The 56145-nt window shown below is 62.3% G+C and carries 55 protein-coding genes and 4 tRNA genes (1 of these 59 only partly in view); 21 read left to right on the forward strand and 38 right to left on the reverse strand.

Features of this window, described 5'->3' with window-relative positions; all coding sequences use genetic code 11:
- Window positions 1-469: 469 nt before the first annotated feature.
- From NKJ78_RS18565 to tuf, 5 genes are all read right to left on the reverse strand, one after another.
- A tRNA-Trp gene (locus tag NKJ78_RS18565) sits at window positions 470-545 on the reverse strand.
- Between the two features lie 159 nt (window positions 546-704).
- Entirely contained in the window at window positions 705-1187 is a 483-nt protein-coding gene (locus tag NKJ78_RS18570; RefSeq protein ID WP_023707182.1) for a group II truncated hemoglobin, read from the reverse strand.
- Between the two features lie 91 nt (window positions 1188-1278).
- The gene (locus tag NKJ78_RS18575; RefSeq protein WP_348528054.1) at window positions 1279-2973 is read right to left on the reverse strand and encodes a COG3904 family protein; all 1695 of its coding nucleotides are present in this window, start codon (window positions 2971-2973) and stop codon (window positions 1279-1281) included.
- 327 nt (window positions 2974-3300) lie between these two features.
- Complete coding sequence (locus NKJ78_RS18580; protein WP_352562603.1) at window positions 3301-4935, reverse strand: COG3904 family protein; 1635 nt, start codon at window positions 4933-4935, stop codon at window positions 3301-3303.
- A 147-nt stretch (window positions 4936-5082) separates the two neighbouring features.
- Window positions 5083-6258 carry an elongation factor Tu gene (tuf, locus tag NKJ78_RS18585; protein WP_023723394.1) on the reverse strand — a complete coding sequence of 392 codons (1176 nt, stop codon included), beginning with the start codon at window positions 6256-6258 and terminating at the stop codon, window positions 5083-5085.
- A 312-nt stretch (window positions 6259-6570) separates the two neighbouring features.
- Between tuf and NKJ78_RS18590 the strand changes: the two genes are divergently transcribed.
- Complete coding sequence (locus NKJ78_RS18590) at window positions 6571-7458, forward strand: DMT family transporter (RefSeq protein ID WP_023681464.1); 888 nt, start codon at window positions 6571-6573, stop codon at window positions 7456-7458.
- A 65-nt stretch (window positions 7459-7523) separates the two neighbouring features.
- Here the strand turns inward: NKJ78_RS18590 and NKJ78_RS18595 are convergent, their stop codons facing one another.
- Window positions 7524-7781, reverse strand: coding sequence for a GlsB/YeaQ/YmgE family stress response membrane protein (locus NKJ78_RS18595; protein ID WP_023688411.1), 258 nt, complete (start codon window positions 7779-7781; stop codon window positions 7524-7526).
- Between the two features lie 130 nt (window positions 7782-7911).
- Between NKJ78_RS18595 and NKJ78_RS18600 the strand changes: the two genes are divergently transcribed.
- Window positions 7912-8388 carry a YidB family protein gene (locus tag NKJ78_RS18600; RefSeq protein ID WP_352459026.1) on the forward strand — a complete coding sequence of 159 codons (477 nt, stop codon included), beginning with the start codon at window positions 7912-7914 and terminating at the stop codon, window positions 8386-8388.
- On the opposite strand, the gene NKJ78_RS18605 is transcribed toward NKJ78_RS18600, so the two are convergent.
- The 4 genes from NKJ78_RS18605 to NKJ78_RS18620 all read right to left on the reverse strand — a co-directional run bounded on the left by NKJ78_RS18605 (window position 8385) and on the right by NKJ78_RS18620 (window position 8973).
- The gene (locus NKJ78_RS18605; RefSeq protein ID WP_023738906.1) at window positions 8385-8531 is read right to left on the reverse strand and encodes a hypothetical protein; all 147 of its coding nucleotides are present in this window, start codon (window positions 8529-8531) and stop codon (window positions 8385-8387) included. The two genes, NKJ78_RS18600 and NKJ78_RS18605, sit on opposite strands and share 4 nt — an antisense overlap.
- Window positions 8532-8574: 43 nt before the next feature.
- A tRNA-Gly gene (locus NKJ78_RS18610) sits at window positions 8575-8648 on the reverse strand.
- A gap of 28 nt (window positions 8649-8676) precedes the next feature.
- Window positions 8677-8761, reverse strand: a tRNA-Tyr gene (locus NKJ78_RS18615).
- Window positions 8740-8973 carry a hypothetical protein gene (locus NKJ78_RS18620; protein ID WP_023738907.1) on the reverse strand — a complete coding sequence of 78 codons (234 nt, stop codon included), beginning with the start codon at window positions 8971-8973 and terminating at the stop codon, window positions 8740-8742. Before NKJ78_RS18620 ends, NKJ78_RS18615 begins: the two co-directional genes overlap by 22 nt.
- Here NKJ78_RS18620 and rlmB point away from each other — a divergent pair.
- Window positions 8972-9823 (forward strand): 23S rRNA (guanosine(2251)-2'-O)-methyltransferase RlmB, encoded by an 852-nt coding sequence (gene rlmB, locus NKJ78_RS18625; protein ID WP_352562604.1) that lies wholly within the window; start codon window positions 8972-8974, stop codon window positions 9821-9823. The genes NKJ78_RS18620 and rlmB overlap by 2 nt on opposite strands.
- Before the next feature lie 66 nt (window positions 9824-9889).
- Here the strand turns inward: rlmB and NKJ78_RS18630 are convergent, their stop codons facing one another.
- Genes NKJ78_RS18630 through gcl form a run of 3 tightly spaced genes read right to left on the reverse strand, consistent with a single transcriptional unit; the run spans window position 9890 to window position 13599 of the window.
- Window positions 9890-10984, reverse strand: coding sequence for a 2-hydroxy-3-oxopropionate reductase (locus NKJ78_RS18630; protein ID WP_352459027.1), 1095 nt, complete (start codon window positions 10982-10984; stop codon window positions 9890-9892).
- A gap of 9 nt (window positions 10985-10993) precedes the next feature.
- Window positions 10994-11791, reverse strand: a complete 798-nt coding sequence (gene hyi / locus NKJ78_RS18635) for a hydroxypyruvate isomerase (RefSeq protein WP_352459028.1) — start codon at window positions 11789-11791, stop codon at window positions 10994-10996.
- Between the two features lie 26 nt (window positions 11792-11817).
- Window positions 11818-13599 carry a glyoxylate carboligase gene (gene gcl / locus NKJ78_RS18640; protein ID WP_352459029.1) on the reverse strand — a complete coding sequence of 594 codons (1782 nt, stop codon included), beginning with the start codon at window positions 13597-13599 and terminating at the stop codon, window positions 11818-11820.
- Between the two features lie 204 nt (window positions 13600-13803).
- Here gcl and bhcR point away from each other — a divergent pair, with 204 nt between their 5' ends.
- Both bhcR and NKJ78_RS18650 read left to right on the forward strand, forming a co-directional pair.
- On the forward strand, window positions 13804-14622 hold the full coding sequence (gene bhcR, locus NKJ78_RS18645) for an HTH-type transcriptional regulator BhcR (RefSeq protein ID WP_352459155.1): 819 nt from the start codon (window positions 13804-13806) through the stop codon (window positions 14620-14622).
- Window positions 14623-14642: 20 nt separating this feature from the next.
- Window positions 14643-15026 carry a hypothetical protein gene (locus NKJ78_RS18650; RefSeq protein WP_352459030.1) on the forward strand — a complete coding sequence of 128 codons (384 nt, stop codon included), beginning with the start codon at window positions 14643-14645 and terminating at the stop codon, window positions 15024-15026.
- A gap of 76 nt (window positions 15027-15102) precedes the next feature.
- Here NKJ78_RS18650 and NKJ78_RS18655 read toward each other — a convergent pair whose 3' ends face one another.
- The 3 genes from NKJ78_RS18655 to NKJ78_RS18665 all read right to left on the reverse strand — a co-directional run bounded on the left by NKJ78_RS18655 (window position 15103) and on the right by NKJ78_RS18665 (window position 16127).
- The gene (locus tag NKJ78_RS18655) at window positions 15103-15411 is read right to left on the reverse strand and encodes a BA14K family protein (protein ID WP_023667455.1); all 309 of its coding nucleotides are present in this window, start codon (window positions 15409-15411) and stop codon (window positions 15103-15105) included.
- Window positions 15412-15613: 202 nt separating this feature from the next.
- Window positions 15614-15826, reverse strand: a complete 213-nt coding sequence (locus NKJ78_RS18660) for a hypothetical protein (protein WP_352459031.1) — start codon at window positions 15824-15826, stop codon at window positions 15614-15616.
- Between the two features lie 133 nt (window positions 15827-15959).
- Entirely contained in the window at window positions 15960-16127 is a 168-nt protein-coding gene (locus NKJ78_RS18665) for a hypothetical protein (protein WP_352459032.1), read from the reverse strand.
- 158 nt (window positions 16128-16285) lie between these two features.
- Here NKJ78_RS18665 and NKJ78_RS18670 point away from each other — a divergent pair.
- A tRNA-Thr gene (locus NKJ78_RS18670) sits at window positions 16286-16361 on the forward strand.
- 127 nt (window positions 16362-16488) lie between these two features.
- On the opposite strand, the gene NKJ78_RS18675 is transcribed toward NKJ78_RS18670, so the two are convergent.
- The 4 genes from NKJ78_RS18675 to NKJ78_RS18690 all read right to left on the reverse strand — a co-directional run bounded on the left by NKJ78_RS18675 (window position 16489) and on the right by NKJ78_RS18690 (window position 20505).
- Window positions 16489-17016, reverse strand: a complete 528-nt coding sequence (locus tag NKJ78_RS18675) for a DUF2569 family protein (RefSeq protein ID WP_352459050.1) — start codon at window positions 17014-17016, stop codon at window positions 16489-16491.
- A 166-nt stretch (window positions 17017-17182) separates the two neighbouring features.
- Window positions 17183-17872, reverse strand: coding sequence for a TetR/AcrR family transcriptional regulator (locus NKJ78_RS18680; protein ID WP_023688400.1), 690 nt, complete (start codon window positions 17870-17872; stop codon window positions 17183-17185).
- A 69-nt stretch (window positions 17873-17941) separates the two neighbouring features.
- Window positions 17942-19369, reverse strand: a complete 1428-nt coding sequence (locus NKJ78_RS18685; protein ID WP_352459051.1) for an amidase — start codon at window positions 19367-19369, stop codon at window positions 17942-17944.
- A gap of 101 nt (window positions 19370-19470) precedes the next feature.
- Window positions 19471-20505, reverse strand: a complete 1035-nt coding sequence (locus tag NKJ78_RS18690; protein ID WP_352459052.1) for an extracellular solute-binding protein — start codon at window positions 20503-20505, stop codon at window positions 19471-19473.
- A gap of 401 nt (window positions 20506-20906) precedes the next feature.
- Between NKJ78_RS18690 and NKJ78_RS18695 the strand changes: the two genes are divergently transcribed.
- The 5 genes from NKJ78_RS18695 to NKJ78_RS18715 all read left to right on the forward strand — a co-directional run bounded on the left by NKJ78_RS18695 (window position 20907) and on the right by NKJ78_RS18715 (window position 26781).
- On the forward strand, window positions 20907-22151 hold the full coding sequence (locus NKJ78_RS18695; protein WP_352562610.1) for a caspase family protein: 1245 nt from the start codon (window positions 20907-20909) through the stop codon (window positions 22149-22151).
- Window positions 22094-23575 (forward strand): hypothetical protein, encoded by a 1482-nt coding sequence (locus NKJ78_RS18700; protein ID WP_352459053.1) that lies wholly within the window; start codon window positions 22094-22096, stop codon window positions 23573-23575. The genes NKJ78_RS18695 and NKJ78_RS18700 overlap by 58 nt, the downstream gene beginning before the upstream one ends.
- A complete protein-coding gene (locus NKJ78_RS18705; RefSeq protein WP_352459055.1) occupies window positions 23563-23763 on the forward strand; it encodes a hypothetical protein in 201 nt (66 codons plus the stop codon). The genes NKJ78_RS18700 and NKJ78_RS18705 overlap by 13 nt, the downstream gene beginning before the upstream one ends.
- 444 nt (window positions 23764-24207) lie before the next feature.
- Window positions 24208-24975 carry an NAD kinase gene (locus NKJ78_RS18710; RefSeq protein ID WP_352459056.1) on the forward strand — a complete coding sequence of 256 codons (768 nt, stop codon included), beginning with the start codon at window positions 24208-24210 and terminating at the stop codon, window positions 24973-24975.
- A 192-nt stretch (window positions 24976-25167) separates the two neighbouring features.
- Window positions 25168-26781 (forward strand): DEAD/DEAH box helicase, encoded by a 1614-nt coding sequence (locus NKJ78_RS18715; protein ID WP_031243648.1) that lies wholly within the window; start codon window positions 25168-25170, stop codon window positions 26779-26781.
- A gap of 42 nt (window positions 26782-26823) precedes the next feature.
- Here the strand turns inward: NKJ78_RS18715 and NKJ78_RS18720 are convergent, their stop codons facing one another.
- The 5 genes from NKJ78_RS18720 to NKJ78_RS18740 form a co-directional block, all read right to left on the reverse strand.
- Window positions 26824-27495 (reverse strand): WbqC family protein, encoded by a 672-nt coding sequence (locus NKJ78_RS18720; protein ID WP_023738921.1) that lies wholly within the window; start codon window positions 27493-27495, stop codon window positions 26824-26826.
- A complete protein-coding gene (locus tag NKJ78_RS18725; RefSeq protein WP_156929763.1) occupies window positions 27492-28433 on the reverse strand; it encodes a C2H2-type zinc finger protein in 942 nt (313 codons plus the stop codon). The genes NKJ78_RS18720 and NKJ78_RS18725 overlap by 4 nt, the downstream gene beginning before the upstream one ends.
- 11 nt (window positions 28434-28444) lie before the next feature.
- Entirely contained in the window at window positions 28445-29356 is a 912-nt protein-coding gene (locus NKJ78_RS18730; protein WP_156942337.1) for a hypothetical protein, read from the reverse strand.
- A gap of 41 nt (window positions 29357-29397) precedes the next feature.
- The gene (locus NKJ78_RS18735; RefSeq protein ID WP_023738924.1) at window positions 29398-30066 is read right to left on the reverse strand and encodes an acetyltransferase; all 669 of its coding nucleotides are present in this window, start codon (window positions 30064-30066) and stop codon (window positions 29398-29400) included.
- Window positions 30067-30129: 63 nt separating this feature from the next.
- The gene (locus NKJ78_RS18740) at window positions 30130-30819 is read right to left on the reverse strand and encodes a class I SAM-dependent methyltransferase (protein WP_198021318.1); all 690 of its coding nucleotides are present in this window, start codon (window positions 30817-30819) and stop codon (window positions 30130-30132) included.
- 79 nt (window positions 30820-30898) lie between these two features.
- On the opposite strand from NKJ78_RS18740, the gene NKJ78_RS18745 reads away from it, so the two are divergent.
- On the forward strand, window positions 30899-32545 hold the full coding sequence (locus NKJ78_RS18745) for a B12-binding domain-containing radical SAM protein (protein WP_352562605.1): 1647 nt from the start codon (window positions 30899-30901) through the stop codon (window positions 32543-32545).
- A complete protein-coding gene (locus NKJ78_RS18750; protein WP_050593135.1) occupies window positions 32542-33672 on the forward strand; it encodes a DegT/DnrJ/EryC1/StrS family aminotransferase in 1131 nt (376 codons plus the stop codon). Before NKJ78_RS18745 ends, NKJ78_RS18750 begins: the two co-directional genes overlap by 4 nt.
- Before the next feature lie 227 nt (window positions 33673-33899).
- Here NKJ78_RS18750 and NKJ78_RS18755 read toward each other — a convergent pair whose 3' ends face one another.
- The 4 genes from NKJ78_RS18755 to NKJ78_RS18770 all read right to left on the reverse strand — a co-directional run bounded on the left by NKJ78_RS18755 (window position 33900) and on the right by NKJ78_RS18770 (window position 36953).
- Window positions 33900-34508, reverse strand: a complete 609-nt coding sequence (locus NKJ78_RS18755) for a hypothetical protein (protein WP_023702468.1) — start codon at window positions 34506-34508, stop codon at window positions 33900-33902.
- 237 nt (window positions 34509-34745) lie between these two features.
- Window positions 34746-35396 (reverse strand): YiaD family glycine zipper/OmpA-like lipoprotein, encoded by a 651-nt coding sequence (locus tag NKJ78_RS18760; RefSeq protein WP_023667470.1) that lies wholly within the window; start codon window positions 35394-35396, stop codon window positions 34746-34748.
- A 150-nt stretch (window positions 35397-35546) separates the two neighbouring features.
- The gene (locus NKJ78_RS18765; protein ID WP_023667471.1) at window positions 35547-35915 is read right to left on the reverse strand and encodes a GFA family protein; all 369 of its coding nucleotides are present in this window, start codon (window positions 35913-35915) and stop codon (window positions 35547-35549) included.
- Between the two features lie 147 nt (window positions 35916-36062).
- Window positions 36063-36953, reverse strand: a complete 891-nt coding sequence (locus NKJ78_RS18770; RefSeq protein ID WP_023738928.1) for a LysR family transcriptional regulator — start codon at window positions 36951-36953, stop codon at window positions 36063-36065.
- Window positions 36954-37056: 103 nt separating this feature from the next.
- Here NKJ78_RS18770 and NKJ78_RS18775 point away from each other — a divergent pair, with 103 nt between their 5' ends.
- The gene (locus NKJ78_RS18775) at window positions 37057-37926 is read left to right on the forward strand and encodes an NmrA/HSCARG family protein (protein ID WP_352459057.1); all 870 of its coding nucleotides are present in this window, start codon (window positions 37057-37059) and stop codon (window positions 37924-37926) included.
- 54 nt (window positions 37927-37980) lie between these two features.
- On the opposite strand, the gene NKJ78_RS18780 is transcribed toward NKJ78_RS18775, so the two are convergent.
- The 5 genes from NKJ78_RS18780 to NKJ78_RS18800 form a co-directional block, all read right to left on the reverse strand.
- Window positions 37981-38376, reverse strand: coding sequence for a hypothetical protein (locus NKJ78_RS18780; RefSeq protein WP_023667474.1), 396 nt, complete (start codon window positions 38374-38376; stop codon window positions 37981-37983).
- A 287-nt stretch (window positions 38377-38663) separates the two neighbouring features.
- The gene (locus tag NKJ78_RS18785) at window positions 38664-39083 is read right to left on the reverse strand and encodes a GFA family protein (protein ID WP_023738930.1); all 420 of its coding nucleotides are present in this window, start codon (window positions 39081-39083) and stop codon (window positions 38664-38666) included.
- A 118-nt stretch (window positions 39084-39201) separates the two neighbouring features.
- Window positions 39202-40333, reverse strand: a protein-coding gene (gene prfB / locus NKJ78_RS18790) for a peptide chain release factor 2 (protein ID WP_155922402.1) whose coding sequence is annotated in 2 segments (ribosomal slippage) — window positions 39202-40266 and window positions 40268-40333 — 1131 coding nt in all. Because the reading frame shifts where the segments join, the coding sequence is not laid out codon by codon here.
- Window positions 40334-40463: 130 nt separating this feature from the next.
- Window positions 40464-42920, reverse strand: a complete 2457-nt coding sequence (locus NKJ78_RS18795) for a penicillin-binding protein 1A (protein ID WP_023738931.1) — start codon at window positions 42918-42920, stop codon at window positions 40464-40466.
- 213 nt (window positions 42921-43133) lie between these two features.
- A complete protein-coding gene (locus tag NKJ78_RS18800; RefSeq protein WP_023738932.1) occupies window positions 43134-44393 on the reverse strand; it encodes an N-acetylmuramoyl-L-alanine amidase in 1260 nt (419 codons plus the stop codon).
- A gap of 647 nt (window positions 44394-45040) precedes the next feature.
- Between NKJ78_RS18800 and NKJ78_RS18805 the strand changes: the two genes are divergently transcribed.
- Entirely contained in the window at window positions 45041-47959 is a 2919-nt protein-coding gene (locus NKJ78_RS18805; RefSeq protein ID WP_023738933.1) for a ribonuclease E/G, read from the forward strand.
- A 92-nt stretch (window positions 47960-48051) separates the two neighbouring features.
- Here the strand turns inward: NKJ78_RS18805 and NKJ78_RS18810 are convergent, their stop codons facing one another.
- Window positions 48052-48981 (reverse strand): glutaminase, encoded by a 930-nt coding sequence (locus NKJ78_RS18810; protein ID WP_023738934.1) that lies wholly within the window; start codon window positions 48979-48981, stop codon window positions 48052-48054.
- 11 nt (window positions 48982-48992) lie between these two features.
- Window positions 48993-50141, reverse strand: a complete 1149-nt coding sequence (locus NKJ78_RS18815; protein ID WP_023738935.1) for a pyridoxal phosphate-dependent aminotransferase — start codon at window positions 50139-50141, stop codon at window positions 48993-48995.
- A 152-nt stretch (window positions 50142-50293) separates the two neighbouring features.
- Between NKJ78_RS18815 and NKJ78_RS18820 the strand changes: the two genes are divergently transcribed.
- From NKJ78_RS18820 to aat, 6 genes are all read left to right on the forward strand, one after another.
- A complete protein-coding gene (locus tag NKJ78_RS18820; protein WP_352459058.1) occupies window positions 50294-51706 on the forward strand; it encodes a M48 family metalloprotease in 1413 nt (470 codons plus the stop codon).
- A 58-nt stretch (window positions 51707-51764) separates the two neighbouring features.
- Entirely contained in the window at window positions 51765-52568 is an 804-nt protein-coding gene (locus tag NKJ78_RS18825) for a DsbA family protein (protein ID WP_023734406.1), read from the forward strand.
- Between the two features lie 150 nt (window positions 52569-52718).
- Entirely contained in the window at window positions 52719-53153 is a 435-nt protein-coding gene (gene aroQ / locus NKJ78_RS18830) for a type II 3-dehydroquinate dehydratase (protein WP_023667485.1), read from the forward strand.
- Window positions 53154-53179: 26 nt separating this feature from the next.
- Window positions 53180-53644: an acetyl-CoA carboxylase biotin carboxyl carrier protein gene (accB, locus tag NKJ78_RS18835; protein ID WP_023681496.1), complete on the forward strand. Its 465-nt coding sequence runs from the start codon at window positions 53180-53182 to the stop codon at window positions 53642-53644.
- Between the two features lie 10 nt (window positions 53645-53654).
- Window positions 53655-54998 carry an acetyl-CoA carboxylase biotin carboxylase subunit gene (accC, locus tag NKJ78_RS18840; RefSeq protein WP_023681497.1) on the forward strand — a complete coding sequence of 448 codons (1344 nt, stop codon included), beginning with the start codon at window positions 53655-53657 and terminating at the stop codon, window positions 54996-54998.
- Window positions 54999-55025: 27 nt separating this feature from the next.
- Window positions 55026-55643, forward strand: coding sequence for a leucyl/phenylalanyl-tRNA--protein transferase (gene aat / locus NKJ78_RS18845; protein ID WP_352459059.1), 618 nt, complete (start codon window positions 55026-55028; stop codon window positions 55641-55643).
- 42 nt (window positions 55644-55685) lie between these two features.
- Here aat and NKJ78_RS18850 read toward each other — a convergent pair whose 3' ends face one another.
- Window positions 55686-56069, reverse strand: coding sequence for a hypothetical protein (locus NKJ78_RS18850; RefSeq protein ID WP_023667489.1), 384 nt, complete (start codon window positions 56067-56069; stop codon window positions 55686-55688).
- A gap of 75 nt (window positions 56070-56144) precedes the next feature.
- A protein-coding gene (locus tag NKJ78_RS18855; RefSeq protein WP_023667490.1) for a DUF2155 domain-containing protein crosses the window boundary here: on the reverse strand, window position 56145 shows a 1-nt sliver of it. Its footprint extends 551 nt past the window's final position; a 1-nt sliver of its 552-nt coding sequence is all that appears in the window; its start codon lies beyond the right edge, outside the window; only part of the stop codon is in view: it crosses the right edge, with 1 base visible at window position 56145.

The following is a 56145-nucleotide window of genomic DNA, read 5'->3' on the forward strand; positions in this document are numbered from 1 at the left end:
AAACCGACGGTGCTGCGATAGAGAGTATCAAAGGTTCTCATAGCCACATCCTCCTTGAAGCAACATGGGTACAAGGGCGCCGCCCAGCAGCGCCGCCTTTTGTCAAGCCAATCGGCCTCGGCGGGAAACGAATTAGGAAGGGCTGAAAACCGGTTCAAGAGCCCTGTTCAGAAAATTCCAGAAGCCAGGCCAGCATCCCGCTTCCAATAATTCGCAGCCGCTGAAAAGCAGCTGGCGGCAGCAAAATAGGCCTATTCTGAATTGTGAACGCAAATGGCAATTGGCTCGCCAATGGCAGTTGAATCAAGGAAATCGGTTCGTGGAAATACGCCGACTTCGGCATCGCGCATCAGCGCTCTCGCTCTGCGCATGCCTTCGGAACGTCGCTCGTCGAGTACGCCGCTTCAGCCCAACCAAACGAGGAGCCAAAACAAGGCGTTTCTAAAATGCCGGATTCCAACGAGGAAAATGGCACGGGCAGCAGGGCTCGAACCTACGACCTGCGGTTTTGGAGACCGCCGCTCTACCAACTGAGCTATGCCCGTACGCGCGTTTCAGCGCAGGCGCTTCCTAAAAGCTTCCGGGCGCGCTGTAAAGAGTTGTCTGACGCGCTTTCAGATCCTTTGCCGGAAATCCGGATAGGTGATGACCAGCCCGTCCCTGCCTATCTCGATTTTCGCCTGCCTGAAGCCGCATGCCGGCGCTCAGCCCCCGGCCGGCGGCTTGTACGGCCCGCCCGGCACGCCCCAGCCCCAGGCCGGCATCGGTTCGGTCTGCGGGTCGCAGGTCTCGCCGAGGGCAGAGTTCATCTTGGCCAGCCGCGATCCCCATTCGACATAGCCGATGAAGGCGGAGCGGAATTCGGGATCGTCCGGCAACCCGACCGCATCGGCGGCATCGGCAAGCAGGCTGATCCAGCGGCGGCGCTGTTCCTCCGTCAAATGCTTGCCGAGATGATGCATGACCATCTCGCGGTGACCGCCAAATTTCTCGCTGTAGGTCTTCGGCCCGCCAAAAACCTCGCCGATAAAGGCCGCGACATGCGCGGGATGATCCGGCGACATGTGTTTGAACATTGGGCCGACCACCGGGTCGCGGGACACCATGTCGTAAAAGGTTTCCGTCAGCCGATTGAGGGCTTCGATGCCGCCGGCCCATTCGTAGAGTGTCGGGATATCCTGGCTCATTCTCGATCCTCCCCCGGGCGACGCCTGCCACGACGATAGCGGAGAAATCGGGCATGGCTCAACCTGCCTCGATGGCCAGTTTCTGCGATGCCTACAGTTTGGCGGGCGACTCGGCCTTGGCTGTCGGCGGAAGCAAACAGTTGTCGGGCTTGGGTGAGGTTTTGCAAATAGCGGGGCCAGTTAGCGCCTCCACCGACTCCGGCCCGGTTGTCAGCCCGACTTTGAGCATCATGTCGGGCTCGAGCTGACGCTCGACCGAGCCTATCGCGGCGAACAGAGCTGGGTCCATCTCCATCTCCTCCAGGTAGGCTTTAACCAACTGCGTCTGTCCCCTCGAGGACATGCTGAGCCTCGCCTTGGGATCGACCAGCCTTTTGGCGCCGGCGGCAAGCATGAGCGCGCAGGCCGAATCGCACTCCACTCCAAAATCGCTAATCAGCCCGACATAGGCACCGTTATCGGCCAAGCAGCCTGCCTCGGGCGGGTCGCAGCCGACGATAGTGGTGCGAGCGACGGCGACGTCGAGCTTCCGTTCATGGATAAGCCTTCCCGCGGCCAGAGCGCTGAACAGGCTGCCCCCCTGTGAGCTGATCACCACCGGCAGCCGCCGGTTGCCAAGGGTGTCGAGCAACTGGCGCAACTTTTGCGGGGTCTGAGGCGTCATCGCGCCTTCCGCCGAGATCCATTCCGGGCTATCGGGATTGCAGAGCGAGTCTCTGCCGCGAACGACAACGAAGCGCATATCTGGCGTCGAATTCCCTGGCGCTGCCTGCAACGGCTTGGGAGCTGGAGCCTTGGCCGCCTGAGAAAGTGGGGGGCCGGTCTTTGCCTTGATCGCAGCCACCACGGCCGGCTTGGCCACGGGCGTTTGTCCGCCGGCTGGCTTGTTTCCCGGTATTTCCCGGCAGTTCGGAGCCGGCGGGTCGAACATGCACAGACTTGCTCTGGTAAACAGGTCCAGAGTGTCCGTGCTGGTCGCCAGTTTCATCGTCAGCATATCGTGGAGGCCGATCTGCCTGATGTCGCTCGCCGGCGTCGCCTTCATCAAGTCCAGCACGCCCTGCCCGATACCCATCTCTCGGAGATAGGCCGAGATCTTTCTCGCGTACCCCTTGCTCATCTCATAGGTCTTGTAGCTTTCACCTTGAGTGACCGTTTGCGTGGTGACCCGATATTTTTTGCCCCGTTTGACGCGATATGTGGTCCGGTAGTGCGTGGTGGAGGGGAACCAGGTGGTCGTGATCTGGTGAACACCCAGATAGTTCCAGCCGCCGGCCACGCGGCGGACGCCACCGGCAAACATCAGCGGACAGGCGGAGTTGCAGCTGGCGCCATCAGACGCCCGGCCGAGATAGGCGGAACCTTTGCCGTAACTAAAACCACAACCATCCGTCCCGGGCCAACAGTCGGAAAACTCGGTCTTGCCTACGGCGATATCGAGCTTGTTCTTGCGGATTATCCGGCCAAGTTCGAGCGCTGCATTGACGTTGCCGCCAAAGGAATTGACGATAATCGGCAGTTTGCGACCGCCTAGCTTCTTCAAGGTGCGCTTGAGCAGGGCTGGCGTGCCGGCTGCGATGTCGCCTTCGGCGGAGATCCACTCCGGACAATTGGGCTCGCAGCCCGGTGCGTTGCTGCGCGCGACGACAAACTTCATCTCCGAGCGATCCTCGGACCATATCGTCGGATCATTCGTCGGATAGGGCACTCCCTGCAGAGGGAGCAATGTCTGCCATGTCCGGGGGGCGGCATCCTCGGCCTTCGCGGCGAAGGCAGCCATCGCCATCGCGGCCACCGTCGCCAGCCGAACCAGCCCGCGCCGCCACCTTGCAGCATTGTCTGAACGGTGTCCCCAAACCACGCCCGGCAAACCCCTCAATGCAATCCATAATAGTTGCGGCGACGGTGCTTGCAATAGCTTTGACCAACCGTGCAATACTTGTGCCGCGCAACGCCGGAAACAAAAAGGCAGCCCCAAAGACCGCCCTCTCCTGGTCGATCCGGCTGATATCAGTTCGACTATTTCTCGATGGTGACGACGATGCCGGCAGCGACGGTGCGGGGCCCTTCACGGAACGCGAAGCAAGGCGTCTCTTTCATGCGATAGGCACGATCAGCCATTGGACGACGGCACCACGCGGCAATTCTCAGGTTTCGGCGCCGATCTGCAGATGCTGGACCCCGTCAGCGCATCCACCGACTGGCGCCCGGTCGTCAGGCCGACCTCCAGCATCATGTCGGGTTCGAGCTGACGCTCGACCGAACTGCCCTGGAGCGCCCGGAACAAAGCGGGGCTGATCGCCATCTCGTCGAGGTAGGATTTGACCGCCTGCTTCTGCCCCATCAGATAGAGGCTGAGCCGCGCCTGGGAACCGACAAGCCGCCTGGCGCCACCGGCCATCATGAGCGCGCAGGCCGAATCGCAGTCGCCGTCGCCATCGACGCTCAGCCCGGCATAGGCGCCTTCCCTGGCCAGGCAATTCCACTCTGCCGGGTCGCAGCCGACGAAATCGGTGCGGGCAACGGCAACGTCGAGCTTCTTTTCATGGATGATCCGGCCCGCCGCCAGGGCGCCGGAGAGGTCGCCGCCTCGCGAGCTGATCACCACCGGCAGCCGCCGGTTGCCAAGCGTGGCGAGCAATTGGCTGAGTTTCTGCGGCGTCTGGGGCGTAATCGCGCCTTGCGCTGCAATCCATTCCGGGCAGTCGGGATTGCAGAGCGGGTTGCTGCCACGAACCACGACAAAGCGCATGCCGTCATCGTGCGGCGCGCTCTCCGGCTTCAGCGGCAGCGGCGCAGCCTTTGCCACGTCCGGCAGGCCGCCGGCTGGCTTGTTCGCCGGTATTTCCCGGCAATTCGGAGCCGGAAGGTTCAGCCTGCACAGGCTTGCGCTGGTCAGCAAATCTGCAGCGTCGTCGCTGGTGACCAGCTTCATTGTCAGCATGTCGCTGAGGTCGATCTGCTGGATGTCGCTGGCCGGCGTGCTCTTCATCGTCTCGATGATGCTGAGGTCGACACCCATCTCCTTGAAATAGGCGGACAGCTTGCGCTCCACCCCCTTGCTCATCTCGTAGGTCTTGTAGCTGCCGGTGTTCTTGCGGCTGACGACCTTCTTGCTGATGACCCGCTTCTTGCCTTTCACGATCCGGTAGCGGACCTGATATTGCACGTTCATCTGCACGATCGTGGTGGTGATCTGGTGGACGCCGAGATAGGCCAGCGGCCCGACCAGGCGCCTGGTGCCGCCGGCCAGCATCATTGGACAAGCGGATGCGCAATAGCTGCCGAGCACATAGGGGCTGCCGATATAGTGCGCGCCTCTGGCGTCGTTCTCCTTGCAGTTTTTCACCCCTGGCTCGCAGCCGACGAACCAGGTCCTGCCGACCGCGATGTCGAGCTTGTTCTTGCGTATCATCCGGCCCATGGCGATGGCTGCATCGACATCGCCGCCGGGAGAGTTGATGACGATCGGCAATTTGCGGCCGCCGAGCGTTTTCAGGGCAGCCTTGAGCAGCGCCGGCGACTTGGCCGATATCGCACCCTCGGCCGATATCCATTCCGGACAGCTCGGCTCACAGCCCGCCGCGTCGCTGCGCACGACGACGAACCGCATCGGCGGATCCGGATCCGGCTCTGAATTTTTTGTCTCGGCCGCCAAGGCGGCAGTGCCCATGGCAAACATCGACACCAGGCAGATCAGCCCCAGTGCCCACCATGACCGACTATGCAAACGGTGCTGTGGAACCATCCGACCAAGCCCTCAATCAATCTATACTGTAGAGGCTCACAGACTTGCAACAGAGATTGGGACCCCAAAACAGGCACATCTGGCCAACGAAAAAGGGCGGCCCGAGGGCCGCCCCTATCCGTTTCGATCCGGCGATGCCGGGCTCGATTACTCTTTGATGGTGACGACGATGCCGGCACCGACGGTGCGGCCGCCTTCACGGATGGCGAAGCGCAGCTTCTCTTCCATGGCGATCGGCACGATCAGCTCGACATCGACGGTGATGTTGTCGCCGGGCATAACCATTTCCGTGCCTTCCGGCAGCGACACGATGCCGGTCACGTCGGTCGTGCGGAAGTAGAACTGCGGACGGTAGTTGGTGAAGAACGGCGTGTGACGGCCACCTTCGTCCTTGGTCAGGATGTAGGCTTCGGCCACGAACTTCTTGTGCGGCTTCACCGTACCGGGCTTGGCCAGAACCTGGCCGCGCTCGACACCTTCACGATCAACGCCGCGCAGCAGCGCGCCGATGTTGTCGCCGGCCTGGCCCTGATCGAGCAGCTTGCGGAACATCTCGACGCCCGTGCAGGTCGTCTTGGTCGTCGGACGGATGCCGATGATTTCCAGTTCCTCGCCGACCTTGACGATGCCGCGCTCGACGCGGCCGGTCACGACCGTGCCACGGCCCGAGATCGAGAACACGTCTTCGATCGGCATCAGGAACGGCTTGTCCAGCGGACGAACCGGCGTCGGGATGTAAGCATCGACCGCAGCCATCAACTCGCGGATCGCATCTTCGCCGATGGTCTTGTTGGAATCTTCCAGAGCAGCCAGCGCCGAACCCTTGACGATCGGAATATCGTCGCCGGGGAACTCGTTCTTCGACAGAAGCTCGCGAACCTCGAGCTCGACCAGTTCGAGCAGCTCGGCATCGTCGACCTGGTCGACCTTGTTCAGGAACACCACGATCGACGGCACGCCGACCTGACGGGCAAGCAGGATGTGCTCGCGGGTCTGCGGCATCGGGCCGTCGGCGGCCGACACGACCAGGATCGCGCCGTCCATCTGCGCAGCGCCCGTGATCATGTTCTTCACATAGTCGGCGTGGCCGGGGCAGTCGACATGGGCGTAGTGGCGCGCTGCCGTCTCGTATTCGACGTGCGCCGTCGAAATCGTGATGCCGCGGGCCTTCTCTTCGGGCGCCGCATCGATCTGGTCGTAGCGCTTGTACTCGCCAAAATACTTCGTGATCGCCGCCGTCAGCGACGTCTTGCCATGATCGACATGGCCAATCGTGCCAATGTTCACATGAGGCTTGTTACGCTCGAATTTACCTTTTGCCATAGTCTCTTTCCTTGGACGGCCTTGACCTTCAGTTCAGTCGAATGCGGGGCGATTAGCGACTACGGCCGAAAAACACAAGTGCCTTGTGGCCGGGTGCGCTGTCCACTCGGTCTCAACCGATGATCCGATTGCGGGATGTGGCGCTGATATAGGAACGCGCGAGCGGAAATGAAATGGGGGCTGCGGGCTCCAGCACCTGTTTGCTATTCCCGCCCATGTCCTGTCCCGCCCATGTCCTGGCCTTTGCCTGCCGGATGTGCAGCCGGCGCCTGGCCCATTGCCGCTACGGCGGCGGTCTGATTTGGTTGCCCCATGCAATTCATACCGACCTCCATACGCGGCCCGCTGTTCATGATCGTTTCGACGGGGTCGTACCTCGTCAACGACACGATGATGAAACTCGCGACCGCGGGCTTGCCGTCCTATGAAGTGCTGTTCCTGCGCGGGGTCGCGGCCACGCTATGGGGCATGCCGCTGCTGTTCCTGCTGGGCTATGGCAGGCAGATTCCATTGATCTTCGACAAACGCGTGCTGCGCCGCAACCTGCTCGAGCTGGCGGCCATCCTTTGCTACGTCGTGGCGCTGGCCAACATGCAGATCGCCGATTCGACCGCGCTCGGGCAGATCACCCCGCTTTTGATGCTGGTCGGCTCCTCCATCCTGTTCGGCGAACGGATCGGCGGCGTGCGCATGGCGCTGATCGGGCTCGGCTTCATCGGTGCGCTTATGGTGGCCCAGCCGACCATGCAGGGCATCTCGGTCTATGCGTTGCTGGCGCTCGGCAACGCGGCATTGGCGGCGGCGCGCGATCTTGCCGGCAGGCGGGTCGCGGCCGAGGTGCCGGGCATGATCGTCGCCATTTCCGCCGTTGTGGTGGTGCTGATCGGCGCGGGCGCCGCGCATCTCGTTTCCGAGCGCTGGGTCATGCCGGAAGCCCGGCACCTGCTGCTCATGGCCGGCGCCGGATTCTTCCTGATCTTCGGCCATTTCTTCATCTTCATGGCCTATCGCGTCGGTCCGACCGGCGTGGTGGCGCCGTTCTACTACTGCTTCACCGTCTGGGCGGTCATCTCAGGCGTTCTGGTGTTCGGCCAGTTCCCGAATGCCCTGGCGGTCTGCGGCATCCTGCTGGTGGTCGCGAGCGGGCTGACCATCGTCTCGCTTGATGAACGCAAGCGCAGGCTGACCGTCGTCGCCTGACCTTCAAGTCAACGCATCGAAGCAGGTTTGGCCGACCTGCGGTCGGCCAGTCGGCAGACTGGCGCCTAAAGCGTTCGCTTGCCGGAGAACTGGTGATAGGCCCACAGCACGACCACCGCGCCGATGATGGCGACGATCAGGCTCCAGATGTTGAGGCCGGTCACACCCGTGGCGCCAAAGGCGCTGAAGATCAGCCCTCCGACGATGGCGCCGACAATGCCGAGCACGATATCCATGATCAGGCCCTGGCCGGTCTTGTTGACGATCTTGCTGCCGATAAAGCCGGCGATGACGCCGAGGATGATCCAGCTGATAATGCCCATTTTTCCTCTCCATTCCCCGCCCGCCGATCATGGTCACATGATTGTCAAAAGCTCAAGCCAACTTGAAATTCCGCCCGCATGGTCCATTGTAGCCGGCGGGACGGGCTTGGTCGTTATGGAGGATTGACCTATGGGACTTTTTGACAACGCCGTGCCCGGCGGCAACATCACCAAACCGCTGATGATCGCGCTCGGCGCGCTGCTGGTGGGAAAGATGCTGAGCGGCAGAAGCGCCGAACAGACGAGTGCCGAAGAGACGGGCGAGCCCGCCCAGCCTCAAACGCCAGCCCCCACCGGAACCACGGCCTCAGGCGACGGCGGCCTGCTTGGCGGACTGGGCGGACTGCTCGACAAGCTCAAGAATGCCGGCCAAGGCAATGTTGCTGACTCATGGGTCGGCACCGGGCAGAACCAGCCGATCAACGCCAATGATCTGGGCAAGGCGATCGGCCCGCAGGTCATTCGAGAGATCGCGCAAAGGACCGGACTGGACGAGCAGGAGTTGCTCAAGCAATTGTCCACAGCCCTGCCCGGCATTGTCGACAGACTGACGCCGAACGGACAGGTGCCGCAGCAACACCAGGTTGCTTCGGCGTTTAACAACTAGGGTACACCGCCTGCTTCTGCATCGGACCGAAACGCGCCCGACGCCGCTCTGCGGTTGTCGGGCGTCGCCTTCACCACAGCCATGAACCGGTCGGCGGTCGCTGCATCGACCGGCGTGTAGACGGAAACCGGAAAATCACCCACGGCAACGTCTTGGACGTATTCGCTCAGATTTGATGGGGGAAGTTGGAGCGGGTAGCGGGAATCGAACCCGCATATTCAGCTTGGAAGGCTGCTGCTCTACCACTGAGCTATACCCGCATCGTCCTCAAGGTTCGCGGGCTGGCAGTGGTGGAGAGGGTTGGATTCGAACCAACGTAAGCTAAGCTAACGGATTTACAGTCCGTCCCCTTTAACCACTCGGGCACCTCTCCAGCCTGCCGTCGAAGCCTTGCAACGAGGCATTCTCGCCGATCAGGTCGAAACCAGGGTTTTGTCCGAAATCAGCGAAGCGCCTTATGGCGGCAAGGCCAGTGGGTGTCAACCGCACCCCAAGGCAAAATGCGCTGAATTTGACAGCCTGCCCGGCAAGCCGGCTTTCTGCCCGTATCCACAGCCCGACGACGCGGCTATAGAAGCCGGCCATGAGCAATGACAACACGCCCAAGACCGCCAAAGACACCCATTACGCCAAGCTGCGCCGCGCCCACCGCGACGAGAAGGCCGGCGGCGCGCCCGCCTTCCGGCCGCGCCAGCCGGTGCCGCCGGGCGAAAACGCCGCCGACGGGCTTGTCAGGCTCTATGGCCTGCACACGGTGCGAGCGGCGCTCGACAATCCGCGCCGGCGGATCAAAAAGATGCTGGTGACGCGCAACGCCGCCGAGCGGCTGGCGATCGCCGATCTCGCCGCTCTGCCGTTCAAGGCCGAACTCGTCGAGCCCAAGGAGATCGACAAGATCACCGGCTCGGATGCCGTCCACCAGGGCGTGCTGATCGAGGCAGAGCCGTTGAAGCCAAAACGCCTCGACGCGCTCGGCGATACCAAACTGGTGCTGGTGCTCGACCAGGTGACCGACCCGCACAATGTGGGCGCCATCCTGCGCTCATCGGTCGCCTTCGGCGCCGGCGCGCTGATCACCACCGCGCGCCACAGCCCGCAGGAATCCGGCGTGCTGGCCAAATCCGCCTCCGGCGCGCTGGAACACATCGATCAGATTGAGGTGAAGAACCTGGCAGATGCGCTGGAACAGCTGCACGAAGCCGGCTTCCAGACCATTGGCCTCGATTCCGATGGGCCAGCGGAGCTCGAAACGAGTTTTTCAGGCGAAAAGATTGCGCTGGTGCTCGGCGCCGAGGGCAAGGGCCTGCGCCAGAAGACGCGCGAGACGGTGACGACACTCGCCCGCCTTGACATGCCCGGCGCCATCCGCTCGCTCAACGTGTCGAATGCGGCGGCGGTGAGCCTTTATGCGGCACGGAAATTCCTTGGAGGGTGAATGGTGAAATAGTGAATGGAAAAGCGTTCTTACCGTCACCATTCACTATTCACTATTCACCATTCGCTATTCACCCACTTCATGCCCCGCCATCCGCTCCAGCGCACGAACCAGCGCTGAGTGATCCTCTTTTGCCCCGCCATTCGCCGAGCATGAGTTGAACAGCTGCTGCGTCGTCGACGTATTGGGCAGCGAGACACCGAGTGCCTTGGCGCCTTCCAGCGCCAGATTGAGATCCTTCTGGTGCAGTTCGATGCGGAAGCCCGGCGCGAAGGCGCGCTTTATCATGCGCTCGCCATGCACTTCGAGGATGCGCGATGCCGCCAGCCCGCCCATCAGCGCCTGCCGGACCTTGGCGGGGTCGGCGCCGGCTTTTGAGGCAAAGACCAGCGCCTCGGCGACCGCCTCGATGGTCAGGGCCACGACGATCTGGTTGGCAACCTTGGTGGTCTGGCCGACGCCGTTCGGGCCGACAAGCGTGATGTTCTTGCCCATCTTTTCGAACACGGGCTTGGCTCGCTCGAACGCCTTGTCCTCGCCGCCAACCATTATGGTCAGCGACGCCGCCTTTGCGCCGACCTCGCCGCCCGACACCGGCGCGTCGAGATAGTCGCAGCCGAGATCGTTGATCTTTTTGGCAAAGGTCTTGGTCTCGATCGGCGAGATCGAGCTCATGTCGATGACCAGCTTGCCCTTGCTCAGGCCGGAAGCGACACCGTTCTCGCCGAACAGCACCTCGGCTACCTGCGGGGTGTCGGGAACCATGGTGATGATGATATCCGCGGCCTTCGCCACTGCCGCGTGGCCGGTGATGCCTCTCAAGCCCTTGGCGACGAGATCGGCCGGCGGCTTCGAGCGGTGGTCGCTGGCGACGACGGTGTAGCCGGCATCGAGCAGATGCCCCGCCATCGGCGCGCCCATGATGCCGAGGCCGATGAAGCCGATGGTTTCCATTGTTGTCTCCTTTGTTGAGGCTGAGTTCCTTCGCGCCCCCCTCTGGCCTGCCGGCCAATCTCCCCCACTTGTGGGGAGATTGGCAGTTTCGGCGCCTCGCTCACCCTGCAATGTTGGGGAGCGAAAGCCGGGATGACGTCCGATCTCCCCACCTGTGGGGGAGATGGCCGGCAGGCCAGAGGGGGGCGCGAAGGAACGCGACTTCAATGGTAACAGCTAAGCCGCAGCACTCCCCTGCCCGTTAAGCTCCCGAAACCACCTCAGCCCAGCCTCCGTCCCCGCCTTCGGTTTGTATTCCGCTCCGACCCAGCCGGAATAACCGATCCTGTCGATATGCTCGTAGAGGAAGGGATAATTGATCTCGCCCGTCCCCGGCTCGTGACGGCCGGGATTGTCCGCAAGCTGGATATGCGCGATGCGGCCGAGGTTGGCCTCGATGGTACGGGCGAGATCCCCCTCCATGATCTGCATGTGATAGATGTCGTATTGCAGGAACAGGTTCTTCGAGCCGACGCGGTCGATCAGCGCCAGCGCCTGGTTCGAATAGTTCAGGAAGAAGCCCGGGATGTCACGCGTGTTGATCGGCTCGATCAAAAGCCGGATGCCGGCCTGCTCCAGTTTCTCGGCTGCAAACGCCAGGTTTTCGGCAAAGGTATTTTCCAGCACCGAACGATCGACACCCTGCGGCGCGATGCCGGCGAGGCAATTGACCTGCTCGCAGCCGAGCGCGTGGGCATAGCTGATCGCCTTGGCGATGCCTTGCCGGAATTCCGGCACGCGGTCGGGTAGCACCGCGATGCCGCGCTCGCCCTTGCCCCAGTCGCCGGCCGGCAGGTTGAACAGCACCTGGCTCAGGCCGTTCTTCTTCAGCCGCGCCGCAACGATCTCGGGCGCATGATCATAGGGGCCGATATATTCGACGCCCTTGAAGCCGGCGCGGGCGGCGGCATCGAAACGGTCGAGGAAATCGTGCTCGCCAAAGAGCATCGACAGATTGGCTGAAAAACGCGGCATTCTTTTTCTCCCTCTTCCCGCCTAGCTTAATCGAGCAACACGATAGCCGTCGGCGCATCCTCATGGCTTTCGGCAAGGTCCTCGAATTCGGTGATCTTGTCGATTTCCGTGCCCATGGAAATGTTGGTGACGCGCTCGAGGATGAATTCGAGCACCACCGGCACCTGGTATTCCTTCATCAGCCGCTGCGATTCCTTGAAGGCGCCGGCGAACTCTTCCGGTTTGCGCACCCTAACCGCCTTGCAGCCCATCGCTTCGGCGACCGCGACATGGTCGACGCCGTAGCCGGCCTCCGGATCGTTGGCGCGGTTGACGTTCTCGAAGGCCAGGCTCACCTCGAAATCCATCGCAAAACCGCGCTGCGCCTGGCGGATGAGGCCGAGATAGGCATTGTTCACGACGACATGGATATACGGCAGTTTGTGCTGTGCGCCGGCCGCCAGTTCCTCGATCATGAACTGGAAGTCGTAGTCGCCCGACAGCGCCACGATGGTGCGATCCGGATCGGCGGCGCGCACGCCGAGCGCTGCCGGCAGCGTCCAGCCGAGCGGGCCGGCCTGGCCGCAATTGATCCAGTTGCGCGGCTTGTAGACATGCAGGAACTGCGCCCCGGCGATCTGCGAGAGGCCGATCGTGGTGACGTAGGTGGTGTCACGGCCGAACGCCTTGTTCATCTCCTCATAGACGCGCTGCGGCTTCAGCGGCACCTGCTCGAAATGCGTCTTGCGCTTCATCGTCTTCTTGCGGGTCTGGCATTCCTTCGCCCAGCCCGACCAGTCGCGCAGCTTTCCTGCCGTCTTCCATTCGGTGGCGACGTCAAGCAGCATCTTCAGTGCCGCACCGGCGTCCGAGACGACGCCGAGATCCGGCGCGAACACCCGGCCGATCTGGGTCGGTTCGATGTCGACATGGATGAATTTCTTGCCCTTGGTGTAGACATCGACCGAACCGGTGTGGCGGTTGGCCCAGCGGTTGCCGATGCCGAAGACGAAGTCGGCTTCCAGCATGGTCGCATTGCCGTATCGGTGCGAGGTCTGCAGCCCGCACATGCCGGCCATCAGCCGGTGATCGTCGGGGATCGTGCCCCAGCCCATCAATGTCGGTATGACCGGCACGCCCGTTATCTCGGCGAATTCGATCAACAGATCCGACGCATCGGCGTTGATGATGCCGCCGCCGGCGACGATCAGCGGCTTTTCCGCGGCATTGAGCATCGCCAAGGCCTTTTCGGCTTGGGCGCGCGACATTGCCGGCTTGAACGGGACAAGCGGCTCGTAGGCATCGATATCGAATTCGATCTCGGCCAGTTGCACATCGACCGGCAGGTCGATCAGCACCGGACCAGGCCGCGACGAGCGCATCAGGTGAAACGCCTTCTGCAGCGCCATCGGCACGAGATAGGGCTCCATGACCGTGACCGCCCATTTGGCGACGGGTACGGCTATGGCGGCGATATCGACCGCCTGGAAATCCTCCTTGTTGAGCCGTGCCCGCGGCGCCTGACCGGTGATGCACAGGATCGGGATGGAGTCCGCCGCCGCCGAATAAAGCCCGGTGATCATGTCGGTACCGGCGGGGCCGGATGTGCCGATGCAAAGCCCGATATTGCCCGCCTTGGCCCTCGTATAACCTTCGGCCATGTGCGAGGCCGCCTCGACATGCCGCGCCAGGATGTGGCGGATCGAGCCCCTCGCCTTCAGCGCCGAATAGAACGGATTGATCGCCGCGCCCGGCACGCCGAAGCCGCAGGAAATGCCTTCCTTTTCGAGAACGAGAACCGCTGCATCGACAGCGCGCATCCTGGCCATGTCCAGCCTCCTCAAGATTGTTGGTTGGTTGACAATGCCAGTGTCGTTTTCATTTTTCAATTTTTTCAGAATAATTTTTCATTTCGAGAAAACCCCTTCTATACACTGATTCCACTGGCTTTTTCGTTTTCCATGAATCCGGCCATCAAAATCAATGAAAAAGTTTTTCATTGCGATTTCGGCGAAACCGGCGACAATGCCGCCATGGAAACCAGCGAAAAACGCCAGCGCGGCCGGCCGCGCGCTTTCAACGGTCCGTCCGAGGCCGGTTCTGTACAGTCGCTCGACCGGGCCTTGCGCATCCTGGCCATCGTCGCCGAAGGCAGCGGCCTGTCGCTGAGCGAGATTTCGGCGCGTAGCGAGCTTGCGGCGTCCACCGCCTATCGCATGCTGACGACGCTGCAGAACCACGGCATGGTCGAATTCGATACATCGGACCAGCTGTGGTCGATCGGCGTCGAGACCTACCGCATGGGTGCCGCCTTCCTACGCCGCCGCAAGTTGGTCGATCGCGCCCGCGTGGTCATGCAGGAATTGATGGAGAAGACCGGCGAGACAGCCAATCTCGGCGTCGCCGAGGACGATTGCGTCGTTTTCGTCAGCCAGGTCGAGACGCATCAGGCAATCCGCGCCTTCTTCCGCCCGGGCACGCGCAGCTCGTTCCATGCCTCCGGCATCGGCAAGGCGGTGCTGGCGCAGCTCGAGCCGGAACGCGTTGCCGCCATCCTGCGCAAGTCGGGCCTGCAGCGCTTCACCGACAAGACGCTATCCGACATTTCAGCCCTCGCGCATGACCTGGCTGTCATCAAGCACCGCGGCTGGTCGCTCGACGACGAGGAGCGGCATCCCGGCATGCGCTGCGTAGCCGCCGCCATTTTCAACGAGTTCGGCGAGCCGATTGGCGGCGTCTCGGTCTCCGGACCGACGGTGCGGGTAACGATGGAGCGGCTGGATGAGATTGGGCCGCTGGTGCGCGACGCCGCTGCTGAGGTGACGAGGATGATCGGCGGGTTCCGATCATAATGAGGAAAACGCTTCAGCTTTTGCTCGCCGTTTCACTGTGCGGTTGCGTGGCGACGGCGCCCGCCCCTGTCTCCCAGCAAGTCAACGAGATTCCGATCTCGCTCGCTTTGGAGGAGACAATCACGATCGGCATTCGCCAGCATTTGCAGGATCCTGCGTCCGCCAAATTCGGGACGATGCGCGCCGGAGAGCGGACGCTCAACGGCCGCCGGGAAATCGTGGTCTGCGGCCATGTCGCTGCAAAGACGTCGTCCGGTGGTCATACAACAGACCAACCGTTCGCCGCCAAGATCTATCCGGATGAAGGAAGCAGCTTCGAACTCATCGCCATGGGCGATCAATCGCAGAATGCGAGTGTTGCCCGCATCTGCCGTGCAGCGGGATTGCCGATCTCCGAACCGTAGCCCGCACCGCGGCGCGCTCAAATCAGGAAGGAGGGGCTGCGTACAGCCCCTCCTTTCCGTGTGGGGGTGCCTCCTCCTAAAGGCGGCAATAGTGGCGGTAGCCGTCATAGCCGACATAGGTGTCGGAGTACGGATCGTAACTGGCGTAGCGGTTGGCGCAGCGGCGGACGTGCCAGGAGCCACCCTCGTCGTCGACATAGACGGTGCGGGGCTGCTGGTTGAGCAGGCTGCCGAGCACGAACCCGCCGACGCCGGCGGCGATGCCGATGCCGATTTCGCGGTTGTGGTGATGGCTGTGGGCGGCCGACGGCTGGACGGTGCCGACCAGCGAGGTGGCGGCGACGGTGCTGGCGATGAGGGCAGAAGCGATTTTGCGCGTGAACATGACGATCTCCTTGTTTCGTTGCGAGAGGCGATCCATCCGCCTCTTGATCATCTGTCGTTTCGGCGCGGAAAAAGGTTCGAAAGAATTTGGGATTTTCTTGAAGGCCGGAAATCAGCCGACGGAAACCAAGATCTGATCGATCGAGCGCTCAACGCAAAAAAGGGCGGCCGAAGCCGCCCTTCCGCGAGGCAGGTCGTCTCGCTCAAAGGAAGATGATCACCTTCCCGTGGTGATGATGATGCTTGTGGTGATGGTGCTTGTGGTGATGGTTCCACCACAACCAGGGCTTGTCGTGATGCTTATGGTGATGGTGGTGATGATGGCCGTGAGCGGAGGACGACTGGACGGTACCGGCGAGCGCGCCGGTGGCGAGGAAGATGGCGACCAGGCCCGAAGTAAGACTGCGCTTCAACATGATGATCTCCTTGATCGAGGCGACCATTCGCCTCTGGAGATCAGTCGCGGTGACGTGGTGAAAGGTTCGAGGTTTTAAGCGAGTACCGAGTAATCAATGGTCCGAAAGGCGTTTGCCCATTCACATTCACCATTCATCCCATCCCAGTCACATGCCGCAGCCAAAACGCCATCGCGATAAAACCGACGATGGCGGCGATGCCGGTCCAGTCGACATTGGCGCTCTTCACGTCCCTGATGAGCTTTACCGCAAGCAGCCAGGCAATGGCGACAAGTGGCAGGATGATGACAAATCTGATCATGCGACACCCCGTTCCATGCGGTTGCACCTGAGAGATATGTAGGGAGCGCTTTGGCGGTTTTCAGCATGGCAGCACCCGCCGGGCCGGCGGGTCCATTAGCGATCGAAAACGGAGTTTTGTCTTTACTGGCGCACGAAATATGCTAACCGGAGCGCCGTGCCCTTGTAGCTCAGCTGGTAGAGCAGCGGTTTTGTAAACCGAAGGTCGGCGGTTCGATTCCGTCCGGGGGCACCACCCCTTCGCTCTTCGAGCTTCGGGTGGCAGGCCACCCAAAGCTCGTTAGACGAAGGAGGACTGCCGACGGTTCTATTCGGCGGAGCTGGCAGCACGACATCAGGCCAACTCGCAGCCGTCGGACCTTCTAGGAAAATGTGGCAGCCTGTATGGCTGCCGTATCGCCGAACGTGTTCCTCACCCTGACCGACCTGTAGACGTAGGCGGCCCAGATCCCTGTGACTATGAAGGATGCCAAAGGTGTAACCAGAGCTCCTCCGGCAAGCAAACGGTTTACCGGGACACCAAGCACAGTCGATATCCAAACTGTGTCCAGTACGAACAAGAGAGGGATCGCGAACCACAGACATATGAACAGCTGCGGAAAGCGGTGGCTTCGCCGCAGCATCGAAACAAGCACGACCAGCTGAAGCATCAGAAATGCCAGATTGAGGGCTGCCTCGCCATAGATGGCCAAGGCCCCGTTGGGCACTGTAACAAGCTGTTGGTAGGTTTTGACCAGACTGGCCATATCGACAAGTGTGCGCAACGGCGAAAGGGACAGGCTGATCGCCAGCAGGATCAGCCAGCCGCCGAACCCCACGAGGTCATCTGGGCTCTGTGAGGATTTGCGCGACGACCGGACGGCGAAGAAAACCGGCACGCCAATCAGCAACAGAAGTATCGCCCAATGCCACATTTACCCACCCTCGAATGCATCCCTGGGTTGTTTAGCTCGCACCTCTGGATTGTGCAAGCGTTTTTACAGAGATCAACGCATCGTAGAGATTTTCGGGTTTAGGTTTGCAGAGGACGCTTTCGTCGCTCGCAATGGCCGCATCTCACCCCAAGTCAAAATGCCGCGGAAAAGCCTGGTGCAGCAGGAGCAGCATGGTCTTGCGCAGCACGTCGGTGTCGCGGCTGGACGGGTTGAGATGGTCCCAATACCAGGCGCCATGCACCAGATAGTTCAGGCTCTCCGACAGCGTGTCTATGTCGACGCCGGTGTAACCGCCGCTGCGTGAAATCTCGATCAGCAGCTCGCGCGCTTCGGCCGTGTAGGCGAGATCGCTCGGCAGGCCGATTTCATTGTAGATCTGCATGCTCTTGCGGTCGCTGGAAAACACGACGAAGACCGAGACCCATTTCGGATGCTGCCGGGCAAAGCGTTGCGCGCAATCGACCGCGCCCAAGACCCGCTCGACCGGCGACAGGCCGGGCGCCCGCACCAGCGTCAGCCACAGCGCGTCATATTGGTCGCTGAGATATTGCAGCACGGCCCGGAACAGGTTCTCTTTGCTGCGAAAATGAAAGACCACCAGTGCGTTGGACGAGCCGACATGCTCGGCGATGCGCTGCATGGTGACGCTGGCCAGCCCCTCCTCCGCGATGAGCTCGATGGTGGCGTCGATGATGCGCTGGACGCTCGCTTCGCCGCGCTCGCGCCGGCGGTCCTTGGGCGCGGCGTCGTTCGCCGCACCCTTGGCCGCCTTGCTTTTTCCCGCATCCGGAGTGGCTATGCGTTGCGCCATTGTCGTCAGGCCTTTCCCCGGCGGCCGAAACATCCCGCCGCTGCCTTGGCATGCCGGCGCCCTGCGGACTCACAGCGCCGGGCGTGTCCCGGCATTCGTGTACCACTGACCACGAGCCGTCTCATAGGCCATACCCGCCCGGAACACGTCAGCGTCGCTATAGGTGCGGCCGACAATCTGGATGCCTGTCGGCACGCCATTGGCGGCGCGGCCCGACGGCATCGACAGAACCGGGCAGCGGCTCAGCATGTTGAACGGCGTCGTCATCACCCAGCCCAGCGACGGGTTCACCTCTCGTCCATTGATCTCGACCTTGCCTTTGGTCTGATCGAATTCCGCCGGCACCGCGGGAAGCGCATTGGTCGGGCAGATCAACACATCGTATTTTTCCAGCAACGGCCCCAGCGTCTGGTACATCCTGGCCGCCACGTCCAAAGTTGCGACAAAGTCCGTGGCCTTCGACTTCTGGCCGTCCTGCGCAAACTGCCTGGCATAGCTGGTCATGTCCTTGCCGTGCTTGGCGAGCAGCGGCGACAGCGAGGCGCCGAAGAGATGTTCGAGATAGGCCATGCCGGCCCTGAGCACCTCGTCGCCCCAACCGAGATCGACTTCCTCGACAGTGGCGCCGAGCGAGCGGAACACATCGCAGGCAGCGAGCGTGTTCTTGCGCACGTCCGCATCCACCTCGAAGGACCCGAGATCCATGGAGAATGCGAGCTTCCAACCCTTGATCGGCTTGTAGTCGAGCGGCAGGCGCAGTTTCGGGCGCAGCGTGGCGATGTCGAGCGGGCTCGGCCCGGCCATGACGTTCTGCAGCAGGATCGCATCCCCGACGTTTCGGGCCAAGGGCCCGGTGTGGCAGTAGAAATCGAGATTGAACGGCGGCTCATCGGGATTGCGGCCGTAAGGCGGCTTGAAGCCGACCAGGCCGCAGGCCGAGGCAGGGATGCGGATTGAGCCCGCTATGTCCGAGCCGGTTGCGATCGACGACGTGCCAGAGGCCAGCGTTGCCGCCGAACCTCCCGACGAACCGCCCGGCGTGAAATCCGGGTTCCAGGGGTTGCGCGTGACGCCCCAGCGCTTCGACCAAGTATAACCGGCGCAGCTGAATTCGGGCGTCGCCGTGCGGGCGTGGACGATGCCGCCGGCCTTCATGACACGCTCGTTCATCGTCGAGGTATGGCCGCCAAGCGCGTCCCCGGACAGCAGCGAGCCATGCGAGGTCGGCTTGCCCTTGATGTAGCTCTCATCCTTGATGCCGATCGGCAGGCCCTCGAGCGCGCCGGTCCTGGCGCCTCTGGCGTATTTCGCCTCGGCTTTTCTGGCGAGATCCATCGCCTCGTCGAAATGCGTGAAGGTGAGGCAATTGATCGTTTCTTTCGTCGCCTCGGCGCGGCGGATGGTGGCCTGCATCAGTTCCACAGGCGATAGTTTCTTCGCCTTGAACAGCCGCAACGCCTCGCTGGCCGGCATGTAGCAAAGGTTGAGATCGGACATCGAAAATCTCCCGCGGCGGCTTTACGGCATCTGGCATTGGCGATGGCAGGGCCGCGATCCGCGGCCCGATGTTTGGTGGTCAGCTTCGGCTGGCGGGGCCGCTATTTCTGCAGATCGGTCCAGATCCTGGTGTAGAGCGCCTGGACGTCGGCGGGACAGGCCGGCATGAATTGGCCCTTGTCGGCAAATTCGGCCGGAACATCCACTTCGGGCGCGCCCTTCATATCGGCCGGCAGGAAGGGCTCGGAGCCCTTGATGCCGTTGGCGTAGTGCGCGAAGGCCGAGATCATCGCCGCATTCCTGGGGTCCATGATGAAATTCTGGAAGAGCTTGGCGTTCTCGACGTTCTTGGCATCCTTGAGCACCGCGACATTGTCCATCCAGATTGGAAAGCCCTCCTTGGGATAGCCGTAGACGATCTTGTCGTTCTCCAGCCGCTCGCGCAGCGATATGCCGTTCCAATTGACGCCGGCGGCAATGTCGCCCCTGCCGAGACCGTCGACGGCCGCATAGTCGAGCGACAGCCATTTCGCTTTCGCCTCGATGAGCTTGTCATGCACCTTCTTCAAAAGCACCTTGTCGTCGGTGCAGTACTTACCGCCCTCATAGGCAATGGCGAGGAACATGATGTCCCCCATTTCGGGCACGACATTGATCTTGCCGACTAGTTCCGGCGGCGGATCGAGGAAAATCGCCGAGGTGTTCGGGTCGCCCGCATAGACCGATTTGTTGACCGAGATGCCGGTCGTGCCCCATTGCCACGGCACCGAATATTTGCGGCCGGGGTCGAACGGCACGTCGACCCATCTCGGATCGACGTTTCTAAAGTTCTCCATCGTGTTGGGATCGGTTTCCAAGAGCAGGCCTTCGCTGATCCAGATCGGCATCACGCTGGCCGATGGAACGACGATGTCATAGCCGGAAGCGCCCTGGCGGACCTTGGCCAGAGCCGTATCGTTGGAGTCGTAGTCGGTGACGGTAACCTTGACCTTGTAGGTGTCCTCGAACTTCTTGATCAGGTCCGGGCTGGTGTAGTTGCCCCAATTGTAGATCTGGAGTTCGCCTTCGGCGTGGGCAATGCCGGTCATCGCCAGCAGCGACAGGCCGAGCGCCGTGGCGGTCGATTTCAACTGCATGCTTGTGTCTCCCATTGTTGGGACCGGCGGGATTGCGACTCGAGTCCCTAAGTTCCCTTCGTCCTGGTGATCATTCACCGGCGAATGCCGGCTGACCAACTCGGTATCTCGGGCAACGGTATTAATTACTAAACATACAGTCAATATCTTTCAGCGACACAACTGCATCATCGGCACCGGCAGTGCGCCGGCGAAGCCGACATGATATGGTCAAGGTTGGGCCATTGATGAATTGGGGCAAGCCGTGGCGTGAGCGCCGCAGCCTGCAGGGCTTGGATCACGGTCATGCGCCTTTTTCTGGCGGTCGTGCTGCTGATGACCATGGCGCTCTTCTCCGCTGCGCGCGGCGAAGAGCGGATAGCGCTGGTTGTCGCCAATCCGGCCTCTGAGGGCTCACCGCAATCGCCAACGCCGACCTCAGTGCCGAACTCGTTGCAGCGACACTACGATCGCTTGGCTTCACCGTCCGGCAGGTGTCGGATGGCGACCGCGCCGATGTCGCGCGCGCCATGCATGATTTCGCCCAATCCCTGGCCAATCCGGACTCCGTCGGCATCTTCTACTATGTCGGCCACACCGCGCAGGCCAACGGCAGGAACTATTTACTGACGCGCGGCACCCGGATCGATTCAAAGGAAACGGTCGACCAGACGGCATTGCCCCTCGATCTGTTCATGCAGGCGCTCGAGGCAACCCCGACATTGAAGGTGGTTCTGCTCGACAATCCCGGCGAGGGCCACAACCCTACTTCCGGCGTGATGCAGGGTCTGGCGGCGGTCGATCCCCTCACCCACGCCATCGTCGCTCTGTCGGCCAAACCCGGAACCGTTGCACTGGACGAAGCCCGCCCCGTCACCGTATTTGCCGATGCGCTCACCGCTGCGCTGCTCAAGCGCGGCGCGGACATAGCCATCATCCTCGCCTCGGTCAGGCAAACCACTATCGACAAAACGTCAGGCGCCCAGTGGCCATGGATGGCATATGGCCGCTCGGCAGACGCTGCCTTTGTGCTGACGCCGGACCAGGTGGCCGGCGCGGCACCGGCGCTGCCGCTTGTGTCGGAACCGGCACCGCCGGCGATGGCGAGCGGCGGCTACATCTCCGGGAGTGGCGGTTGGGAGCCTGATGGCAGCGACTACGCCGATGGCAGCGGTCAGGAGCCCTACCCCATGGACGTTGCACCGGGCTCCGGCAGCCCCGATGCCGCGATGGGCGACAGCGCCAAGGAGGCGGCGCTCTACGAGGAATACAAACGCCAGGAACAGCAGCGCCAATTGCAGGAAGAGCAGGCTCGGCAACGATACGAAGAGGAAAAGCAACGTCTTGAAGACGCAGCTGCGGCCGCTGCCCAGAACAATCTCGGCGGGACCTATCCGCAGGATGGCGGAGCCACCGGCGCCGAACCGCCCCCCGATAAGGCAGGGATCCCCCCTGAGGACGGCATGACATCGCCCCGCCACCCGCGACCGGCGCCGAAAGTCCGCCGGAGGCGCAGGCGCCACCGAAACCAGCGCCGCCGCCCATCGACCAGGCGCAAAGCCGTCCTTCCGGCGGCGCCCTTCCACAACCCGAGACGGGCGCTGTCGAGGTGGTGCGCCATCCAACCATCGATGCGCCGGATGAGATTGTCGGCGGCGAGACGGTGACCGTTTCGATCGCCCTTACCGAAGAGCAATTCACGCCCGAAGTGAAGGTGAAGGCAGCGCCGGGCTCGTCGGTGACGGAAGATGGCGCCCTGGCCATGGCGATGCCGGCGGGAACCGAGCAATGGCCGATCGATATCGATCTGTTCGCCTCCGGCTTCGATCTCGCTGAAGGCGGCAAATGGAGCCGACGGACGACGCTCTACCGCCAGGGCGACAGCGACTTCGTCCGCTTCGACGTCAAGGCGCGGCCGACCGCCAACGACAGCAAGCCGTCCCAGTTCATCGCACGCATCTACAGCGCCGGGAGGTTCCTCGGATCGGCGTCGCGGTCCGTTGTCATCCGTCGCACGCCGCCTGTCGAGGCAGCCGCTCGGAGCGCCGCAGCCGAACGCTCCGCAGCACCTGCCATGCTGATGCTGGCCGCAGCGCCGCCGCAGCCGGCGGTAACTGGCAATGTGACGCTCGGCGGCGCAGCCGGCGATGACGTTCCCTATCTCGACGTGACCATCCTCTATGACGATCCGAGCGGGCTGGGTTCGGGGCAGATCATCATCCATTCGCCGCATCTGGCCGGTCCGGTGACCGATACGATCTCGACGCCACCTGAGATGGCGGCGTGGCTGGACTCCGAATACCGCCGCCTGCTGCAGCTCGGCCTGAGCTTGCGCGGCGCCGTTTCGCTGCAGCAGCCTGCCGCAAGCAGCGATCCGGGGACGCAAAAGCGCTTTGTCACGCTCGCCGCCGAAGGTTTTGGCGATGCGCTCTACCGCGACTATGTGCCGAAAGCGTTCAAGGACGTGTTCTGGTCGCTGCGCGGCAAAGGCGAACTGCATTCGATCCAGATCACCTCGAACAGCCCGACGCTGCCCTGGGAATTGATCCGCCCGCGCAGCGCCGACGGCGCAACCGCCGACGGTTTTCTCGGCATGGGCTACCGGCTGGCCCGCTGGGCTCCGCGCAGCAGTGCCTCACAGGTCGACAACCCGCTCGACCGCATGACCTTCACCGGCGTCGCGGCCGTCGCGCCCTCCTATGTCGACAAGCAGTCGCTGCGCTTTCAGCAGGACGAGATCGCGGCACTGAGCAAGCTTGCCGGCTACCGCCGCTTCGATGGCGATTTCATCTCTTTCGAGAAACTGGTCGGCGAAGTCTCGACCGGTTTCATTCATTTCTCCGGTCATGGCGCGGTCAACCAACCGGGCAGCGGCCGGCCGGTCTTTGCCATCGATCTCGTCGATCAGTCGCTCGACCCGGATACATGGGCTGCGTTGGTCGCCACCGCGCATGGCAAGGGCAATCCGTTCTACTTCTTCAACGCCTGCGACACAGGCCGTTCCCAGATGCTCGCGGCTTCGTGCAGGGCTGGGGTCCGGCGGTTCTGGCGGGCGGCGCTTCCGGCTTCATCGGCGGCATGTGGCCACTGACCGACCGCGCGGCAGCGGCCTTCTCGACCGATTTCTATGGTGGCATCAGCACGCGGATCAAGGACAGGCCGGTCTATCTGGCCGAGATCCTGCAGGATGTCCGCAGAGAATTCTACCAGACCGGCGATCCGACCTATCTCGCCTACACATTCTACGGCAACGCCAACCTGAGGATTGTCGCGCAGTAGGCGACGGATCGTCGTTGGCAGATTGGCTTCAGCCTACAACGCGTTTTGGGGGCATGGCACGCCGGCGCCGCCGCAGCGTGAGGCCATCGGCCTGGAGCTCATGTCTTCGGACTGCCGCACAAGCTCCGCAAAGAGAAGGGCGAAACTTCCCATCACAAGGAAGACGATAATCAGGCGTGTCACCGGCAATAGACAGGTCTCGACTGGCTAGCCCCCCAGCCACCCATCCTCTGTCGGCTAACATGATCGATCAGGCTTTACGAGTGTTTAAGCTCGCTCTTAACCATCACATTCGCCGTTCCGGCGACATGAAGCGCGAGCCGCCGATTTCGTTTCGCCGCGGCCGCAACTGCGCCGACGATGCCTCCCTTTGCAGATGCGCTTGCCCATGCTACCCCACGCAACCGCCGCCGACCGCCATCGGCCGACCGCCATCGGAATGTCATGAGCAAAGCCAATTTCGCCTTCGTCTCCTCCGACACTGCCGATGCCAAGGCGGCGATGGAGAGCCTGTCGGCCCGCTATGGCCAGGCATCCTTCGACGACGCCCAGGTGGTGGTGGCGCTGGGTGGCGACGGCTTCCTGCTGCAGACCTTGCGCGACACGATGAGCACGGGAAAGAAGGTCTACGGCATGAACCGTGGCACCATCGGCTTCCTGATGAACGAGTACCGCGTCGGCGGCCTCACCGAGCGCATTGCTGCCGCGGTCGCCGAAACGATCCGCCCGCTGGAAATGCTGGCGGTGACGCATGAGGGTGAGACGGTTTCGGCACTCGCCATCAACGAGGTGGCGCTGTGGCGTCAGTCCTACCAGACGGCAAAGATCCGCATCACCGTCGATGAGCAGGTCCGCATCGAGGAACTGAACTGCGACGGCGTGATGATCGCGACGCCGGCCGGCTCGACCGCCTACAATCTGTCGGCGCACGGTCCGATCCTGCCGCTGGATGCGCCGCTGCTCGCGCTGACCCCGGTAAGCCCGTTCCGGCCGCGCCGTTGGCGGGGTGCCCTGTTGTCAAACAAGGCGACCGTACGCTTCGATATTCTGGAGTCGGAAAAGCGCCCGGTGAACACCGCCGCCGACCACACCGAGGTCAAGGCGGTGGCTTCCGTGACGGTCCGGGAATCGCCGACTGCGACGGCGACGCTGCTGTTTGATCCCAACCATTCGTGGAACGAACGCATTCTCGCCGAGCAATTTCGCTATTGAGCCGGCGCAAAGAGTGACTACCTAATTAAGCATCGCGATTAAGCTTACGTTTTCACAATCGTGCCAATCCCGCCCGTTTCTGTTGACAAATCGCGGGCTTGCGCCTAATCGCAATACCAATCTTGCAGGCACGCTGTGCTTGCCGCGACGGATGCCGTTGCGCTTCCCCGAACCAGCCAAAGACAGCAACTCTTGTCCTCAGACACCACGACCGCTCCAGAAGCGTTGACCTTTTCAGACCTCGGCCTGTCGCCCAAGGTCCTTTCCGCAGTCACCGATGCGGGCTACACCGTGCCGACGCCGATCCAGGCTGGCGCCATCCCGCATGCCTTGCTCGGCAAGGATATTCTGGGCATAGCACAGACCGGCACCGGCAAGACGGCTTCCTTCGTGCTGCCGATGCTGACCCGCCTCGAAAAAGGCAGGGCCCGTGCCCGCATGCCGCGCACGCTGATCCTCGAGCCGACGCGCGAGCTCGCCGCGCAGGTCGAAGAGAATTTCATCAGATACGGCAAGAACCACAAGCTCAACATCGCGCTGCTGATCGGCGGCGTCTCCTTCGACGAGCAGGACAAGAAGCTGGAGCGCGGCGCCGACGTGCTGATCGCCACGCCCGGCCGTCTGCTCGATCACCGCGAGCGCGGCAAGCTGTTGCTCAACGGCGTCGAGATCCTCGTCATCGACGAGGCCGACCGCATGCTGGACATGGGCTTCATCCCCGACATCGAGCGCATCTGCGAGATGATCCCGTTCACCAGGCAGACGCTGTTCTTCTCAGCGACCATGCCGCCGGAGATCACCAAGCTCACCGAGAAATTCCTGCATGCGCCGGTGCGCGTCGAGGTGTCCAAGGCGGCATCCGCTGCCACCAACATCATCCAGCGCCTGGTCAAGTCCGGCTCCAAGCCGTGGGACAAGCGCGAGACGCTACGCAATCTGATAAAGGCCGAAGACGCCGAGCTGAAGAACGCTATCATTTTCTGCAACCGCAAGGTCGAGGTCGCGGAGCTGTTCCGCTCGCTGTTGAAGTATGACTTCGACGCCGGCGCCCTGCATGGCGACATGGACCAGCGCGCCCGCATGCAGATGCTGGCCAATTTCCGCGATGGCAAATTGCGCTATCTCGTGGCGTCCGACGTCGCCGCGCGCGGCCTCGACATTCCCGACGTCAGCCACGTCTTCAACTACGACGTGCCGATCCACGCCGAAGACTATGTCCACCGCATCGGCCGCACCGGCCGCGCCGGACGCTCGGGCAAATCCTTCACCATCGCCACCAAGTCCGACACCAAATACATCGACGCCATCGAGCGGCTGATCGGCAACAAGATCGAGTGGCATGACGGCGACCTGTCGACCGTGGTCGCCAGCGAAGGCGGCGAGGACGAAGCGCCCCGCCGTGGCCGTGGCGCTCCGCGCCGCGCCGGCCGCAAGGACGAGGACCGCAAGCCCCATGATCGCAAGGACGGTGGCGAGCGCAAGCCGCGCGAACGCCATGCCAAGCGCAGTGACGACGCGCCGGCGGCAGATGCCGCGCGCGAGGAACAGCCGGTGGTAGCCGAGGCCGCGGTCGCCGACATCGGCGAACGGCATCAGCGCAAGGAAGCGATCCGCTCCGAAAACAGCGACCGCAAGGTCTCCGATCGCAACAACGAGAACCGCGCCCCGGAACGCGGCGACACAAGGCCGCAGCGCGCCAGCAACAGCCGCCCTGCCCGCGGCAACAACCGCGGTGAAGACAATGACGGCACCGTCGGCTTCGGCGACGACATGCCGGCCTTCATGAAGATCGTCGCCAAGGTCTGATCGTCGCAGTCCTAAAATAGCTGCCAAGTGATCGGCAATTGCTCACGGCCCCCATTGGCACGTGTTTCGAACATCGTCGCGAAGGTCGGCGAGGTTATTGCCAAAAAAGGCAGGCAGGATGTGGGGGAACCTCCCTGCGTAGGGCACGAGAAACTGCAGATCGATGCCCGCCTGCTGGAAGTTCTCGGTGGCATAAAGGTGGCGCCCACCGGCAGCGTTGATGTAGCGCTGTCCGCCGAGCGCTCGAACGATGCCGATAATGCGCGCTTGCCCTCGCAAGGCGGGATCAACGCCGAGGCTGGAACTGCGCAAGATGTTTGCTTTGAGTTCGAGCGCGTCGGCGACGAGCCGAAGACCGTTCTCGAGAAAGCTTGTCACGTCGCCAAGCGACCCGGTCAGATGGCGGCTGATCCGCTCCGCGGCCGGCGTTGTCGCCTGGCCCGGCAGGCCGAAAGCGGCCAGGCGCTTGTCCAGAGCGGTTCGGGCGCCGTCCGCCCAGCGCAGATGCTTTATCTGTGTATTGAACGGCATAGGCGCGAGCGGCAATGTCAGCCAGCGGCCCGGTGTCATTTCGCAACGATGCACCCGTCCCCGGCGCGGGAACTGGACATCGTCGAAAACAACGAAGACGTCGCTCGCAGCCATCAGGCGAAAATAGCCCGCATGCGGGAAGAAATATGGCTGCATGACAGCAATGGTGAGCTTGCCCGTCACTGCGTCTTGCCTTCGCCATAGAAGCAATGAGGCAAGCTTCGAACGTGCTGCTGGAACGCTTGAAGGACCGGCGATGCGAACGACTTGCCACAGAAGGCGTCGAATTCGTCGCGGTTGCACAGGAAGCTGTGGCGATCGAACTGCTCGCGGCGAAGATAATGCAGCACCCGGATATCCGCCGGGTCGCGCAGCCCGTGCGCCAGCATCTCGTCGGAGTTTGGACAATTGTATTCCGGCCCGAGAGGCAACGCATCGGCCCCGACCGTCAGGATGGCCAGCGACAGCGCGATCTGGCCGGAAAAGAAGATCGAGGGCTGATCCTTCAAATAATCCAGTACGCGCGCGGTAAGCGGGCGGATCAGTGGCTGAATGGCGCTGAAAGCGCTTTTGTTGAAGACGACGAAGCCATAGTTGATGTAGGCGGGGCACCCGCCGAAGGCGCCATCCGACGACTCGGAATATCGCCAGTTGAGAGGCGTATCTGCAAAGCCGAGCGTCTCAAGAAGCCGACGCCATGCAGCGTTGTTTTCCGAGCCATCTCTCGAAAATGGCGAGAAATGCGCCGGTAGGCCGGCAACACTCGGCCGATCAGCGTCGCGCATGCGTTGCAAAAGCTCGTCGATCGGCCGCATCAGGCAGGCGTCGGCATCGGCGAGGATGATGACATCGCCGCGCGGCGCCTCGGCATAGCGGTCAAAGCCCGAGGAGAAACCCCGGTCGCTGATAGCACGCGGCACGGGGCGCCACGTTACCGGTAAGGCCGAGGACCAGGTGTTGGCGGCATGGAGTTCGTCGATGTCGGCATGCCCGCCAACAGAGACCACAATGGGGGCGGCCGCATAGACGCCGCCGAGCTTGGCCAACGACAAAGCTGCCAGCTTGACGTTTGAGAAAAATTCCGGCTCCGGCAGGATCGGGATGCGAAATTCGAAAGTCATGCCGGTCCCCGTCATGTCAAATCGCGAGTCGCCCAGCCGATGCCGGCCTCGCCGAACCCGTTGCCGTTGTAGAACATCACTTCACCGGAAGCGCGTCGCATGACGCAACAATAGGCCTGCATCCAACTGTCGAAGTCGCCGGCCGCCGGCGGATTGCTGAAGATCACAGGTTCCGCCTCGCCAGCCATGCCATCCCGGACATCTATCAGGCGGGAAAAAAGGCGGTAGGCTTCATTGCCACCATCGCGAAAGTCCCGCCCGCGGCGGCTGTACCACAGCCGTATACCGCCAGCCTCATGCGTGACCCAGGGACGCGTCTGGCTGTTCCCGTCCCCGAGGTCGTCACCTAGGACCGGGACCGAGCCTGTTTCCCACAGAATTCCGTCTGGCGAAACACAGCTGCGGAGCACATAGTCAGGCTCCCGGACACCTCTGGTCTCCACCCAACCGGTGCCGCTCGCATACCACATGCGATAGCCGCCCTTGATCGCACCAACGAAGGGCGTTGACACGAAATAGGGATCTGCCGGACCGATACTGCGGACCGGCCCCGCAAATGCTCTCTCGAAATTCAGCCCATCATCGCTGGTGGCGAGCCCGATGGCGATCTGAAAGCTGACATCGCTACGTGGGTAGATGCCCGAATAATACAGATGCACGCGCCCACCGATCATCACCGCGCAGGAGGGCCCCAGCCCCGAGCAATCGAAAGTGCCTGGCAGGCCCGGCTCCATGATCGGGTCGAAATACTCACCCAACACACGCATGCCGTCTTGCGGGTCGACATCAACGGCCAGGATAGATGACCGGTTGGCGCTATTGCGCCCGGCGAAATAGATGCGCCAAAGCCGAGGCGAAAGGGCGAGGACCGTCGGAACCTGCGCGTAGCTGCCCCACCACCCGTGCCCGGCCTTTATGGGCACCAGCAACCCCTGCCGGGTCCATTTCCTCTGACGGCCAGGCATCAGCGGAACTTCATCGACTTGATACGGGCGCTGGAATAGGGCTTCGGAAAGTCCGAGGGATGACGCACTACACTGTTGGCGGGCACATCGCGCCGGATCATGCAACGGGACTCGATATAGCTTCCGGCACCGATGGTGATGCCGTTGTCGATGCCGACCTGGCCGCCGATCAGGCTGCACGTGCCGATATGGACACCGCTCGCCAGCCCCACCTGCGACGAGACGAAGCAGAAATCCTCGACGATGGAGTGATGACCGACATGGCTACCGCTCCACATCATGATGCCTTCGCCGAGGCGGACAAACGGCTGCAGCGTGCAATTCTCGAGAATGAAGCAGTTTTCACCAACCGTGTCCGCCATATTGTGCGTAGAGGGGTGGATGAAGCGCGTGAAGCTGTACCCGCGCGCCCGGCCCTGCTTATGCCGATCACGGCGGAACTCGTTGAGGTTCTGGTAGCTGAGCGGACCAAGCAGCTTGACGGTTTCAGGCGGGAATCGGTCCTCAAGCTTTTCCCAGGCGACCACGGGAAGACCTTTGAACTCGGTTTGTGTGAGGAAGTCTTCGTCGACAGTAAAACCGACGACGCGATCCTCTCCGAACCTGTCGAGGTAGGCCCACGCGACCTCGGCGATCTGGCCCATCCCAAAAATAACCACGTCCGCCATGCCGCCCCCGCGCCTATGCCCATATATTCTTGACCCGCAAGCCGGAAATCCGCGGATCGTCGGCTACGCGGCAGCCTTGTAGACGTAAACCGTGTACTCGTAGAGCCCGTAGTCGGCGCGAATGAGGTGATGACGCGACAATTGACCGACGACGAAGTGGCTTATCCGATCATAAGGCACGTGAAAAAGGTCCTCGCGTTCCCAGTCGACGTGCTTCGACATCAGGTTGAAGGCCATTCCCTTGCGGGCATGCGGGAACACCCTTGCGATCAACCGGGTCATGGTGTCGAACATCGTCTCGTAGGGGACGCCACAACGCTCCGTGAAGACCCCGTTCATGATGATGTAGTCGGCCTCGGGCACAACCACCTCATTCTGCATCACGTCCATACAGTCAAAGGTCACGCCGGGATATTTGCGCCGGCACAGGTCAATGAACCGTGCGGACAGATCGAGCCCCCGATATCGCAGTTTGCGATCGTCGGATTGGCGCAAATAGTCGAGGAAATGGCCGGCGCCGCAGCCGAAGTCCAGCACATCGACCCGGTCGCGCTCACGCATCGCCTCGGCCATTATGCGGTAACGTGTCGCTGCCCCCCCGGCATCCGGCCAGTCGACTCCCTGGGGCGTATCGCCATGACGTGCAAGACACGCCTCGTAGTGGGCGACCAGCGCGTCGTATGGACCACTGTCGGGCAATTGGAATACCTCGTCTAATTGGCAATAGAAGGCGTCGGCTGGCTTGTATATCACTCTATAATCTGCGCGAAACATCATGTCACTGAATCGCTCACTCACAGGCTTATACTCGATGCACACTTCGAATATGCCTTTGCCGCGCAAGCTTCGGGTTTGCCTCATCAATCCGCGGTTCCGCCCTTCCGTCTGGAGCCGGGACGAGGTGCTTCCCGTTCTGCCTGGCAAAAAAGGCAGCTGGATAGTGACAGGTTCCCTGCCCGCCCTTGCGGCGCTTGCTCCGGATCATTGTGATGTCGTCCTGCTCGATGAGAATGTCGAGGACCTGGATTTCGAGCGGCTCGGGGCCTTCGACATCGTCGGCGTGACCGGCATGATCGTGCAGCGCGACCGCATGTTTGAAATCCTCGAGAGACTGCGCGATCTACCGATTACCGTCGCCGCGGGCGGTCCCTATGTCTCGGTGTCGGAGGCGGAGTTTGTCGACCGCTGCGACGTGCGCTTCATCGGCGAAGCCGAGGAAACGTGGCCTCGCTTCCTGACGGCTTTCGCTCGCGGAGAGCCTGTCCAGAAGCGCTACGAGCAGGACGCGAAAACCGATATGGAGACCGTCCCCACGCCTCGATATGACCTGCTGAAATCTGGAAGCTACGTGGTAGCGTCTCTACAGTTCTCGCGAGGATGCCCGTTCCTTTGTGAATTCTGCGACATCATTACCATCTTCGGTCGCCGGCCACGCCTGAAGTCGCCGGCGCAAATGATTCGCGAGTTCGATGCGATCGTGAAGGCGGGCTTCCGTACCTGTTTTCTGGTCGACGACAATTTCATCGGTAACAAGGTCAAGGCCAAGGAACTCCTGAGAGGCCTGATCGATTGGCAACAGGTAAACGGCTATCCATTGGCCTTTTCGACAGAAGCCAGCATCAATCTGGGTGACGACGCGGAAATGCTCGATCTGATGCGTCTGGCCAATTTCCGCCAAGTCTTTGTCGGCATCGAGTCGCCCCGCGCCAAGTCGCTGATGGAAACGAGGAAGATCCAGAACGTTCGTGGCGACAGCATGATCGACAAATTGCAGCGCATCCGCGACAGCGGGCTGGTGATTCAGGCGGGTTTCATCGTCGGTTTCGATAGCGACGATGAGGCGATCTTCGATGAGCAGTTCGAGTTCATTCAGCAAATCGGTATCGCGCAAGCATCTGTGGCAATCTTGTGCCCGATCCCCACGACGCCGCTCTATGGGCGGCTGAAGATGGAGGGTCGGCTGGAACTCAGCGACCCCTATGTCAGCTTCCGCCCGAAGAAGATGACGCGCGAAGCGCTGAGGGCCGGCTATGACAGGTTGGTGCAGCGCCTTTACGAGCCGGACGCCTACTTCAGCCGCCTTGTGGATGGCTATTTCGGATCGCCAGGCTTTCGCAAGAGCCGGGCGACGCTTGCAACCCTGATCGGCCGGAAGCGTTCCGGCGTGACCCGGATTGCGGAATTGGCCGGTGCCATCCTGATGGCTGCCCGACTCTTCAGAGCTTTGCTTGCCAAGCGCAGCGCGATGTCGCTGGGCGGCGCCTATGTCAGGCATTGGCGCCGCAACCGGCGTCTCTGCGGCCGCGAGGCGATACCATTCGCCAGTTTCGTGCTGCTTTGCGCCGATCACTGGCATTTTTACACCATCTCGCGGACCAGCAGTAAGATCGAGATCGGGACCAGCCGGCCCGAAACCTTGCGGCCCATACCCGCAAATGAAGGCCTCTATCTGGACAAGACCGCAGGCGGTAGAGCTTGAACGCCGACGGATTGTGGGATGCCGATCCCGGCCCAGCGCCCGATGTTCCCGTGTCGCGCCCGCGACTGCCGACAGGCGACAGCATCCTTCCCTATCTGCACGAGATCGATGCAACTCGCTGGTACAGCAACAACGGTCCGTTGAACCGGCGTTTCCAGGAAGCTCTCAAGACTCGGACCGCTGCAGGCCATGTCGTATGTGGCGCAAACGCAACGCTGGGGTTGGCGCTCGCATTGATGGCCCAGAAACCGGCGAAGGGAAGTCTCTGCATGATGCCGTCCTGGACCTTCGCGGCCAGCGCGCACGCGGCGGTCCTCGCAGGGCTCGTTCCATGGCTGGTCGACGTAGACCTGGACAGCCAGCAACTGTTGCCCGAGAGCGCGGCAGAACTCCTCCGCCAGGCTCCCGGCGGCGTCGGAGCGGTCATGCCGGTCATGCCGTTCGGCCGCCCGATTGGTGTCGCGAACTGGGATCGGTTTAAGAGCGATACCGGTCTTGCCGTGGTAATTGACGCAGCCGCAGCCTTCGACACCTTGACGCCATCGCGGGTTCCGGCAGTCGTCAGCCTGCATGCCACCAAGGCACTCGGCATCGGCGAAGGTTGTTTTATCGCGTCAGACGACGGCTCTCTGATCGAGGAAATCGCGGAGGGTGCCAACTTTGGTTTTTCAAATTCGCGCGAGGCGGTCAGACCGGCCCTGAACGGCAAGCTCAGCGAGTATGGTGCGGCCGTCGGCCTGGCCGCACTTGAGCTGTGGCCACATACGCGTGCCGCCTACAAGCGCGTTGCCACAAGCTATAGCCGCTCGCTGGGGTCGATTTCCGGGCTGAGCTTGCCGGAGGGGTTCGGTGAAAAATGGATATCGTCCACCGTCACCATTGGCCTGCGGCCTGGTTCGATGGACCGGGCGCTCACGGCGCTGGCGAAAGGAGGGGTTGGTGTGCGCCGGTGGTGGGGTGGCGGTCTGCATCGGCACGCAGCCTTCGAACATTTTCCCAGGCTGCCGCTACAGACCACTGACATACTGGTAGCGACTCAACTGGGGCTACCCTGTTGGACCGATCTTGCGGATGAAACAATCTCCCGCATCTGCTCGATCCTCAGCGAAGTGGCTGCTGCGGGCTGAGCCGAATGTCTGGTCGACTCTTAAGGCAAAACGGCCCCTTAGCGCCCAGCGCGATGCTGGCGCGTGCGCAATTTTGCCGCCATTGTCGGCTTCCGCGACGACATCATGCGGGCAGCCTTCATGCGCGCCGGCCCTCATGCCGATCGTCGTCCGAGCCTGATCCCGAGCGCTCTCAAATGCAGCCGGCCAGCTTGCACTCTTGGCACCCTCCTATCCTGGCCCGTCCGTCACATCGGGCCGGGCATCATCTTGGTCGGTTTTTCCAGCATCGGAAACTCTGCCTTGCTGCATTTCACGTTCGGGTTGGTCGGACTGAACATGCCGTTCGGATTGTCTCTGAACAGCCAGGCATGAAGGTCGTAGTGGACGAACTCCCTCGGAATGAGCGGATAGTGCCCTTCCATCGGTCCCATGAAGGTCTGGCCAAATAGTTTTGGAGGTTCCTTGGTGTCTGGCGTCAGGGGCACCAGCCATTCCACGCCAACCAATCTCAAGCCTTTCTTGGTCGGCTCGTAGATCAGCACATTGGGGCGCATCGGATCGAGTTTCTGACCGACACTCGGGACGTTGACGAAATGGATGCCCATAGCGCCCTTCGGATAGTCCATTGCGCCCTCGATCCTGTCCCCGCTGTAATAGACACACCCGACAGTCGACAGATAAAGGTCGCGGACGGCGACCGTGTAGTCCTCATATTTGGCGAGCGATTTCTTCAAAGCTTCGATGTCGGCTTTGTTGGCGTCCTCGGCTCGAGCCGTGGCCGCAGCGCACCAAGCTGAGGCCAGACCTGTCAAAATGAGGACGCCGCAACGCCCAAGACGAGCTGTTCTTGTCATGCATTCCTCCCAGATTTCCTTATCAGGCCGTGCAGGACCGGGGCCGACTAAGTGACTGCGCGGCCGTTTGTATCGCCCCATCCCCTCTGGAACCGCACCAATGCTAATCCCTTCCAAGGCCTCCGGAAAGGAATTATTAGAAATCTCTAATGCGTTAGACCTTTTGGCGGACCACAGGAGCCCAAAAAGAAAGCGGCCCCTTGCGGGGGCCGCCTTCGCATTTCGATGCCGAACAATTCAGGTCAGCGGCGAAAGCTGGATCTCGACGCGCCGGTTCTGCGCACGGCCGGCCGCCGTTCCATTGGACGCGATCGGACGGGTCTTGCCGAATCCGGTGACGGCGAAGCGGCGCGAATCGACACCTTGGCCTGAGAGATAGTTGGCGACCGCCAATGCGCGGCGCTGCGACAGATCGAAATTGTGTTCGTCGCCACCGGTCGAATCGGTATGGCCGAACACGTCGACCGTGGTCTGCTTGAACTTCTTCAGCACCAGCGCAACCGAGTTCAGCACCTGGTAGAAGCCGGGCTTCACCGCATCCTGGTCGACGTTGAAAGTAATGTCGGACGGCATGTTGAGGATGATCTGGTCGCCGGTGCGGGTGACGCTGACGCCGGTGCCTTCGAGCTGGCGGCGCAGTTCAGCCTCGTTCTGGTCCATGGTCGCGCCGATGGCGCCGCCGGCCAGCGCGCCGATACCGGCGCCGATCAGCGCGTTGCGGCGGTCATTGCCGCCGGCAAGCAGGCCGAGGCCCGCACCCGCCAGGGCGCCAAGGCCGGCGCCGGCTGCGGTGTTCGAAACCTTCTGCTCGCCGGTGTACGGATCGGTCGTGGTGCAGGCACTCACCAGCACAGCCGTCGCAACGGCGACGAGCACAGTCTTTTTCATAGAATCGTCCCTCTCCAAAGCGCGGCCTTTGCGGCTCGCGCACATAAGCCCTTCTCCGGTCTTGTAACATGAAATGCGGCGAAAAACCGAGCGGCGAAAGCGGCTTTTCCCCGCTCGCGCCACTCTTCCGCTTCGGTGGCTGGTGCTGGCCTACCAGAGGTTCTTGCCGTCAATGACGACCACCTCGACCTTATCGAGGTCGAAATCGTCGAACAGCCGCGAATTGACTGATATCTTGGGATTGTCGAAGTCCGGTTTGCCGGTTGACCAGTCCGGCGTTTCGGTGAAGGTGCCGCAGCCGCAAATGGCGCAAAACCCGTGTTTGACGGTCTTCGATCCCCATTGATAGAAGGAAACGTTTTCCGGCGAGCTGGTGAGCTTGAATTGCGACGGAACGTAGTAAGCCCACAGCGAACCGCGCTTGGAGCAGAACGAGCAGGTGCATTGTGTTACCGTCTCGGGCGCCTGCGAAACCTCGAACGTCGTCGCCTTGCAATGACAGCTGGCCTTGATGGTCATGAAAAGCTTTCCTCTCGGTTGCCCGCCACCCATGCGGCAAGGCACCATAAAGGAAGGCTCCTGACAACTGTCTGTCAGCAGGCTCCGGTCGATCGAGCCGAGCGGCGCTCTGGCTGAAGCGGACCCGTCGTCACCTCCCAATCGTCGTCACCTGCCGATATAGGCGGCCAGTTCGTCCGGCCTCCCGTTTGGGAAAGCCTGTTTTAGAAAATCCAGGAATGCCGACACGCGCGCGCTGAGCAGCCGCCGCGACGGGTAGAGCGTCCATAGAGAAATTTCGGGGCCGTCAATATCCCCCCAATTCACCAGTGTGCCGTCAGCCAGGTCGTGGGCCACCAACGAAATGGGAAGCCGTCCTGCGCCGACGCCGGCTCGCACCGCATCGCGGACCATGATCAGCGTCGACAAGGCGAGGACCGGCTCGATTCTAAGTGTTGCCCGGCCACCTGGTGTCTTCACCTGCCATGTTTGCCGCTCGCCTGTCCCGCGCGCAATGCCAGGAGCGGCGAGCCCATCGGCCGGGCGAGGAAGGTCCGGGCTCGCGACAACGACCAGGCGGTCGCGGAGAAACGCCCGTCCGACCAGGCTTTCATCGGGATCCGGATTGACCCGGATTACCAGATCGTAGCCTTCCTCGATCATGTCGACATGCCGGTCTTCGGTGGTCACTTCAAGCCTCACCTCAGGATACCTCAGGGCAAATCCCGCAGCGATCCTCCCCATTGCAGTCTGCGAAAAATGCAAAGGCGCGCTGATCCGCAATCTGCCCTTGGGTCTCTGACCGCCCGAGGCAATCGCCGATGCCGTCTCGTCCAGCTCGGCAAGCAACGCCCCCGTCCGCTCGAAGAGCGCCCGTCCTTCTTCGGTCAGCTTCAGGTTACGCGCACCCCGTTCGAACAGACGCAGATCGAGACTGCTTTCCAATTCGCCAACGCGCCGGGACAACGTTGCCTTGGGCCGGCCGGTGGACCTTGCCGCTTTGCCGAAGCCGCCATGGCGGGCCACGAGGTTAAAATCGGCAAGGGCTAAAAGATCCATGACTGTCCCACCAGTGAGACGACGTGTCTAAAATTACCGTCTACTGGGCTCTTTGTGAGCCACACATATTGGGGCTGTCAAGCAACCCAACAGGAGAAATTCCATGACCATTCTCGTTACCGGCGCCACCGGCAATATCGGCCGCCAAGTCGTCGAACAGCTCGCCAAGCGCGGCGCCGATGTGCGTGCTCTCGTGCGCGATCCGTCGAAAGCCAGTTTTCCGGCGGGCGTATCCGTCGTGCAAGGCGACTTTCTCGATGTCGATTCGCTGCGCAAAGCCATGTCTGGCGTTTCCACGCTGTTTCTCTTGAACGCCGTGGTGCCGGACGAATTCACCCAGGCTTTGATCGCCTTGAACGTCGCCCGATCGGCCGGCATCGAGCGGATCGTCTATCTCTCGGTGATCCACGCTGACGTCTATGTGAACGTGCCGCATTTCGCGGGCAAGTTCGGCGTGGAGCGAATGATCGAGCAGATGGACTTCAAAGCTACGATCTTGCGCCCGGCCTACTTCATCCAGAACGATCTGACGGTCGAAGACGTCATCACCGGCTACGGCACCTACCCAATGCCGATCGGCCCCAAGGGTCTCGCCATGATCGATGCCCGCGATATCGCCGAGATCGCCGCCCTTGAGCTGCTGCGTCGCGAACAGTCCAAGGAGCCGCTTGCGTTCGAGAGGATCAACCTCGTCGGTCCGCAGACACTGACCGGGACGGACATTGCCGCAATCTGGTCAGACGTACTCGCCCGTCCGATCAGCTACAGCGGCGACAATACGGAGGGTTTTGAGCAAAATCTCAAGCAGTTCCTGCCCGCCTGGATGGCCTACGACATGCGCCTGATGGGCGAGCGTTTCTTTACCGACGGGATGCTGCCCGAGACCGGCGACGTCGAGCGCCTGACGGCACTTCTGGGTCGCCCACTGCGGCCGTATCGCGACTTCGCCTCAGCACTCGCTGCTGCCGTCTGACGCAAGCGCCTTCAGCACCAAGGCCGGCCTTCCGATGAGAACTGCCAACAGAACTCAGTAGGAACGCGGTGGCACGAACAGGCAGATCGTCTTGCCTGCGTCGAGGCCGGCCTGGTGCGCGCACCAGTGGAAATCGCCGTCGGGTGAGTCCTTGACCCGCTTGTCGCTCATCGGAACGACCTCCCCCGTTCCGGCGATGACATAGCCCTCCGGCTTTTCCAGCACCTCGCCGGTATGGGTGGTGCGGCAGTCGTAGTTTGCGCAGCAGGCGAAGGGATAACTCCAGCCTTGCGGCTTCGCCGCCGTAGGCTTGGCGTCATGGGCGAAGGCGGGTGCGGTCAGCACCGCAGCAAGCATCGCGATTGCAAAGATCGGGGTCACGAACAAGGAAAACAGGAGTCGGCCAGCCGGTTGAACGGCTCTGGCCGATCGGAGAGTGGCAGCAGACATGGAAGCGTTCCTTTCAAACGAGCATCAAGCGTTTCGCTTGCCCGTTCCCGGAACGTGTCTTCCCAGTGGCCGGATCGTCAGGTCGCAGATATGCCGCGTCCGGCCATAAATGCTTTTTCTCTTCCAGCCCTCGGATGCTGGGCTGATTCCTAGGCTGGCGCAAGAAGTTGCTGCGCGAGGCCGCACATCTACGCCGCTATCTGCCACCTCTGACGAGATCCAAGGCCAGGCTCAACTCCCGGCAGACGGGCATCGAAACAACGGGATTGGCCGAATGTGGTTCCAGCCTATACTTCGCCTGGACCGGCGATCACATGCCCTTCATATTGCGGCAAGTCGTCGGCGATGGTGAACCATGGCGCTTTGGAGCCGACGAAGATGTGCGCGGTCGGCCGGATCGTCGGATCGTCGACCAGCGTGCCCATGGCGACATGGACATAGGCGCCGTCGCGGACCAGCGAATACAGCAACGAGCCGCAGCGGCTGCAATGCGCATCGTGGCCGCTGTCATCGCCGAAATGGATGAGCCCGTGATGCCCTTCGGCAAGGGCAAGTTTCTCGCGCTCGATGCCGGCGAAGGGCTTGAAGGCGGAACCTGTGGTGCGCCGGCAGTTCGAACAATGGCAGATCGCGGCATAGACGAACTCGTCCGCCACTTCATACTGAACCGTGCCGCAAAAGCATTTGCCGGTGAGCCTGCGACTCATGGTTCCTCCTTCGCTCCCCCGCCAAGGGATGTTCTTATTCAAGTCAGCCGAGTCGAAAGTGGCGGAAGCGCAGGTATCATCCATTCGCAGGCCGGCCTCAGCTGAATATGAACATATCCTAGTCGAGGTCGGCCACGGCTTCACCGGCACCGCCCTCGATGCGCTGCGACAACGAGGCTTCCATGAAGTCGTCGAGGTCGCCGTCGAGCACGCTCGACGGGCTGGTGCTCTCGACGCCGGTGCGCAGGTCCTTCACCAACTGGTAGGGCTGCAGCACATAGGAACGAATCTGGTGACCCCAGCCGATGTCGCTCTTCGACGCTTCTGTGGCATTGGCCACCGCTTCGCGCTTCTTCAGCTCTTCCTCGTAAAGGCGCGAGCGCAGCATTTCCCAGGCCTTCGCCTTGTTCTTGTGCTGCGAGCGTTCGGCTTGGCAGGCAACCGCGATGCCGGTGGCGATATGGGTGATGCGAACCGCCGAGTCCGTGGTGTTGACGTGCTGGCCGCCCGAACCGGATGAGCGGTAGGTGTCGATGCGTACATCGGATTCCGAGACGTCGATCTCGATCCTGTCATCGACGACCGGGTAGACCCAGACGCTGGAGAAGGACGTGTGGCGGCGCGCATTGCTGTCATAGGGTGAAATGCGGACCAGGCGATGAACGCCCGACTCGGTCTTCAGCCAGCCATAGGCATTGTGGCCCTTGATCAGGAGCGTGGCGGACTTGATGCCGGCCTCTTCGCCGTCATGGACTTCCAGCACTTCGACCTTGAAACGGCGACGCTCGGCCCAGCGCGTGTACATGCGCAGAAGCATCGAGGCCCAGTCCTGGCTCTCGGTGCCGCCGGCGCCGGCATGGACTTCGAGATAGGTGTCGTTGGCGTCGGCCTCGCCCGACAGCAGCGTCTCGACCTGGCGGGCCTTGGCCTCGCCCTGCATCGAGCGGAGGGCTGCTTCCGCCTCGGCGATCACGCTCTGGTCGCCCTCTTCCTCACCCAGTTCGATCAGGCCGATATTGTCTTCCAGCGCCTGAGTCAGGCTTTTGACGCCGGCGATCCCGTCTTCGAGGCCCTGGCGCTCGCGCATCAGCTTTTGCGCTTCCAGCGGATCATTCCAGAGGCTGGAATCCTCGGCGCGCACGTTCAGGTATTCAAGCCGCTTTATAGCCTGATCCCAGTCAAAGATGCCTCCTCAGCAGGGTGATCGCCTGCCTGATCTCGTCGACAATATTCTGCGTTTCCGCGCGCATGGCTGGTTGTTCTGTCCTGTTTTCGAAGTGGCGCTTGGGTCGGCGCGATACATAGGCACGGCATTGCTGCCTGTAAAGCGAAATGGGCCGGCTCAACAAGCCAGCCCATTCGACGTAAAAAATCAGGTCGTCAGTAGAGTCCGCCGCCAGGTGCCTGGATGGCTTCCGTAGCCTGCGGCGATAGCGGTCCGCCGGCGCCGTTGGACCCGTCGGCGCCCATGCCGATCACCCAATAGCTGTCGGCTGGGCCGGTGCCGGGCTTGAAGGCTTCGATGATGGTGCCGGGATCGCCCGACGCGGCACGCATGCCGGTCTTGCGGTTGATCGCGACCAGGTTCATGCCTTCCGGCACCTTGAAGTCGACATTCGGCGTGCCGTCCAGCGCAACGCGCATGAAGTCCTTGAAGATAGGTGCCGCCAGACCGCCGCCAGTGGCGCCATGGCCGAGACCGCGCGGCGTGTCGTAACCCATGTAAAGGCCGACGACGAGGTTCGGCGTATAGCCGATGAACCAGGCGTCCTTCTCGTCATTGGTCGTTCCGGTCTTGCCGGCGATGTGGCGGCCAAGCTCGGCGATGGTGGCGCCGGTACCGCGCTGGACGACGCCTTCCATCATCGAGGTGATCTGGTAGGCGGTCATCGGATCGAGCACCTGCTCGGAATTGTCGACCAGTTCCGGTTCGGGCTGGTTGTTCCATTCGGGCGCATTGCAACCTTCGCAGCCGCGCTCGTCCTGCTTGAACACGGTCTTGCCGTAGCGGTCCTGGATGCGGTCGATGAGCGAGGGTTTGATCGACTTGCCGCCATTGGCCATGATCGAATAGGCCGACACCATGCGCATCACCGTCGTCTCGCCGGAACCCAGCGCCATCGGCAGATACGGCGCCAGATGGTCGTAGACGCCGAAACGCTCGGCATATTCCACCACCAGCTTCATTCCCATGTCGTTGGCGAGCCGCACCGTCATCAAATTGCGCGACTTTTCGATACCGGAGCGCAAGGTCGCGGGACCGGCCACCGTGCCGTCATAGTTCTTCGGCGTCCAGGTCGTGGTGCCGCTCTGGATGGTGATCGGTCCGTCCATGATCACCGAGGCCGGCGTATAGCCATTGTCGAGCGCGGCCGAATAGACGATCGGCTTGAAGGACGATCCCGGCTGGCGCATCGCCTGCGTGGCGCGGTTGAACTCCGACTGCGCATAGGAGAAGCCGCCGACCATGGCCAGCACGCGGCCGGTATGTGGATCCATGGCGATCAGGCCGCCCTCCACTTCCGGCACCTGGCGCAACGTGTAGGCGCCTTCCGACCCTTCGTTCTTCTGCACGAAGATGACGTCGCCGGGCTGCAGTACATCGGCCGGAGACTTGGCCTTGACCGTCTTGCCATCGACCACATGGCGCATGGCAAAGCTCATGTCTTCCTTGCTGACGGCGCCTTCGATGCGTTCCTTGACGATATCGCCCGAAATCTGCCGCGTCGGCTGCAGGCCGATGGAAAGGCCGGTCGCCGAGCTGTCGAGCACGACGGCAAGCGACCATTCCGGCACGTCTTCCAGCCCCTTGACGTTGCCCAGCGCCACGCCCCAGTCGCCGGAAGCATCGATATGCGTCACCGGTCCGCGATAGCCGCGCAGCGTGTCGTATTTGAGCAAGCCGTTCTGCATCGACTTGCGGGCGATGAGCTGGATCTTCGGATCGAGCGTCGTGCGCACCGAAAGGCCGCCCTCATAGAGCGCGTTCTCGCCATAGCGCGAGATGATCTGGCGGCGCACTTCCTCGGTGAAATATTCACCCGCAAACAAATAAGAGCCGTTGCGGCGCGGCGTCACGCCAAGCGGCTCGGCCTTGGCCTTGTCGCCTTCCTCGCGCGTCACGTAGCCGTTCTCGACCATCTGGTCGATGACCCAGTTGCGGCGCTCGATGGCGCGGTCGGCATGCTTGAAGGGATGGTAGTTGTTAGGCCCCTTCGGCAGCGACGCCAGATAGGCGGCTTCCGCGACCGTGAGTTCGTTGACCGACTTGTCGAAATAGGTCAGTGCCGCGCCCGCAACGCCATAGGCGCCGAAGCCGAAGAAGATTTCGTTGAGGTAGAGCTCAAGGATGCGGTCCTTCGAATAGGCCTGCTCGATGCGGAAGGCCAGGATCATCTCCTTGATCTTGCGCTCGTAGGTCTGGTCCGAGGACAAGAGGAAGTTCTTCGCCACCTGCTGGGTGATGGTCGAGGCGCCGACCTGGCGCCTGCCCGAACCAAGATTCTGCAGGTTGACGTAGATGGCGCGGCCAAGCCCGGTGATGTCGATGCCGGGATGGTTGTAGAAATTCTTGTCCTCGGCCGACAGGAACGCCGCCTTGACCCGGTCCGGAACCGCCTGGATCGGCAGATAGAGCCGCCGTTCGCGCGCATATTCGGCCATCAGCGAGCCGTCGGAAGCATGGATGCGGGTCGTGACCGGCGGCTCGTACTTGGCCAGCACCTCGTAGTCGGGCAGGTCTTTCGACAGATGGCTGATGTATATCGCCACGCCCGCGGCGACGATAAGCGCCAGCGTCGTGCCGATACCAAAGAAATAGCCGATAAGACGAATCATGCCCGCTCCAGTCCGAGGTCCGGGAATTTCCTAGACGAAGCCGCCTTTCGCGCAAGCCTTCGCAACTGTCCCGATCCGTGATGGAAAACCCATGTCGCCACCATGTGGGCAAAATACGGCAGTGCCCGGTTTAGGCATCCCCCACCTGAAATAAAAGCGCCTGGTGTTGTCGTCGTGCAACGCTGCCTCCGGTCGTGGGCGGCGGCGACCATCTCAGCCTCCGGTTCCCGTTCCCATCTTGGCGGAGGCAAACAGGGCGACGGCGTTGGTGATGCTCTGCGCCGCCTTGCCGCGCCAGTCGGCGTCGAGCAGTTGCGCTTCATCCTTGGCGTTGGAGAGATAGCCAAGTTCCACCAGCACCGACGGCACATCGGGCGCTTTCAGCACTTTGAAGCCGGCCGAACGCTGCGGATTATTGATCAGGCCGACGCTGGTGGACAACTGGCCGACCAGAGTGTGGGCAAAGCTCATCGAGAAATTATGCGTCTCGCGGCGGATCAGGTCGATCAGTATGTCGGTGACTTCCTTGTTGTCGTCCTTGATCACCATGCCGGCGAACTGGTCGGAGAGGTTTTCGCGGTCGGCAAGCGCCTGCGCTTGCGGATCGGACGCCTTGTCGGAGACGGTATAGACGGTGGCGCCTCTGATACCCTTGACGCTGATCGTGTCGGCATGGATCGAGATCAAAAGGTCGGCCTCGTGCTGCCGGGCGATGCGCACGCGGTCATCGAGCCGCAGGAACTCGTCGGTATCGCGCGTCATGAACACGTCGTAGTTGGCGACGGCGGCGAGCTTGTCGCGCAATTCGGTGGCGAAGGCCAGCGTCACGTTCTTCTCGATGGTGCCGTTGAGGCCTTCGGCGCCACCGTCGATGCCGCCATGGCCGGGATCGATGACGATGGTGAAGCGATGCCCGGGATTGGAGATCGGCCCTGTGCCGACCCTGGAGCCCTTGTCGGTGGAGACGGTCGAGCCAGTGGTCAGCGCCTGGTTGGCAAGGGCTTCGTCGAACTCGCGGTCGGAGGCTGCCGACATGTCGATGGCGATGCGATAGCCTGCGCCGTCCTCGTTCTTGAGCACCTCGAGCTTGTCGACCGAGAACGGCCCCTTGCCGGTCAGGATCAGCCGCGATCCCTCGCCCTGATCGCCATAACGCACCGCTTTGACCAGGCCGCGGGCCTTGGCGTCCTTCGCGCCAATGGCGAATCGGGTGCGCGGCAGGTCCACGACCAGCCGGTTGGGGCCGCGCAGCAGGAACCATTTGATGTCGGGCTCGCGGTCGAAATCGATGACGATGCGCATCTTGGTTGCGTCGCCGGCCATCTTGTAGGCGGTGGCGCCGAGTGGCGCATCGGCGGCGCGTGAAACCGGCGCAAAAGCAAGGCAAAGCGCCAGCAGCAACAGCACACCGGCAGCGCGCAGGAAACGGCCTGCACGGCCATGGCCCTTGTCTGTGATGCCCGCCAGTCCCATTTCTTTGCAGTCGCTCCCGATTTGGCGCTTGCGCCCGCGTGGTTGGTCGAAATGCCGGTCAGGCCGCAGACTCGATTAACGATTGGTATCCAGAGAAGGTTAACCAAGCCTTTTCATTGAGGATTAAGGCCTGTGCTTCCGTTACGGCACTGCTTTTTGCCGGCATCCGAAATCGGGGTTGCCTTCCACCCCGTCAAATCATAAAAGCGATGGTGGATCACTGCAATCCTGGAACCGCTTCTCCCGCAGCTTCCTGCTACAGGTCAGATGAAAGGCGGCTCCTTTCGCTCCAGCGAAAAGGCTTCAGGTGATCGCGACGAATTTCGCAGGTGTGCGCCCGTGGCGGGGGAATCGCCTGCGTGAGGAAAACGGCCGGGTTTGTTCCCGTGCCGGCTCTGTATGAGCAAACAAGCTGGTCCGGTTCGTCCGGGCTTTGGTTCAAAAGGTTCTGCTGGTGACGATGGCTTCAAGCGCAATCATGGAAAGGTCCGCATCAAACCGCGCCATTGTGGCTGCGGGCGGCACCGCCATGGCGCTCAAGCGGCGTCCGGCGGACATTCAGACATCCGGCACCCACATCCCAGACACGCAGCAGCGGGCTTTGCCTCGCAAGCTGCGGCTGACGGCTGCCGGGAGGAAACGAAATAATGCCCAACAAAATGCTGATAGACGCCTCCCACCCGGAGGAAACACGCGTTGTCGTTATCCGCGGTAACCGTATTGAAGAATTCGACTTTGAATCTCAGGACAAGAAGCAGCTCAAAGGAAACATCTATCTCGCCCGCGTAACGCGTGTCGAACCTTCCCTCCAGGCAGCCTTTGTCGAATATGGCGGCAACCGTCACGGTTTCCTCGCCTTCAGTGAAATTCACCCCGACTATTACCAGATCCCGGTCGCCGATCGTCAGGCTTTGCTGCGCGCTGAAGCGCAGGAAGCCGAGGACGAGGAGAACGAGGACAATGACGGCGACGACCGCCAGAGTCGCGATCGCGGCCGGCGCGGCCGCCGGCGCGGCGGCAAGGGTCGTGAGCGCGGCGAACACAAGCGCGACGCCGGCGCCGATGATGAAAACGGCGAACATGGCGATGCCGGCAGCGATGCCGTCTCCGAAGCGCCTGCTTCCGAGCATGCCGCGGCCAATACCGCCGGGCATGACGATCATGCCGGGCATGGCGACAGCGAAGCCTCCGACGCCGAGACATCCGGGACCGAACCGTCGGAAGGCGGCCCGACATCGATCGCGGCAAGCGTCGAAGCGGATGTGATCTCCGAAGCTGTCCCTGCGGCGGAGCCGGGTGACGAAAGGTCGTCCAGCGAGGCAAGTGGCGAAGCCACCTCCGAGGACAATGATCGCGGCATGCTGGAAGAGGTGCAGTCCTCGCATCCGGACGACCACGAGATCGAATCCGTAGGCGCCGAGGATGCGCTGGAAGAGGTGCGCAGCCGCCGCAAGCCGGTGCGCCGCCAGTACAAGATTCAGGAAGTCATCAAGCGCCGGCAGATCCTGCTGGTGCAGGTGGTCAAGGAAGAGCGCGGCAACAAGGGCGCTGCACTCACCACCTATCTGTCGCTTGCCGGCCGCTATTCCGTGCTGATGCCCAACACCGCACGCGGCGGCGGCATTTCGCGCAAGATCACCAGTGCGGTCGACCGCAAGCGCCTCAAGGAGGTCGTTGCCGATCTCGAAGTGCCGCAGGGCATGGGCGTCATCCTGCGCACCGCCGGCGAAAGCCGCACCAAGGCGGAAATCAAGCGCGACTACGAATATCTGATGCGGCTTTGGGAAAACGTCCGCAACCTGACGCTGCAATCCACCGCCCCTGCCCTCGTCTATGAGGAAGGCAGCCTGATCAAGCGCTCGGTGCGCGACCTCTACAACAAGGATATCGACGAGATTCTTGTCTCCGGCGAGGAAGGCTATCGCGAGGCCAAGGATTTCATGCGCATGCTGATGCCGAGCCACGCCAAGGTGGTTCAGCCGTTCCGCGACACGACGCCGATCTTCGTGCGCAACGGCATCGAGGCGCAGCTCGACCGCATGCTGCAGCCGCAGGTGACGCTGAAGAGCGGCGGCTACATCATCATCAACCAGACCGAGGCCCTGGTCGCCATCGACGTCAATTCGGGCCGCTCCACCAAGGAGCACTCGATCGAGGACACCGCTCTCCACACCAACCTTGAAGCGGCGGAAGAGGTCGCCAGGCAATTGAGGCTGCGCGATCTCGCCGGCCTGATCGTCATCGACTTCATCGACATGGAGGAGAACCGCAACAACCGCTCCGTCGAGAAGCGGCTGAAGGATCACCTCAAGAACGACCGAGCCCGCATCCAGGTCGGCCGCATCTCACATTTCGGTCTGATGGAGATGTCGCGCCAGCGCATCCGCGCCAGCGTGCTGGAATCGACCATGAAGCCCTGCCCGCATTGCGGCGGCACCGGCCATGTGCGCTCCGATTCGTCGGTGGCGCTGATGGTGGTACGGGCGATCGAGGAATTCCTGCTCAAGGATTCGCGCAGCCACATCACGGTGCGGACCCCGGCGGCGACCGCTCTCTATGTGCTCAACCACAAGCGCGGCACGCTGGTGGAACTCGAAAGCCGCTTTGGCCTGACCATCACCGTCGAGGCCGATGATACGGTCGGTGTGCAGCACTACGCGATCTTCCGCGGCGCCATTGCCGAAAAGCCGGAAGGCTTTGTCGAAGCGCGAACCTTCCCGGCCTATGTCGAGCCGGAAGAGCCCGAGGACGAGATCGTCATCGAGGAGGAAGACGACGAGGTTGTGGTACAGGCAGAGCAGCCGCGTCAGGCGCAGCCGCAGTCGCAGCAGCAGCAGCCGAGATCGGCTGAGGACGGCGAAGGCCGCGATCGCAAGCGTCGCAAGCGCCGCAGGCGGCGCGGCGGCAAGGATCGCGAACGCGAACATGGCGATCGCGAGCATGGCGCCGAAGGTGCTTCGGTTTCGGCGGCAAGCGACGACTTTGCCGCTGAACCAGGCGATGACGATGCAACACAGCAAGACGAAGCCCAGGTTGGCGCCGTCGAAACGGTGGAAGCATCAGATGACGCCCAGGGCAAGAAGCGCCGTCGCGGCAAGCGCGGCGGCAAGCGCAATCGTCGCGAAGACGGCACGGAGACCGAAGCCGGCGAAACCGCCTCGGTGGCCGAGGCCGCTGAAGTCGGAACGGCCGCAAGCGAGCCCGTAGCAGCCGTAGCGGTTGAAGAAGCAGCGGCTCCCGCCGCGGCGAACGACGACGCTCCAGCCGAAAAGCCGAAGAAGAAGCGCGCTTCAAGGGCAAAGAAGGCTGTGGTGGAAGTCGCCGATGAGACGGCGGCCGAGGCTGCACCGGAAGCTGCCGTCGAAGCTGCCGCCCCCGCTGCGGCCGATGCCGCCACGGAAACGACCGTCGACGACGAGCCCGCCAAGGCTCGCCAGTCACGGCGCAAAGCCGTGGCCGCGGATACCTCCGCGGTGCCGGTGGTTTCCTCCAGCGTTGCCGACGAGGCAAAGGCCGAGGAAAAGCCGAAGCGCGCCGGCTGGTGGCAGCGGAAGGGCTTTTTCTAGCTATTCAGCCGATTAAAATAGGTTCCTGACAAAAATCCCGCGCCGTTCAAACCACGGCGCGGGATTTTTGCATGCGCGAATGACGGAAGGCGTCAGGGGGCGAAAATCGACCAGTTCATCATCCTGGCCAGTTTTTCCAAGGCGATCGACCCCAGCTTGGAATTGCCGTTGGCGTTCAAGCCCGGCGACCATACGGCGAGCGAAGCAACACCCGGCACGATCCCCAATATGCCGCCGCCGACGCCACTTTTGCCGGGAATGCCGACACGGAAGGCGAAATCGCCGGAACCGTCATAGTGGCCACAGGTCAGCATCATGGCGCCGATGCGCCGCGCCCGCTCGGCAGACACCACGGAGTGCCCGGTTGCCGGGTTTCTGCCGCCATTGGCGAGGAAGCGGCCGGCCAGCGCCAATTGCCGGCAGCTCATGGCGATGGCGCAATGGTGGAAGTACACGCCCAGCGCCAGCTCCGGTGCATGGTGGACATTGCCGAAGGATTTCATGTAGTTGGCAAGCGCGAAGTTGCGATAGCCGGTGGCGCGTTCGGAAGCCGCGACCTCGCGGTCGATGATGATCGCTTCGTCATCGGCAAGGAACTGGATGAAGCGCAGGATTTCGCCGATCGCCTCGCGCGGCTGGTGGCCGGCAAGCAGTATGTCGGAGACGACGATGGCGCCGGCATTGATGAACGGATTGCGCGGAATGCCGTTCTCATGCTCGAGCTGCACGATCGAGTTGAACGGATTGCCCGACGGCTCGCGTCCGACACGCTGCCACAGCGCGTCGCCGACATTGCCGAGCGCCAACGTGAGCGTAAACACCTTGGAGATGGACTGGATCGAAAACGCCTGGTCGGCGTCGCCGGCGACCAGCACGCGGCCGTCATTGGTCACGGCGGCAATGCCGAATTTCTTCGGATCGACCTTGCCGAGCTGCGGAATGTAGGTGGCGACCTCGCCGCGATCGGAGCGCTCGGCCATCTCGGCGGCGATGTCGGCCAGCGTTTGTTCAAGATCCGGCATGCTCGTCCCCGCTATTTCAGCCAGCGCTCGATGCGCGCCATCGCCTCGACCATGTCGTCATGGCTGCCGGCATAGGAAAAGCGCATCGTGCGGTGTCCTGCCAGCGGATCGAAATCGCGACCGGGCGTCGCCGCCACATGCGCTTCGGCCAGCATTTTGCGCGCAAAGGCCATGCTGTCATTGGTATGCCGGGTGACATCGCAGAAAGCGTAGAAGGCACCGTCCATCGGCGCCGCCAAGGGAAATCCGAGTTCCGGAAGGCGCCGCATCAACAGCTCGCGGTTCCAGGCATAGCGCGCCTTCACCGCTTCCAGCTCTTCCGCCGCCTTGAAGGCTTCGATTGCCGCGATCTGCGACAGTTCCGGCGGCGAGATGTAGAGGCTCTGGGCGATGCGCTCGATCGGCCTCACCAGAGCTTCCGGCAGCACCATCCAGCCGATGCGCCATCCGGTCATGCAATAATATTTCGAGAAGGAATTGATCACCGTCACGCCTGAGCCATGGGCCAGCGCCGTGGTGTCGGGCGCGGCATAGGCCAGCCGGTGATAGATTTCGTCCGATATCACCGCGATGCCGAGTTCTTCGGCTGTCCTCACCAGTGCCGACAACTCGTCGACGGGAATGACCGCACCTGTCGGATTGGCCGGGCTGGCGAACAACACGCCCTTCAGCGGTTTTTCGCGATGCGCCGCCTTCAAATGCTCGGCATGAAGATAGGCGTCGCTGCCGAGCTCGATCTCGACGATCTCGATGCCGAGCGCCGCCATGATGTTGCGGTAGGCGGGATAGCCGGGTGCTGCGATGGCGACGCGGTCGCCGGGATCGAACATCGCCAGGAAGGCCAGATTGAAGGCGGCCGAAGATCCCGTGGTCACGGCGATCCGGTTCGGCGCGACATCGATCCCGTAGTGATCGCCATAATGTCCGGCGATCGCCTTGCGCAGATCCGCCAGACCGAGCGTGTCGGTATAGCCGATGCGTCCGATCCTCAGCGCATTTGCGGCTGCTTCCCTCACGCCCACGGGCGCCGGATCGGATGGCTGGCCGACGGCCATGGAGACGACAGGCACGCCCGTCGCCTTCAGCCGGTTGGCTTCGGCCAGAATGTCCATGGCGTGAAACGGCTCGACTTCACCGCGGCGCGACAGCGAAACTACCATTTGACCTCAATCTTTCCGTCCGGCCCGCCGCTCAAAGCCATCAACCGGCGGCAGCGCCGCACAAATGCCCGATTGATGTGAGGATCACAAGTTCGCCTAGTTTCGGTGCCGTGACTTTTCATCGTTCGCGCGCTCGTTTACCAGTGGACCTCATGCAGAGCCGACCCAAATCAACGATGTCCAAATCTTCCATCGGGAAGACAGCGCGCGGCTTTGCGACGCTTTTGCTTGCCGCCGCCGTCGCTGTCACCGGCTCGGTGACGGCCTTCGCGCAGGCGGTGCCGGTCGTGCGCGATGCCGAGATCGAGGCGCTGGTGCGCGACTATGCGCGGCCGATCTTCAAGGCGGCCGGTCTTGCCAATGACGGTGTCGATATCGTTCTGGTCAACGATCAGAGCTTCAACGCCTTCGTCACCGGGCGCCGGCTGTTCATCAACACCGGCGCGCTGATGCAGGCAGAAACGCCCAACGAGATCATCGGCGTCATCGCCCATGAGGCCGGCCACATCGCAGGCGGCCATCAGCAGAAATTGCGCGACCAGCTCGAGCGCGCCAAGACCATGGCCATCATCGCCACGCTGCTTGGCGCCGGCGCCATCGTTGCCGGCGCCACCACCAACAGCCGCGGCCTTGCCGGCGCCGGCATGGGCGTGGCCGCGGGCGGCGGCGAGATGGCGCAGCGCAGCATTCTTGCCTACCAGCGCACCGAAGAGTCGACCGCCGACCGCTCTGCCATCACCTATCTCAATGCCACCGGCCAGTCCGGCTTGGGCATGCTGAAGACCTTCGCCCGCTTCCAGAGCGCGCTGTCGCTTTCCGGCACGCAGGTCGATCCCTACCGCATCAGCCACCCGATGCCGCAGGAGCGCATCGCCAATCTCGAAGTGCTGGTCAAGCAGAGCCCTAACGTCGACAAGGTCGATCCGCCGGCACTGCAGCAGCGGCACGACATGATGCGCATCAAGATCGCCGCCTATATGGGCGGCCAGGCCGCCGCCACGCGGCTGATCCGCAAGGCCCCGGGCAGCCTCGCCTCGCGCTATGGCGAAGCGCAGATGGCCTATCTCTACGGCAATCTGGGTGCAGCACTGACCAAGGCCAATGCATTGATCAAGGAACAGCCGAAGAACCCCTACTTCCAGGAAATGCGCGGCGACATCCTGATGAAGGCCAACAAGCCCAAGGACGCCGCGGACGCCTATGCCAAGGCGGTCAGCCTCGATCCGGTGAGGTCGGGCCTGTTGCCCGTTTCCCTCGGCCAGGCGCTGATGGCCATCGGCACGCCCGACTCGCTGAAGAAGGCGGTGGTGCAGATCAACAACGGTCTCGGGCGCGACAAGGAAAACACGGTCGGATACCGCTATCTCGCCCAGGCCTATGGCGAGCTTGGCAACATTCCGGCGGCGGAACTCGCCACCGCCGAGGGCCATTTCTATTCCGGCGATTACACGAATGCGAAAATTTTCGCCATGCGCGCGCAAAAGGACTTGAAGCGTGGCGAACCCGGCTGGATTCGGGCGCAGGACATCATAAACTACAACCCTTCAGGCAAACTCAAGAAATGAACCTTCCGGTCGCCCGCGGCGACTAGGATAGACCGGAACCGGTAAAGAGGATGAGACGATGAACAAGGCAATATTGCTCGGCACGACGGGAGTGGCGGCTGCTCTTGCCATGCTGGCGTTCGGGTTCGTCGCCGGCAATCCGCAGGTGGCCAAGGCCGGCACGGCGCAGGCCGTGCAGACCGCCTCGGCCGACACCAAGATCGATCGCACCGAGGTCGAGGGCATTATCCGCGACTATCTCCTGAAGAACCCCGAAGTGCTGCTCGAAGTGCAGGAGGCGCTCGAGGCCAAGCAGAAGGAAGAGCAGCGCATCGCCAGCCTCGGAGTCATCGAGAAGGCCAAGTCCGAGATTTTCAACTCGACCTTCGACGGTGTCGTCGGCAACCCGAAGGGCAAGGTCACCATCGTCGAATTCTACGATTACAATTGCGGCTTCTGCAAACGCGCCATCGAGGACATGCAGGCTCTGACAAAGGCCGATCCGGAGCTGCGCTTCGTGCTCAAGGAATTCCCGATCCTCGGGCCGGATTCGCAAAAGGCCAGCGTCGTCTCGATGGCTTTCCACCTGATGCATCCGGAGAAATACGGCGAGTTCCACAACGCCCTGCTCGGCGGCCAGGGCCGCGCCACCGAGGCGGCGGCCATCAAGGTTGCGCTGTCGCTAGGCGCCGATGAGGCGAAATTGCGCGAGAAGATGAAGGATCCGACCATCACCGAGGCTTTCTCCAAGACCTTCGACCTCGCCAACAAGCTGGCCATCACCGGAACGCCTTCCTACGTGGTCGGCAATGAGGTGGTGTTCGGGGCGCTCGGCCAGGAAGTGCTGGCTGAAAAGATCGAGGCGGCGAAAGCCGCGCTCTGATCTTGCACGCGAGCCTATTTCTCACGGGCACATTTCCGCCTGTTGTGGACAGTGAAAGATCGCACTTGTGCTCTTTCCGCGGGCGGCTATGCCCATTATAGAAGGCCCTGCGCGCCGGCTTGAGGCCGGCGTCGGAAAAGGTCGGCATTTTTGAAAACGATTTTCGTCCTGAACGGCCCCAACCTGAACGCGCTCGGCAAGCGCGAGCCGGGCATCTATGGCGGCAAGACGCTTGCCGCGATCGCCGACGACTGCAAGCAGGCGGGCGCCGCGCTTGGCCTCGAGATTGATTTTCGCCAGTCGAACCATGAGGGCGACCTCGTCGACTGGATCCAGGAAGCCGGCGACAAGGCAGCCGGCATCGTCATCAATCCGGGTGCCTACAGCCACACCTCGATTGCCATTCACGACGCCATCCGCGCTGTCGCGCCGCTGCCCGTCGCCGAAGTTCACCTCTCCAACATCCACGCGCGGGAACCATTCCGCCACGTCTCCATGGTCGCGCCGGTCGCTGTCGGCATGATCTGCGGGTTCGGACCGCTTGGCTACTCGCTGGCGCTGCAGGCGCTGGCGGCACGCCTATGACCGGCCCACAAACAGAAGGCTCGAAAATGTCGATAAAGAAGACCGGTGTTGACCAGCAACTGATCCGCGATCTGGCGGGCATACTGAACGACACCAATCTCACCGAGATCGAAGTCGAGCTCGGCGACCTGAAGGTGCGCGTATCGCGCCAGGCGCCGGCCGTCCACGCCATCGCCGCCCCGCAGGCCGGTTATGCTCCGGCAGCGCAGCAGCCCGCGGCGGGCGCGGCTGCCGCACCAGCAGTGGCCGACCCGTCCAAGAACGCGGTCCCCTCGCCGATGGTCGGCACCGCCTATCTCGCGCCCTCGCCCGACGCCAAGGCCTTCATCGAAGTCGGCCAGAAGGTCAAGGAAGGCCAGACGCTGCTGATCATCGAAGCGATGAAGACGATGAACCAGATCCCTTCGCCGCGCGCCGGCACGGTGACGGCGATCCTGTTCGAGGACGGCCAGCCGGTCGAGTACGGCATGCCGCTCGTCGTGATCGAGTAGAGCGGGCCGGATGTTCCAGAAGATCCTCATCGCCAACCGCGGCGAAATCGCGCTTCGGGTGCTGCGCGCCTGCAAGGAACTCGGCATCCAGACCGTGGTCGTGCATTCGACCGCCGACGCTGACGCCATGCATGTCAGGCTCGCCGACGAAAGCGTGTGCATCGGTCCGCCGCCGTCGCGCGACAGCTATCTCAACATCCACCAGATCGTCGCAGCCTGCGAGATCACAGGCGCCGATGCCGTGCATCCGGGCTATGGCTTCCTGTCGGAAAACGCCAAGTTCGCCGACATTCTCGCCGCCCACAACATCACCTTCATCGGCCCGTCGGGCGACCACATCCGCATCATGGGCGACAAGATCGAGGCCAAGCGCACCGCAAAGCGGCTCGGCATTCCGGTTGTGCCGGGCTCCGACGGCGCCGTCACCGATCAAAAGGAAGCCAGGCGCATTGCCGCCGAGATCGGCTATCCCGTGATCATCAAGGCATCGGCAGGCGGTGGCGGGCGCGGTATGAAGGTCGCCCTTACCGAGGCTGACCTTGAGATCGCCTTGCAGACAGCGAGCACGGAAGCGGGAGCCGCCTTCGGCGACGATGCCGTCTACATCGAGAAATACTTGGAAAAGCCGCGCCACATCGAGGTGCAGGTATTCGGCGACGGCGCCGGCCGCGGCGTGCATTTCGGCGAGCGCGACTGTTCGCTGCAACGCCGCCACCAGAAAGTCTGGGAAGAGGCGCCCTCGCCGGCCCTTAACGCCGAGGAGCGCGCCCGCATCGGCAATATCTGTGCCAAGGCCATCGCCGACCTCGGCTACTCCGGCGCAGGCACCATCGAATTCCTGTACGAGAATGGCGAGTTCTACTTCATCGAGATGAACACGCGGCTGCAGGTCGAGCATCCGGTGACGGAGGCGATCACCGGCATCGATCTCGTCCACGAACAGATCCGCGTTGCCTCCGGCGGCGGGCTTTCGGTGCGCCAGGAGGACATCAAGTTCAACGGCCACGCCATAGAATGCCGCATCAATGCCGAGGACCCGCGCACCTTCACGCCTTCGCCCGGCACGATTACACATTTCCACACGCCTGGCGGTCTCGGCATCCGCGTCGATTCCGGTGTCTATTCCGGCTACAAGATCCCGCCCTATTATGACAGCCTGATCGGCAAGCTGATCGTGCACGGCCGCAACCGCGTCGAATGCATGATGCGGCTGCGCCGGGCGCTCGACGAGTTCGTCGTCGATGGCATCAAGACGACGCTGCCGCTGTTTCGCGACCTGGTCGGCAATGCCGATATCGCCAATGGCGACTACGACATCCACTGGCTGGAAAAGTATCTGGCCAAAGAGGAATAGCGCCCGAATTGCCGCTATGATGCCGCGATGACCCGCCCTTACGCTCCCGGCTATCTCATTCCGACCGACCTGTTGCTCAAGGCCTATGCCTCGGGCGTCTTCCCGATGGCCGAGAGCGCTTCCGACCCGGAAGTGTTCTGGGTGCGGCCGGAGACGCGCGGCATCATTCCGCTCGATGGCTTCCACACGCCGAAGAGCTTGAAGAAGACGATCCGCAAGCACCCGTTCGACATCCGGTTCGATTTCGATTTCGAGGCGACGATCGACGGCTGCGCCGAAAAGCGCGAGGAGCGCCGCTCGACCTGGATCAACGCGCCGATCCGCGAAGCCTATATCGAGCTGCACCGTCTGGGGCACTGCCATTCGGTCGAGGCATGGCGCGAGGAACGGCTGGTCGGCGGCCTCTATGGCGTCTCGCTCGGTCGCGTGTTCTTCGGCGAAAGCATGTTCGCCCGGGAAACCGACGCGTCCAAGACCTGCCTATATCATCTGGTCGAGCGGCTGAAGGCGCGCGGCTTTGCCCTGCTCGACACGCAATTCACCACTGAGCATCTCAAACGCTTCGGCGCGGTCGACGTGCCGCGCGTCAAATACGAGAAGATGTTGGCCGAGGCGCTGAAGGGCGAAGCCGTTTTTTATCCCTGATCGGAGACCGAGCGGCCGAGCCGGCTCGACCGGTGAAAGGGGTCAGCCCTTCGCGGTTTCCATCGGCGTCTGCGAATGGAACATCATCTTCCAGCCGTTGACACGGTGGACATAGCCAGTGCTGACCAGCGCCGCGTAGGGCTCGCCGTTTTCCCGTGTCGCATGAGCCTCATAGGTCAGCATGATAATGTCGCTGCCGGGCTCGATGATACCCTTGAGGTCGATCTGAAGGTCGCGCCAGCGGTTGGGCTTGGTCGCGGTCTTGGCCAGATCGGCATTGTCCATTGCCTGTGCCATCTCAGGAAATGCCACCAGGCATTCTGTGTCGACATTGGCGGCGTAGTAAGCTTCGTCGCCCGTCCAGAACCCCTTTTCGAGTTCGAGCAGGTCGTCTTTGCTGGCCGTGATCCGTTTGCTGTCCGACATCAGAATATCCTCCAAGCGCGCAAATGCGCGGTCGTCCATGGCCCAACGCATGGTGGCCATGACGGTTCCGGAGGAT

This window comes from Mesorhizobium sp. M0037 (assembly GCF_040323635.1).
Classification (GTDB): domain Bacteria; phylum Pseudomonadota; class Alphaproteobacteria; order Rhizobiales; family Rhizobiaceae; genus Mesorhizobium.

Coding starts and splice junctions, on each gene's coding strand:
- NKJ78_RS18570 (WP_023707182.1), bottom strand. CDS start 1,187: ATGAGCCAGGATATCCCGACACTCTACGAATGGGCCGGCGGCATCGAA.
- NKJ78_RS18575 (WP_348528054.1), bottom strand. CDS start 2,973: ATGGCGATGGCTGCCTTCGCCGCGAAGGCCGAGGATGCCGCCCCCCGG.
- NKJ78_RS18580 (WP_352562603.1), bottom strand. CDS start 4,935: ATGGTTCCACAGCACCGTTTGCATAGTCGGTCATGGTGGGCACTGGGG.
- tuf (WP_023723394.1), bottom strand. CDS start 6,258: ATGGCAAAAGGTAAATTCGAGCGTAACAAGCCTCATGTGAACATTGGC.
- NKJ78_RS18590 (WP_023681464.1), top strand. CDS start 6,571: ATGCAATTCATACCGACCTCCATACGCGGCCCGCTGTTCATGATCGTT.
- NKJ78_RS18595 (WP_023688411.1), bottom strand. CDS start 7,781: ATGGGCATTATCAGCTGGATCATCCTCGGCGTCATCGCCGGCTTTATC.
- NKJ78_RS18600 (WP_352459026.1), top strand. CDS start 7,912: ATGGGACTTTTTGACAACGCCGTGCCCGGCGGCAACATCACCAAACCG.
- rlmB (WP_352562604.1), top strand. CDS start 8,972: ATGAGCAATGACAACACGCCCAAGACCGCCAAAGACACCCATTACGCC.
- NKJ78_RS18620 (WP_023738907.1), bottom strand. CDS start 8,973: ATGGCCGGCTTCTATAGCCGCGTCGTCGGGCTGTGGATACGGGCAGAA.
- hyi (WP_352459028.1), bottom strand. CDS start 11,791: ATGCCGCGTTTTTCAGCCAATCTGTCGATGCTCTTTGGCGAGCACGAT.
- gcl (WP_352459029.1), bottom strand. CDS start 13,599: ATGGCCAGGATGCGCGCTGTCGATGCAGCGGTTCTCGTTCTCGAAAAG.
- bhcR (WP_352459155.1), top strand. CDS start 13,804: ATGGAAACCAGCGAAAAACGCCAGCGCGGCCGGCCGCGCGCTTTCAAC.
- NKJ78_RS18655 (WP_023667455.1), bottom strand. CDS start 15,411: ATGTTCACGCGCAAAATCGCTTCTGCCCTCATCGCCAGCACCGTCGCC.
- NKJ78_RS18660 (WP_352459031.1), bottom strand. CDS start 15,826: ATGTTGAAGCGCAGTCTTACTTCGGGCCTGGTCGCCATCTTCCTCGCC.
- NKJ78_RS18665 (WP_352459032.1), bottom strand. CDS start 16,127: ATGATCAGATTTGTCATCATCCTGCCACTTGTCGCCATTGCCTGGCTG.
- NKJ78_RS18680 (WP_023688400.1), bottom strand. CDS start 17,872: ATGGCGCAACGCATAGCCACTCCGGATGCGGGAAAAAGCAAGGCGGCC.
- NKJ78_RS18685 (WP_352459051.1), bottom strand. CDS start 19,369: ATGTCCGATCTCAACCTTTGCTACATGCCGGCCAGCGAGGCGTTGCGG.
- NKJ78_RS18690 (WP_352459052.1), bottom strand. CDS start 20,505: ATGCAGTTGAAATCGACCGCCACGGCGCTCGGCCTGTCGCTGCTGGCG.
- NKJ78_RS18705 (WP_352459055.1), top strand. CDS start 23,563: ATGTGGCCACTGACCGACCGCGCGGCAGCGGCCTTCTCGACCGATTTC.
- NKJ78_RS18710 (WP_352459056.1), top strand. CDS start 24,208: ATGAGCAAAGCCAATTTCGCCTTCGTCTCCTCCGACACTGCCGATGCC.
- NKJ78_RS18725 (WP_156929763.1), bottom strand. CDS start 28,433: ATGACTTTCGAATTTCGCATCCCGATCCTGCCGGAGCCGGAATTTTTC.
- NKJ78_RS18735 (WP_023738924.1), bottom strand. CDS start 30,066: ATGGCGGACGTGGTTATTTTTGGGATGGGCCAGATCGCCGAGGTCGCG.
- NKJ78_RS18755 (WP_023702468.1), bottom strand. CDS start 34,508: ATGACAAGAACAGCTCGTCTTGGGCGTTGCGGCGTCCTCATTTTGACA.
- NKJ78_RS18760 (WP_023667470.1), bottom strand. CDS start 35,396: ATGAAAAAGACTGTGCTCGTCGCCGTTGCGACGGCTGTGCTGGTGAGT.
- NKJ78_RS18765 (WP_023667471.1), bottom strand. CDS start 35,915: ATGACCATCAAGGCCAGCTGTCATTGCAAGGCGACGACGTTCGAGGTT.
- NKJ78_RS18770 (WP_023738928.1), bottom strand. CDS start 36,953: ATGGATCTTTTAGCCCTTGCCGATTTTAACCTCGTGGCCCGCCATGGC.
- NKJ78_RS18775 (WP_352459057.1), top strand. CDS start 37,057: ATGACCATTCTCGTTACCGGCGCCACCGGCAATATCGGCCGCCAAGTC.
- NKJ78_RS18780 (WP_023667474.1), bottom strand. CDS start 38,376: ATGTCTGCTGCCACTCTCCGATCGGCCAGAGCCGTTCAACCGGCTGGC.
- NKJ78_RS18785 (WP_023738930.1), bottom strand. CDS start 39,083: ATGAGTCGCAGGCTCACCGGCAAATGCTTTTGCGGCACGGTTCAGTAT.
- NKJ78_RS18795 (WP_023738931.1), bottom strand. CDS start 42,920: ATGATTCGTCTTATCGGCTATTTCTTTGGTATCGGCACGACGCTGGCG.
- NKJ78_RS18800 (WP_023738932.1), bottom strand. CDS start 44,393: ATGGGACTGGCGGGCATCACAGACAAGGGCCATGGCCGTGCAGGCCGT.
- NKJ78_RS18805 (WP_023738933.1), top strand. CDS start 45,041: ATGCCCAACAAAATGCTGATAGACGCCTCCCACCCGGAGGAAACACGC.
- NKJ78_RS18810 (WP_023738934.1), bottom strand. CDS start 48,981: ATGCCGGATCTTGAACAAACGCTGGCCGACATCGCCGCCGAGATGGCC.
- NKJ78_RS18815 (WP_023738935.1), bottom strand. CDS start 50,141: ATGGTAGTTTCGCTGTCGCGCCGCGGTGAAGTCGAGCCGTTTCACGCC.
- NKJ78_RS18820 (WP_352459058.1), top strand. CDS start 50,294: ATGCAGAGCCGACCCAAATCAACGATGTCCAAATCTTCCATCGGGAAG.
- NKJ78_RS18825 (WP_023734406.1), top strand. CDS start 51,765: ATGAACAAGGCAATATTGCTCGGCACGACGGGAGTGGCGGCTGCTCTT.
- accB (WP_023681496.1), top strand. CDS start 53,180: ATGTCGATAAAGAAGACCGGTGTTGACCAGCAACTGATCCGCGATCTG.
- accC (WP_023681497.1), top strand. CDS start 53,655: ATGTTCCAGAAGATCCTCATCGCCAACCGCGGCGAAATCGCGCTTCGG.
- aat (WP_352459059.1), top strand. CDS start 55,026: ATGACCCGCCCTTACGCTCCCGGCTATCTCATTCCGACCGACCTGTTG.
- NKJ78_RS18850 (WP_023667489.1), bottom strand. CDS start 56,069: ATGTCGGACAGCAAACGGATCACGGCCAGCAAAGACGACCTGCTCGAA.